At 50.6% G+C, this 44,183-nt stretch carries 44 protein-coding genes and 1 pseudogene (1 of these 45 only partly in view); 19 read left to right on the top strand and 26 right to left on the bottom strand.

Translation table 11 applies throughout. From position 1 onward, the window contains the following. Positions 1-222 precede the first annotated feature (222 nt). Entirely contained in the window at positions 223-819 is a 597-nt protein-coding gene (locus tag HQ49_RS06295) for a hypothetical protein (RefSeq protein WP_235290075.1), read from the bottom strand. Positions 820-944: 125 nt separating this feature from the next. Here HQ49_RS06295 and pheS point away from each other — a divergent pair, with 125 nt between their 5' ends. The 3 genes from pheS to lpxE all read left to right on the top strand — a co-directional run bounded on the left by pheS (position 945) and on the right by lpxE (position 4,059). Continuing rightward, positions 945-1,967: a phenylalanine--tRNA ligase subunit alpha gene (gene pheS / locus HQ49_RS06290; protein WP_039418982.1), complete on the top strand. Its 1,023-nt coding sequence runs from the start codon at positions 945-947 to the stop codon at positions 1,965-1,967. 18 nt (positions 1,968-1,985) lie between these two features. Continuing rightward, positions 1,986-2,660 (top strand): endonuclease III, encoded by a 675-nt coding sequence (gene nth / locus HQ49_RS06285; protein WP_039418981.1) that lies wholly within the window; start codon positions 1,986-1,988, stop codon positions 2,658-2,660. 61 nt (positions 2,661-2,721) lie between these two features. Next, positions 2,722-4,059: a lipid A C1-phosphatase gene (gene lpxE, locus HQ49_RS06280; protein WP_039418980.1), complete on the top strand. Its 1,338-nt coding sequence runs from the start codon at positions 2,722-2,724 to the stop codon at positions 4,057-4,059. Here lpxE and mfd read toward each other — a convergent pair. Next, positions 4,036-7,398, bottom strand: a complete 3,363-nt coding sequence (gene mfd / locus HQ49_RS06275; RefSeq protein WP_039418979.1) for a transcription-repair coupling factor — start codon at positions 7,396-7,398, stop codon at positions 4,036-4,038. The two genes, lpxE and mfd, sit on opposite strands and share 24 nt — an antisense overlap. Before the next feature lie 234 nt (positions 7,399-7,632). Here mfd and HQ49_RS06270 point away from each other — a divergent pair, with 234 nt between their 5' ends. Then, the gene (locus HQ49_RS06270; protein WP_039418978.1) at positions 7,633-8,352 is read left to right on the top strand and encodes a pirin family protein; all 720 of its coding nucleotides are present in this window, start codon (positions 7,633-7,635) and stop codon (positions 8,350-8,352) included. Between the two features lie 43 nt (positions 8,353-8,395). Continuing rightward, complete coding sequence (locus HQ49_RS06265; protein WP_039418976.1) at positions 8,396-8,794, top strand: DoxX family protein; 399 nt, start codon at positions 8,396-8,398, stop codon at positions 8,792-8,794. 100 nt (positions 8,795-8,894) lie between these two features. Here the strand turns inward: HQ49_RS06265 and HQ49_RS06260 are convergent, their stop codons facing one another. Both HQ49_RS06260 and HQ49_RS11675 read right to left on the bottom strand, forming a co-directional pair. Beyond that, positions 8,895-9,506, bottom strand: coding sequence for a nitroreductase family protein (locus HQ49_RS06260; RefSeq protein WP_039418975.1), 612 nt, complete (start codon positions 9,504-9,506; stop codon positions 8,895-8,897). Between the two features lie 116 nt (positions 9,507-9,622). Further along, positions 9,623-9,850, bottom strand: coding sequence for a hypothetical protein (locus HQ49_RS11675; protein ID WP_039418974.1), 228 nt, complete (start codon positions 9,848-9,850; stop codon positions 9,623-9,625). 28 nt (positions 9,851-9,878) lie between these two features. On the opposite strand from HQ49_RS11675, the gene HQ49_RS06250 reads away from it, so the two are divergent. The 4 genes from HQ49_RS06250 to HQ49_RS06235 are packed head-to-tail and all read left to right on the top strand — an operon-like array spanning position 9,879 to position 12,917. Next, on the top strand, positions 9,879-10,418 hold the full coding sequence (locus HQ49_RS06250; protein ID WP_039418973.1) for a DUF4199 domain-containing protein: 540 nt from the start codon (positions 9,879-9,881) through the stop codon (positions 10,416-10,418). Beyond that, on the top strand, positions 10,418-11,368 hold the full coding sequence (locus HQ49_RS06245; RefSeq protein ID WP_039419044.1) for a glycosyltransferase family 2 protein: 951 nt from the start codon (positions 10,418-10,420) through the stop codon (positions 11,366-11,368). Before HQ49_RS06250 ends, HQ49_RS06245 begins: the two co-directional genes overlap by 1 nt. Next, the gene (locus HQ49_RS06240; protein ID WP_046200285.1) at positions 11,368-11,907 is read left to right on the top strand and encodes a nitroreductase family protein; all 540 of its coding nucleotides are present in this window, start codon (positions 11,368-11,370) and stop codon (positions 11,905-11,907) included. The genes HQ49_RS06245 and HQ49_RS06240 overlap by 1 nt, the downstream gene beginning before the upstream one ends. Next, entirely contained in the window at positions 11,904-12,917 is a 1,014-nt protein-coding gene (locus HQ49_RS06235) for an FAD:protein FMN transferase (RefSeq protein WP_039418971.1), read from the top strand. The genes HQ49_RS06240 and HQ49_RS06235 overlap by 4 nt, the downstream gene beginning before the upstream one ends. Before the next feature lie 289 nt (positions 12,918-13,206). Here the strand turns inward: HQ49_RS06235 and HQ49_RS06230 are convergent, their stop codons facing one another. From HQ49_RS06230 to HQ49_RS12150, 9 genes are all read right to left on the bottom strand, one after another. Further along, the gene (locus HQ49_RS06230) at positions 13,207-13,779 is read right to left on the bottom strand and encodes an electron transport complex protein RnfA (RefSeq protein ID WP_039418970.1); all 573 of its coding nucleotides are present in this window, start codon (positions 13,777-13,779) and stop codon (positions 13,207-13,209) included. Positions 13,780-13,800: 21 nt separating this feature from the next. Beyond that, positions 13,801-14,391, bottom strand: a complete 591-nt coding sequence (locus HQ49_RS06225; protein WP_039418969.1) for an RnfABCDGE type electron transport complex subunit E — start codon at positions 14,389-14,391, stop codon at positions 13,801-13,803. Next, the gene (locus HQ49_RS06220; protein ID WP_039418967.1) at positions 14,388-15,065 is read right to left on the bottom strand and encodes an RnfABCDGE type electron transport complex subunit G; all 678 of its coding nucleotides are present in this window, start codon (positions 15,063-15,065) and stop codon (positions 14,388-14,390) included. The genes HQ49_RS06225 and HQ49_RS06220 overlap by 4 nt, the downstream gene beginning before the upstream one ends. Beyond that, the gene (locus HQ49_RS06215) at positions 15,062-16,045 is read right to left on the bottom strand and encodes an RnfABCDGE type electron transport complex subunit D (protein WP_039418965.1); all 984 of its coding nucleotides are present in this window, start codon (positions 16,043-16,045) and stop codon (positions 15,062-15,064) included. Before HQ49_RS06215 ends, HQ49_RS06220 begins: the two co-directional genes overlap by 4 nt. A 15-nt stretch (positions 16,046-16,060) precedes the next feature. After that, positions 16,061-17,392, bottom strand: coding sequence for an electron transport complex subunit RsxC (gene rsxC / locus HQ49_RS06210; RefSeq protein ID WP_039418963.1), 1,332 nt, complete (start codon positions 17,390-17,392; stop codon positions 16,061-16,063). Positions 17,393-17,427: 35 nt separating this feature from the next. Continuing rightward, positions 17,428-18,300: a Fe-S cluster domain-containing protein gene (locus tag HQ49_RS06205; RefSeq protein ID WP_018964241.1), complete on the bottom strand. Its 873-nt coding sequence runs from the start codon at positions 18,298-18,300 to the stop codon at positions 17,428-17,430. A gap of 9 nt (positions 18,301-18,309) precedes the next feature. Then, the gene (locus HQ49_RS06200; RefSeq protein ID WP_018964242.1) at positions 18,310-18,732 is read right to left on the bottom strand and encodes a SoxR reducing system RseC family protein; all 423 of its coding nucleotides are present in this window, start codon (positions 18,730-18,732) and stop codon (positions 18,310-18,312) included. Positions 18,733-19,083: 351 nt separating this feature from the next. Beyond that, positions 19,084-20,376, bottom strand: coding sequence for a tetratricopeptide repeat protein (locus tag HQ49_RS06190; RefSeq protein WP_039419040.1), 1,293 nt, complete (start codon positions 20,374-20,376; stop codon positions 19,084-19,086). A 137-nt stretch (positions 20,377-20,513) separates the two neighbouring features. Then, complete coding sequence (locus HQ49_RS12150; RefSeq protein ID WP_230587856.1) at positions 20,514-20,588, bottom strand: DUF1661 domain-containing protein; 75 nt, start codon at positions 20,586-20,588, stop codon at positions 20,514-20,516. A gap of 1 nt (position 20,589) precedes the next feature. On the opposite strand from HQ49_RS12150, the gene HQ49_RS12715 reads away from it, so the two are divergent. Both HQ49_RS12715 and HQ49_RS06185 read left to right on the top strand, forming a co-directional pair. Further along, on the top strand, positions 20,590-20,727 hold the full coding sequence (locus HQ49_RS12715) for a hypothetical protein (protein ID WP_230587176.1): 138 nt from the start codon (positions 20,590-20,592) through the stop codon (positions 20,725-20,727). 153 nt (positions 20,728-20,880) lie between these two features. Beyond that, positions 20,881-21,459, top strand: coding sequence for a glycoside hydrolase family 108 protein (locus HQ49_RS06185; RefSeq protein WP_039418959.1), 579 nt, complete (start codon positions 20,881-20,883; stop codon positions 21,457-21,459). 129 nt (positions 21,460-21,588) lie between these two features. Here the strand turns inward: HQ49_RS06185 and HQ49_RS06180 are convergent, their stop codons facing one another. The 9 genes from HQ49_RS06180 to HQ49_RS06140 form a co-directional block, all read right to left on the bottom strand. Next, positions 21,589-22,182, bottom strand: a complete 594-nt coding sequence (locus tag HQ49_RS06180) for a chromate transporter (protein ID WP_039418957.1) — start codon at positions 22,180-22,182, stop codon at positions 21,589-21,591. Between the two features lie 18 nt (positions 22,183-22,200). Next, positions 22,201-22,758, bottom strand: coding sequence for a chromate transporter (locus HQ49_RS06175; RefSeq protein WP_039418955.1), 558 nt, complete (start codon positions 22,756-22,758; stop codon positions 22,201-22,203). 189 nt (positions 22,759-22,947) lie between these two features. Beyond that, the gene (gene porN / locus HQ49_RS06170) at positions 22,948-24,039 is read right to left on the bottom strand and encodes a type IX secretion system ring subunit PorN/GldN (RefSeq protein ID WP_039418953.1); all 1,092 of its coding nucleotides are present in this window, start codon (positions 24,037-24,039) and stop codon (positions 22,948-22,950) included. Positions 24,040-24,047: 8 nt separating this feature from the next. After that, positions 24,048-25,598 (bottom strand): type IX secretion system motor protein PorM/GldM, encoded by a 1,551-nt coding sequence (porM, locus tag HQ49_RS06165; RefSeq protein ID WP_039418952.1) that lies wholly within the window; start codon positions 25,596-25,598, stop codon positions 24,048-24,050. A gap of 3 nt (positions 25,599-25,601) precedes the next feature. Further along, a complete protein-coding gene (porL, locus tag HQ49_RS06160) occupies positions 25,602-26,531 on the bottom strand; it encodes a type IX secretion system motor protein PorL/GldL (protein ID WP_026292049.1) in 930 nt (309 codons plus the stop codon). Positions 26,532-26,571: 40 nt separating this feature from the next. Next, positions 26,572-28,047 (bottom strand): T9SS ring complex lipoprotein PorK/GldK, encoded by a 1,476-nt coding sequence (gene porK, locus HQ49_RS06155; protein ID WP_039418951.1) that lies wholly within the window; start codon positions 28,045-28,047, stop codon positions 26,572-26,574. Between the two features lie 56 nt (positions 28,048-28,103). After that, positions 28,104-29,045 carry a type IX secretion system membrane protein PorP gene (gene porP / locus HQ49_RS06150; protein WP_039418950.1) on the bottom strand — a complete coding sequence of 314 codons (942 nt, stop codon included), beginning with the start codon at positions 29,043-29,045 and terminating at the stop codon, positions 28,104-28,106. Between the two features lie 81 nt (positions 29,046-29,126). Further along, on the bottom strand, positions 29,127-29,348 hold the full coding sequence (locus tag HQ49_RS06145; RefSeq protein ID WP_005874189.1) for a DUF2795 domain-containing protein: 222 nt from the start codon (positions 29,346-29,348) through the stop codon (positions 29,127-29,129). A 188-nt stretch (positions 29,349-29,536) separates the two neighbouring features. After that, positions 29,537-31,042: a TolC family protein gene (locus HQ49_RS06140; protein WP_018964253.1), complete on the bottom strand. Its 1,506-nt coding sequence runs from the start codon at positions 31,040-31,042 to the stop codon at positions 29,537-29,539. A gap of 262 nt (positions 31,043-31,304) precedes the next feature. On the opposite strand from HQ49_RS06140, the gene HQ49_RS06135 reads away from it, so the two are divergent. The 5 genes from HQ49_RS06135 to HQ49_RS06115 all read left to right on the top strand — a co-directional run bounded on the left by HQ49_RS06135 (position 31,305) and on the right by HQ49_RS06115 (position 38,874). Beyond that, positions 31,305-32,555, top strand: a complete 1,251-nt coding sequence (locus HQ49_RS06135; RefSeq protein WP_039418948.1) for an HlyD family secretion protein — start codon at positions 31,305-31,307, stop codon at positions 32,553-32,555. A gap of 79 nt (positions 32,556-32,634) precedes the next feature. Further along, positions 32,635-33,306 (top strand): ABC transporter ATP-binding protein, encoded by a 672-nt coding sequence (locus tag HQ49_RS06130; RefSeq protein ID WP_004584758.1) that lies wholly within the window; start codon positions 32,635-32,637, stop codon positions 33,304-33,306. Between the two features lie 310 nt (positions 33,307-33,616). Beyond that, the gene (locus tag HQ49_RS06125; RefSeq protein ID WP_235290074.1) at positions 33,617-34,903 is read left to right on the top strand and encodes an ABC transporter permease; all 1,287 of its coding nucleotides are present in this window, start codon (positions 33,617-33,619) and stop codon (positions 34,901-34,903) included. Between the two features lie 21 nt (positions 34,904-34,924). Beyond that, positions 34,925-36,253 (top strand): ABC transporter permease, encoded by a 1,329-nt coding sequence (locus tag HQ49_RS06120; protein ID WP_039418944.1) that lies wholly within the window; start codon positions 34,925-34,927, stop codon positions 36,251-36,253. A gap of 338 nt (positions 36,254-36,591) precedes the next feature. Continuing rightward, on the top strand, positions 36,592-38,874 hold the full coding sequence (locus tag HQ49_RS06115) for an NADP-dependent malic enzyme (protein ID WP_230587847.1): 2,283 nt from the start codon (positions 36,592-36,594) through the stop codon (positions 38,872-38,874). 226 nt (positions 38,875-39,100) lie between these two features. On the opposite strand, the gene HQ49_RS06110 is transcribed toward HQ49_RS06115, so the two are convergent. The 4 genes and pseudogenes from HQ49_RS06110 to HQ49_RS12710 all read right to left on the bottom strand — a co-directional run. Beyond that, on the bottom strand, positions 39,101-39,538 hold the full coding sequence (locus HQ49_RS06110; RefSeq protein WP_018964258.1) for a hypothetical protein: 438 nt from the start codon (positions 39,536-39,538) through the stop codon (positions 39,101-39,103). Between the two features lie 35 nt (positions 39,539-39,573). Beyond that, positions 39,574-40,011 carry a ribose 5-phosphate isomerase B gene (gene rpiB, locus HQ49_RS06105; RefSeq protein ID WP_039418942.1) on the bottom strand — a complete coding sequence of 146 codons (438 nt, stop codon included), beginning with the start codon at positions 40,009-40,011 and terminating at the stop codon, positions 39,574-39,576. 86 nt (positions 40,012-40,097) lie between these two features. Beyond that, positions 40,098-42,125, bottom strand: coding sequence for a transketolase family protein (locus HQ49_RS06100; RefSeq protein WP_039418941.1), 2,028 nt, complete (start codon positions 42,123-42,125; stop codon positions 40,098-40,100). Positions 42,126-42,481: 356 nt separating this feature from the next. Further along, a pseudogene (locus HQ49_RS12710) lies at positions 42,482-42,595 on the bottom strand (hypothetical protein); the annotation flags it as partial. Between the two features lie 381 nt (positions 42,596-42,976). Between HQ49_RS12710 and rplU the strand changes: the two are divergent. The 3 genes from rplU to serS form a co-directional block, all read left to right on the top strand. Further along, entirely contained in the window at positions 42,977-43,294 is a 318-nt protein-coding gene (gene rplU, locus HQ49_RS06095) for a 50S ribosomal protein L21 (protein ID WP_004584799.1), read from the top strand. 27 nt (positions 43,295-43,321) lie between these two features. Beyond that, positions 43,322-43,579: a 50S ribosomal protein L27 gene (rpmA, locus tag HQ49_RS06090; protein WP_018964261.1), complete on the top strand. Its 258-nt coding sequence runs from the start codon at positions 43,322-43,324 to the stop codon at positions 43,577-43,579. A gap of 98 nt (positions 43,580-43,677) precedes the next feature. Beyond that, positions 43,678-44,183, top strand: the 5' portion of a protein-coding gene (gene serS / locus HQ49_RS06085; RefSeq protein ID WP_039418939.1) for a serine--tRNA ligase. It continues 766 nt past the right edge of the window; 506 of the gene's 1,272 nt are visible here — the first part of the coding sequence; the start codon lies at positions 43,678-43,680; its stop codon lies off the right edge, out of view.

The following is a 44,183-nucleotide window of genomic DNA, read 5'->3' as shown; positions in this document are numbered from 1 at the left end:
CCTCTAGGATGGCAAGGCGTTCAAAGTTGCTTAAATGTTTGCCCATAATGGATACTGGTTGCATCCCGCCCACTGTCAACTTTTTTCAGTACACGTCAACCATAGCGGAGGAAAGATCTATCAGACAAAAGCTGCTCTCCGACACATCAACGCCCTGCTAATTGTGAGTTTTTGCAAAAAAACCAAGAGTTTTCTCTTGAAGGAAAGATCCCGCAGACTCCTTTATTTGAGCGATACGGCTCCGGGTTTTCCGGCTTTGATGTAGGCGTTCATGGATTTAATGTCGTTCGGATTGCAGCGGCTACGGTCGCAGCGGTAGAGTTCCGTGAAAGGATCCGCATCCACGATCCTCTGCAAAAGGTCGCTCTGGGAGGGAATACCTTTGATGGCAAAGTACTGCTCATACGTGTATTCGACGAAAGCCGAAGTCGGGCCTACGCCACGGCGGTCGAGCAGATAGCCGTCAGCCAGCTCCACCGGAGTGCAGAGAACATCGCCACACCGAAGATCGGAAGGGGCAGGACGTGCCACCACATCCTTTTTGTCAGTCGAGAGGGTAATAGGCACGAGATTGCGATAGTCGCCTCGCGTCTTGTAGATGATGATCGGAGCCAATGCCATGGCCGGTGTCATGGGGGCTAAGCCATCTTGGTCGTGGCGGTCTTCACCTCCGATGAGGATGGGTTTCGGGAAATTGTTTTGGGGCTTCTGGTTATGAGTCTGCGTCATTTCTGTGGGACTGTTGGTCCGATTCGTTTTGCATCCCCCACTCGAGAAAACGATGGCCATCAAGAGGGAGAAAAAGATTTTACTTCTCATTTTCTGTTCGGTATTAGTGAAGAGAATCTGATTTCTCGTCTGTAAATTATCGGAACTAAGGTAATGGAAAATCCTATACCTTTGTTTTTCCTATACATACAAACAGCACTTCTATCGCCAACGATATGAAAGAAAGAATCAATCAACTCCTACAAGAAATCGGTCAGTGTGTGGCAGCCACTGTAGAGGAAGCCGAAGCCCTGCGAATCAAGTATCTCAGCAAGAAAGGAGAAATATCCCGTCTGTTCGATGACTTCCGACTGGTGCCATCCGAAGAGAAAAAACAAATAGGACAATTGCTCAATGAGCTGAAGAACAAGGCTCAGGAGCACATCAACTCCCTTCGCGAGCAGGCACAGGCAGGCTCTGCACAGGCTTCGGAAGAAACCGACCTGACACGAACATCATATCCGACGAGACTGGGCACACGCCATCCGATCTCTCTGGTGAAGCAGGAGATCTGCGAGATTTTTGCCCGACTCGGCTTCAGTGTCGCCGACGGGCCGGAGATAGAGGATGACTGGCACGTATTCTCTTCGATGAATTTCGCCGAAGACCATCCCGCCCGCGATATGCAGGATACATTCTTCATCGAGCATCGCCCCGATGTCATCCTTCGTACGCATACATCCAGTGTCCAAAGCCGTGTGATGGAAAAGACACAACCGCCGATTCGTGTCATTTGCCCCGGGCGCACCTACCGAAACGAAGCCATTTCCTATCGGGCGCATTGCTTCTTTCATCAGGTGGAAGCACTGTATGTGGACAAGGATGTTTCTTTCGCGGATCTGCGACAGGTGCTTCTCTACTTCGCGCAGGAAATGTTCGGAGCCGAAACCAAAATACGCCTTCGCCCTTCTTATTTCCCCTTTACCGAACCGTCTGCCGAGATGGACATCTCCTGCAATATATGTGGGGGCAAAGGCTGCAACTTCTGCAAGCATACGGGATGGGTGGAAATACTCGGATGCGGCATGGTGGATCCCAACGTATTGGACAACTGCGGCATAGATAGCAAGAAATACAGCGGCTATGCACTCGGTATGGGTATCGAACGTATCACCAATCTCAAGTATCGCGTCAAGGACCTCCGCTTCTTTTCTGAGAACGACCTCAACTTCTTGGAACAGTTCAAGAGCGTACACTAACCCTTTGACCGGTATCGGATGCGCAAGGAGGAGCGATACAAAGCTGTTATTGATTGGTTCACCGAGCATATGCCGGTGGCCGAAACGGAGTTGCATTACAGGGATCCTTTCCAGTTGCTGGTGGCCGTTATCCTCTCGGCACAATGTACCGATAAGCGTGTCAATATGGTGACGCCGGCTCTCTTCTCTGCCTATCCGACAGCAAAGGATATGGCCGGGAGCACGGCAGAGGATTTGCTGTCTTATATAGGAAGTATCAGCTATCCGAACAGCAAAGCGAAACATCTGGTCGGGATGGCACAGAAGCTTTGCTCCGATTTCGGAGGAGTGGTGCCGGACGAGGTGTCGGAGCTGACCAAACTGCCCGGCGTAGGCCGTAAGACAGCCAATGTGATAGCCTCCGTTGTCTACGGCAAACCGGCCATGGCCGTAGATACGCACGTATTCAGAGTATCCGAAAGGATAGGCCTGACTACCGGCTCGAAGTCGCCACTGGAGACGGAGCGAGAATTGGTTCGCTATATTCCGGATGCACTGATACCGAAAGCCCATCACTGGCTGATCCTGCATGGACGGTACGTTTGTCTGGCTCGCAAGCCCAAGTGTGCAGACTGTGGCATAGCACCATTCTGCCGCTACTACTCGAAAGTTTTTAAGAAGGATAGTACAGCTCTTCCGAAAAAAGGGGAATGATAAGGCCTGCTGTGCGAATAATATCCGCACAAACGCTCCATGCCTTAATTCCGAAGGCATTATGAATCGAGAAAGCTTTATACTCCTGCTTGCTCTCTTACTTGCTCTCCCATTCCATTTGCAAGCATCGTCTCCATCCGACAACATGGCAGATACGACTTGCATATCCGATTCGACCAAAATGTTTCCTCCTGCCATCGGTATTTACCATGTAAAACCGATGAAAAACACGTTGCGGCATTCCCTGCCTCTTGTGGCTGCGTCTCTCTTTACTTTCAACGTGGATGACAATATCCGAGAGCTTCGCTTTACCGGTGCCGGCAGTTTTCATACCAAGATAGACAACGTGACTCAGCTCATTCCCCTTATGGCACAACTTACGATGAGGGGATTGGGCTATAAGGGACGTAGTAAATCATGGGGAAAGATGCTTGTATCGGATGCTTTGGGTATGGCACTTATGGGTGGAATGGTCAATGCCGGAAAGTATTCGTTCGGACGGTTGCGTCCGGATGGCACCGCTGCCAATTCATACCCGTCGGGACATACGGCAACGGCTTTCGCCTGCGCCACTCTTTTTCATCTCGAATACGGCTCCCGAAGCCCTTGGTATAGCGTGGCGGGCTATACTGTAGCCTCCCTTACGGGGATCAGTCGCATCGTGAACAATCGGCATTGGGCCAGCGATGTGCTTTGTGGAGCTGCCGTAGGGATATTGGTCGGAGAATTAGGCTATTGGATCAGCGATCTGATCTTCCGCGATCCTACGGGCTACAACTACAAGCTGACTGAGAAACAGGAAGGGACTCTGGAGAGCATGGTCATTTCTCTTTCTACCGGGAATAGATACATCAGCCGGCATATGGACTTTGATGGCAAGACAGTGGAACGTACCGATGCTTTCGGCATGAACCTGAAGACGACCTTCAATCCAAGCTTTGCTCGCTGGGTACGAATCGGATCGCAGTTCAGCGTCTCGACAGAGAAGCTGAAAATCCTTACGCGAGAAAGGTCGGCAAAGGTCTTCGTAGCTCCGGAGATCTCAGTCGGTCTTTCCGCCGGCGTGCAATGGCACCCCTGGCAGAGAGCTTTCCTTTGGGCGGAGGCAGTTCCTTCAATACTGTTTCGTACCGTTTTTACTGCTGCTCAAGACGAGCAGGGAGAAATGCTCTTGAAGCTACGCCGGCGTTCGAGTTTCCAACCGGCGTTCCGTATAGGAGTGGCGCACGAATTATCTCACCGTATGGGAGTAGAAGCACATGCAGGGTACCAGCTCGGCGAGGCAGTCTATCACCTTGTCGAAGAGACGTCCGGTTGGTCAATTCTCAAAAAGAGAGCTACCGTACCTTACCGGGGATTTGAGTTTGCAGTCGGACTACAGTTCTATCCTTTCCGCTGACGATTGGGCGGAAATAGCCGTACAGAGTTCGCAAGCGGTGAGCACATCGGGCACCTCGCGCAAGCGAACGATCCTCTTTCCTCCGGACTGACGAATCTCGCACCGACGTGTGTGCGCTGCGATATAATCCAACAGCATACCGAATACTTCGCTCTGATAGTAAGGGCTGTCTTCCTTGCCGACCAGATGGAAGCTCATCTGTCCTCCACGCAATACGATCTTCTCTATACCGAGCGAACGGCCAAGCCGGCGTAATCGGGGCACTCGTATCAACTCCTCTCCCTCGGGCGGAATCTTGCCGAAACGGTCCTGCATACGGCGTCGGAATGCTTCGAGCTCCTCGTCCGTGGAGAGATTGTCCAACTCCCGATAGAGGAGAATGCGTTCCGAATCCAAGGGCACATATTCTTCGGGGAAGGAAAGCTCCAAATCGCTTTCGACAGTTGTCTCCACTACAAACCGGGAAGCCGAAGGAGTAGCTTCTTCTGCATAAAGATCGGCAAACTCGTCCGCTTTGAGTTCGGAAACGGCTTCATTGAAAACCTTGCTATACGTCTCATATCCCAAGTCGGCAATGAATCCGCTCTGCTCGGCACCGAGCACATTGCCGGCACCACGTATATCCAAATCCTGAAGAGCGATACGGATACCGCTGCCGAGGTCGCTGAAGTTTTCGATAGCTTGGAGGCGACGGCGCGAATCGTCGCTCAGGACACTGAGCGGCGGACTCAAGAGATAGCAAAAGGCTTTCCTGTTGCTCCGTCCCACTCGTCCGCGAAGCTGGTGCAGCTCACTCAGACCGTATCGGTGGGCATCGTTGATGATGATGGTATTGGCATTAGGCACATCGATACCGTTTTCTATGATTGTAGTGGCGACCAATACATCGTACTCGTAATGGACGAAATCGAGGATAAGCCGTTCCAGTTCTGTGGGCGACATACGGCCATGCCCCACTGCCACGCGTGCATCGGTGACTTCGCGTTGTACTATGTCGGCGATCTCTTCTATATTGTCTATTCGGTTGTGAACGATGAAGACCTGTCCGTTGCGTGACATCTCGAAATTGACAGCTTCCCGAACAATGTCGGGGCTGAACCGTGCCAATTCGGTGGCAACGGGATAGCGATTCGGCGGAGGAGTGTTGATGTTCGAGAGGTCGCGTGCGCCCATCAGAGAGAATTGTAAAGTACGGGGGATAGGCGTGGCAGACATGGTCAGCGTATCGACATTGACCTGCAGTTTGCGCAGTTTTTCTTTCACTGCCACACCGAATTTCTGCTCTTCGTCGATTACCAGCAGGCCGAGGTCGTGGAATTTGACGTCGTTGCTCACGAGGCGGTGCGTCCCTATAATGATATCGATCCGTCCTTCTGCCAAGTCGTGCAGAATCGCTTTAATATCCTTGGCCGAACGGGCGCGGGATATGTATTCGATGCGCACGGGGAAATTTTGCAGCCTGTCCCTGAACGTCTGATAGTGCTGATAGGCCAGTACGGTGGTGGGCACGAGTATCGCCACCTGCTTGCCGTCTGTGGCGGCTTTGAATGCAGCACGAACAGCTACCTCCGTCTTGCCGAAACCGACATCGCCGCAGATAAGCCGATCCATCGGACGATCGCTTTCCATATCGGCTTTTACCTCTGCCGTGGCACGCTCCTGATCGGGCGTATCTTCGTACAGGAAAGAGGCTTCCAATTCGTGCTGTAGGTAGCTGTCCGGACTGAATGCAAAGCCTCGCTCTTCTTTCCTTCGGGCATAGAGGCGGATCAGATCGCGAGCAATATCCTTGACTCGCTTTTTGGTCCTCTCTTTGAGCTTTTGCCAGGCTCCCGTGCCGAGGCGACTCAGTTCTACCTGCGCATCGCTGTCGCCGCCCTTGTATTTGGACAGCTTATGAAGGCTGTGCAGATTGACGAATATAATATCGTTATTGCGGTAAATGAGTTTGATTACTTCCTGCCGCTTCCCTCCCACATCGGTCGTGATAAGGCCTCCGAAGCGGCCGATACCGTGATCGATATGCACGATATAGTCGCCTTGAGAGAATTGGTTCAGCTCCTTGAGCGAGAGGGTCACTTTCCCCGAACGGGCTTTGTCGCTTTTGAGGTTGTACTTGTGGTAACGATCGAAAAGCTGGTGATCCGTAAGCAGAGCGATCCGAAGAGCTTCGTCCGAAAAACCCTCGTGTAAGGTGAGCGATACCCTTTCCGGAAGGAGCGAGGAGCTTCCACGCTCGGAAAGGATCTCTTCCACTCTGGCGTACTGCTTATCCGAGGCTGTGGCCAAAAGCAGTCTGTAGCCGGCATCTCGCCATTGTTCCAGTTGGTCGATGAGCAGATCGAAATTCTTGTGAAAGAGAGGTTGCGGCTGCGTCTTGAAGCCGATACGGTAATTGCCGCTCCTGCCGCTGCCGGTGGCGATGGTCGTGAAGCCATTCAGCTTGTCCATCAGCTCCCCGGGCGATGTGAGCCGCTCCTGCATGGCTTCGAGCGATCCGAATCCTTCGCCGTCATCGAAGAGCGGAGCATCGGTAAACACCGCTTGCAGACGATCCTCCAGAAACGGCCTGTCCGGCAATACGATGATCGTATCCTTCGGGAATAAGCCGAGCAGACACTCCTCGGCACGAGCATCTCCTGCCACATCAGGCATCAGTACGACTTCGGACAGCGTCCCCACCGAGAGCTGACTCTCCACTTCGAAGATACGGATGCTTTCTATCTCGTCGTCGAAGAAGTCGAGGCGTACCGGCAGCTCGCGGCTGAAAGAAAACACGTCCAGCAAACTGCCTCGCACGGCAAATTGCCCCGGCTCATAGACGTAATCGGTTCGTTCGAAGCCCCATTCCAATAGAAGGTCTCTGAGAAAATCCCGATCCAACCGGTCTCCCTGACGGATGCTGTGCATCTCTTTCTCCAGTATGCTGCCGGCGATCACGCGTTCGGCCACGGCTTCGGGATAAGAGACGACAAGCGGACAGCTACCGTCCATCGAAAGAGCGGCCAAAGCCTCGGCACGAAGTACCTGTTGTGCCGCATCGGTATGCCCGTATTTGATGGCTCGCTTATAGGAAGAGGGGAAAAAAAGTGCGCTTCCCTCTCCTCCGAGTTGCTCCAAATCGGAGAAGAGGTAGCCCGCTTCTTCCATATCCGAAGCAATGCACAGGACAGGGCGACCGGATTCGTGCAGCAGTTTCACTATAAGGGCGGCCGATGACCCGCAAAGCCCGTCGAGAGCTACGTACTTCTCTCGGCCGAGGGCTTTCGTCAAAGCCTGCACGCCGTTGTGCCGGCGAAAGAGGGAAAGAATATCGATTGCTTGGGAAGATTTGATCATGAGACAAAAATAAGCGGTCTAATTGAATTCGTTTTCTCTTTCAATCCGGGAGTCTGGTTAAAACTTTTTTCTCATAATTCATGTTTTAACTGCGTTAGGCTGCTTATTTCACATACAGAGTGTATAACACAGGGGCTGCTAATTCGGCTGTTGTACTCCTCGTGATATAACTCGGAAGTCTGTCGTTAGAGCCAACGCTGAAATCAAAATAACAACACAAAAACGATTGGTAAGATGAAAAACTATGTGATTCATAAATCAGAAACTCGTGGCAGGGTCAATTTTGGCTGGTTGCAATCCTTTCACACATTTAGCTTCGGCAATTATTATGATCCCGAACGTATTCATTTCGGTGCTCTTCGAGTAATCAATGATGACACTGTGGCTGCAGGCAGAGGTTTCGATAAGCACCCTCACGACAACATGGAGATCATTAGTATTCCATTAGAGGGCGATCTTGAGCATAAGGATACATTGGGAAATATTGCCGTGATCAAGCAAGGCGACATTCAGGTTATGAGCGCGGGAACCGGTATTCAACACAGCGAATACAACAAAAACAAGGATCGTCTGACAAAATTTTTACAAATCTGGATCTTCCCCAACAAACAGAACGTAGCCCCTCGTTATGACCAAAGGACACTAAGAACAGATGACATGCTCAATCAATTCAGACAAATACTATCTCCGAACGAGAATGACGAAGGAGTCTGGATACATCAGGATGCATGGTTCCATCTGGGAAAATTCGATGAAGGCATTACTACTGAATATAAGATAAAATCTAAAGGGAATGGTATATATGCTTTCATCATAAACGGAAAAGCTACTATTGCCGGACAAGAACTTAGTTCTAGAGATGGTTTCGGTATTTGGGATGTGGATAGCTTGTCTGTTACATCAGACACCCCCGGCACAGAGATACTGCTAATGGAGGTGCCTATGAAATTTTGAGAGTATTAAACGTAAGAATCATTTTAGAAATTAATGCGCGAAGATGGATAAGAATAAAGAACTGGGGATTTTGATTTTACGCTTTTCATTAGGCTTAATGATGTTGTTGCATGGAATAGCAAAAATTACCGGAGGCATAGATCCTATACAAGGGATGCTTACATCAAAGGGGTTGCCTCCATTTATAGCCTATGGAGTTTATATTGGAGAGGTAATCGCCCCTTTGCTCTTGGTCCTGGGTGTAAGGACTAGATTAGCCGCACTTGCATTTGTGTTTAATTGTGTAGCTATTATATGGTTAGGAGGGCACTCTATTGTCAGCTTAACTCAATATGGTGGATGGGCGGCAGAACTTCCCGGACTATTCCTGTTTGGAGCATTGGCATTGTTCTTCACCGGAGGAGGAAAATATGCAGTATCAAGCACAGACAAATGGGACTAACACAATCTACGATCTAAATAAAAAAAGCGAAACTGGAATGTTTCGCTTTTTTTATTTTCGTTTTTCTAAAAAGGGAAGAAAACGAGGAGAATCCTCGTTTTTACTTGATAATTAACGTCTCAGTAAGGGGTAATTTGTCTTTAGCTTTGACTTCTGTGATAGGTTTGCCAAAAGGCATTTGGGCAGTCAAGATCCAAGAAGGATCGACGCCGGCAAGAGCTTTGATGTCATTGTCAACCATACCGATATAGTGCTGTAAGTTTGCACCGAAGCCGAGCGAGTCGAGACCCATCCATACCGTATGCTGGTGTGAGCCTTGCGTTTGTTGTGCCCAAAGAGGGAAATTTCCGGCATAAGCAGGGAAAGAGGCCTGAAGATTTTCTGTTATGGATGGCACATCAAAAAAGAGAATAGTGCCGATCCCATTTGCAAAAGCCTGACGTAATTTAGATGCTGTATTCGCTTCATAGGCTTCCTGCCCCATTATGGAACTCAAGGCATTCTCAACAAGTTTCCAATGGGTATCATGAGCTTCACCAGTAAGCAATACCATCCGTACAGGTTGGGAATTGAAAGCAGAAGGAACTGTTTGCAGTACGTGGCCGAGAAATTCTTCGACGACTTCACGCGAAACCACCCATTCTGGGTGAATAGCATAGTGAGAGTGACGATGCGCAAGGGCATCCTTTAGTGTTTCTATTTTTGTATTCATAATGTTTTATCTGGCACGATTTGAGGTGCCTTGTAATTTTATAACAGAGAGTTCTTATTTATTGTTTTACCTCAACTAATTCGATTTAGCGGATCAAGAATCTCAACTATTTGGTATTAGATGAAACTTTGTTCAAGAACTATAATTGCTCCGATTTCCCGATCTTTTACATCGAATGGATGTCTTATAAAAAGTTCATAAGTTTTCTCTTCCATTTCTCTGTTTGGTACTAAGTCGATTTTCTTTTTTATGCAAGATATTTCGTGGAATCTGCCAAAGCTATTTTGACTATAAGGAGGCTGCAAGGGCAGATGAGTCGGACTAATGTTGTATTTTTGGCGCATGGAAAGCCGTTTTTTAATGTAATAGTATATGGAAGATAGAAGCAATCTTTTTCGCCTCAGTGCTTTGATGGGTTTGATCTTTGGTGCATTCTGGTGTCTAAAGTACATCTGCGTGATATTGGCATTCCGGATTCCTTTCTTGCTGCTGCTGTATATTCCGCTCACCTGTTTTGTCCCTTTTCTGGCTTATATACTGACTAAGCGTTATCGGAACGTGCTGCCGCAAGAGATGCGTTTCAGCTTTATGCATGGATGGCAGTTTTCCACTTTGCTCTATCTCTTCGCCGCTGTATTGGTTTCCATCCCTCACTACTATTTCTATGCCGAGATAATGCCGGCACACATGCCCGATATTATGGCACAGCTGGAGCAGTCCTCCGACCTTATGACCCAACTCTTCGGTACCGATGAGTGGCGCGAGGTGATGGAGCAGATGCTCAGGGTACGCCCCATGTCGCGTGTGATCAATGACATCTCTTCCAATTTCTTCTGGGGAGCTTTGTTCTCCATTCCGGTAGGGCTGATCCTGAAAAGAAAGGCTGCGTCGGACAATATGCATTCGTTATGATAGATATTTCTGTAGTAATCCCTCTGCTGAACGAGGCCGAGTCGATCCCCGAACTTTTTGCCTGGATCAGGCGTGTAATGAATGAGCATGGCTATTCCTACGAGGTCGTCTTCGTAGATGACGGGAGTACGGACGGCTCTTGGAGTGTGATCGAACGTTTGCGAGCGGAGCATCCCGAGGTCAAAGGAATCAAGTTCCGCCGCAACTATGGCAAGTCGGCCGGTCTCCAGTGTGGTTTTGCCCGTACACAGGGGCGGGTAGTCATAACGATGGATGCCGATTTGCAGGATAGCCCGGATGAAATCCCTGAGCTGTACCGGATGGTGATAGAAGGAGGATACGACTTGGTAAGCGGTTGGAAGCGCAAGCGGTACGATCCCCTGTTCAGTAAGAATCTGCCCTCGAAGCTTTTCAATGCTACTGCCCGAAAGCTGTCCGGCATCAAGCTGCACGATTTTAATTGCGGCCTGAAAGCATACCGGCACGAGGTCGTGGAGAATATCGAGTTGTACAACGATATGCACCGTTACATTCCATACTTGGCCAAATCCGCCGGCTTCGGACGTATCGGCGAGAAGGTGGTACGGCATCAGGCGCGCAAATACGGCTCGAGCAAGTTCGGTATCAGCCGTTTTTTCAATGGCTATCTGGATTTGCTTACGCTTTGGTTTATCAGCAAGTTCGGACGCAAGCCGATGCATTTCTTCGGGTTGCTCGGTTCGGGTATGTTCCTGATCGGCTTCATAGCTTTGGCCGTTGTCCTTGTCAATAAATTGTCCGCCATAATCATGCATACGCAGGCTCCTTTGGTGACGGATCGGCCTTATTTCTTCATCGCACTGACGGCGATGATTATCGGCACACAACTGTTCCTGACCGGATTTGTCGGTGAGATGATCAGCCGTCAGGCTTCGGACAGAAACAACTATAAAATAGAGAAAGAGATATAATGAAACAGATTCCTCAAGATTTTCGTTTGATAGAAGATTTCTTCCGCACACGCAGATCCGTACGCAAGTTTACTGATCGTCCTGTGGAGGAAGAGAAGTTGATGGCCATCCTCGAAGCCGGACGCATAGCCCCTTCGGCGCATAATTACCAGCCGTGGCATTTCCTCGTGGTTCGGGAAGAAGAGGGTCGCAAGCGTTTGGCTCCCTGTTCCCAACAACCTTGGTTCCCGGGTGCACCCATCTATATCATTACGCTTGGCGATCATCAAAGGGCATGGAAGCGAGGAGCAGGTGATTCCGTAGACATCGATACCTCTATTGCCATGACTTATATGATGCTGGAAGCACATAGTCTGGGACTCGGATGTACGTGGGTCTGTGCTTTCGATCAAGCTCTTTGTTCGGAGTTCTTCGACATTCCTTCGCACATGACACCTGTTTCCATATTGGCTCTCGGCTATGGCGATCCGACTGTGCCTCCGCGTGAGGCTTTCAATCGCAAATCCATCGAAGAGGTAGTCAGCTTCGAGAAATTATGAAACGTTGGTTAGGTTTAGTGGCCGTTCCGGGAATGATCGTTCTCGGTGCGGCTTTTTTTTCTTGCCGGAAAGCACCTGCCTATACGGTATTGCAGGGGGAGATATTCCATACCTATTATCATATCAAATATAAGGGAGGGGCAGATCATTCGCAGCGAGTGGATAGCGTGTTCACAGCTTTCAATCACTCCCTTAATCCGTTCGACAGTACCAGTATCATTGCCGGAGTGAATCGGAATCTTCCGGTCAGGACTGACAGTATGTTCCGCCGGGTATTTCGTCGGGCGCAGGAGATTGCTGCCATTTCCGGCGGTTCTTACGATATTACTTGCTCTCCGCTGATCAATGCTTGGGGATTCGGTTTCGAACATAAAGAGGACGTGACTGCACAGTTGATCGACAGCATCAAGGCCTTTGTCGGTTACCGAAGAGTGCGATTGGAGGGCGAGACGGTTGTGAAGGATGATCCGCGCATTACGCTGAACACTTCTTCCATTGCCAAAGGATATGCTTCGGATCTGGTGGGCGAAGCCTTGGCCGCTCATGGGATCGGGGACTATATGGTGGAGATCGGAGGAGAGGTTGCTTTCAACGGACTCAATCCTCAAGGCAAGCCTTGGCGCATAGGAGTAAGTAAACCGCAGGATGACAGTCTGGGAGTGGCGATGCAGGAGTTCGAACTCATCGTAGAGCTTAGTGGAAAAGGGGGCTTGGCGACATCGGGCAACTATCGGAACTTCTATGTCCGGGATGGCAAGAAGTATGCGCATACGATCGATCCGCTTAGCGGCTATCCCGTGCAGACGGATGTGCTGAGTGCCACAGTCGTTGCTCCTGACTGTATGACGGCTGATGCCTTGGCTACTACTTTTATGGTGGTCGGTTCGGAGCAAGTAGCTGCTATTGCTGCCGAGTTCTCCGGTGTGGACTATATGCTTATTTTGTCCGATGGAGATGGTTCTTACAAGACTGTGATGAACGAAGGCTTCCGAAAGCGAGTAGCCAAGTAGTCGTGCCTCATCCGTAATCCTTCCAAGCCTCCGTCTTTTTCTCTTCAGGTCGGTACAATCTTTCGGAACGGGTTTACTTTTTTCGCAACTGAACGAGAAAGCCACTACTATCTTTCGGCCGATATTCTCACTGATGGTTTACGTTTGTCACAGCTGAACGAGAAAGATTTAGCAGACAGTGTTCGGGTAGGTTCTCCATACGGCGACTAAGTCACAATAAAAAACAAGAGAGAGGGTATGCACCGCGATGGGCATACCCTCTCTCTTATTTCTTATTATCCTTTGCTCGTTAAGCGATACCGCTGAAGCCCATGAAAGCCATAGCCAATATACCGGCAGCCAAGAGAGCCGAAGGTATTCCCTTCATGGCTTTGGGGAGGTTGGTCATTTCGAGCTGCTCACGGATACCCGCGAAGGTTACCATCGCCAGGGTGAAACCAATAGCCGTGGATACTGCATAGACGAAGCTCTGGAGCAGGGTGTAATCTTTCTGGATAACCAGAATAGCCACACCGAGCACACAGCAGTTCGTTGTAATCAAGGGCAGGAATACACCCAGTGCCTGATAGAGAGGAGGAGATACCTTCTTGAGTATGATCTCCACCATCTGCACCAAGGCGGCAATAACCAAAATAAATGCAATGGTCTGCATGAAGCCCAATCCGAAACGATCCAAAACAAACTTCTGGATCAGGAATGTAACCAATGTAGCCAGTGCCAATACGAAAGTCACGGCAGCACCCATACCGATTGAGGTGTCCACCTTCTTCGATACGCCTAAGAATGGGCATATACCGAGGAACTGCGACAGCACGACGTTATTAACGAAAACCGCCGCTATGAATAACATGAAAAATTCCATAATGCCAATTACTTAAGTGGGTTATGCTTTTTTCTTCAACTTGTTCACTAAGGCAATCAGGTAGCCCAATGCAATGAAAGCTCCGGGAGCCAATACGAAAACCAATGCTCCGTAGGATTCATTGAAGATCGTAAAGTCGAATAGCTTGCCACTGCCCAGGAGTTCGCGGACGGTACCTAAAAGCGTCAAACTGAGGGTAAAACCTAATCCGATACCTATACCGTCAAATATAGAATGAACGAGGCCTTTCTTGGAAGCAACGGCTTCGGCACGACCAAGTACGATACAGTTTACTACGATCAACGGGATGAAGATACCGAGGCTCTTGTCCAAATCAGGCATATAAGCCTTGATAAGCATCTGCAATACCGTCACGAAGCCGGCAATGATCACGATAAAGGCCGGAATACGTACCATATCGGGGATGAGATTCTTGACCAAGGATACCACTATGTTGGAGCAAATAAGCACAAACATGGTAGCCAATCCCATACTCATACCATTGATGGCCGACGTTGTGGTGGCCAGCGTGGGACACATACCAAGGAGAAGTACGAATATCGGATTCTCCTTAACAATGCCGTTTATAATAACACTCAAATTCTTACTCATTGCGCTTCGGTATTATCTGTGTTAGTATTCATCGTAGAATCAGCCTGAGTAGTATCGACAGTTGCCTCAGTCTGTCCGGCACTGCCTTGAGCGGCTTTGAAACCTCTGTAGGCACGATCCATAGCATCCAAAAAGGCTCGGCTACTGATCGTCGCGGCTGTGATAGCATCCACTTGACCGCCGTCTTTGGAAACAGTCAGAGGAGTATCACTCATCTGTACACCGCGTACATCTTGGATCAGTCCTTCTTTTTTGGCCGGCGTTCGGAACCACTCTTGCATCTTGGCTCCCAGACCGGGTGTTTCGCTGTGGCTGAGTACGGAGAAGTCGTGGACTTTGCCGTCCATATCGAATCCGTACATCACTGTGAACTTACCGCTAAAGCCCTTGTCCGTATAGCTTTCCACTGCGTAACCCACTACTTCCTGCCCTTTTTTTGCCGGGAATACGGTGAGCTTGGCTCCATCTACATCAACTTCGAATCTCTCTTCGTACGGATTGTTGTCGAAGGCATTAACTACCAGTTTGATAGCAGCCACTTTGGCATCCACTTCCGCTTTTGCAATGGGCTCTTTCGTTATTTCGTTCATCATGCCGAGGGCGGCGGAAACAACGATACAGAAGCCCGTCAAAGAGAGCAACATATTGGGGAGTGACGATTTTAGCTTTTTCATTTGTTCTTTCCTCCAAAATGTTTAGGTTTCATATAAGTATTGATCAGAGGTGTCATGCCGTTCATAATCAGGATGGCGAATGACATCCCTTCCGGATAAGCCCCGAATGTACGGATCACAACCGTGAGCAAGCCGATCAGACAGCCATAGAGGATCTGTCCGGACTTGGTCATCGGCGAAGTCACATAGTCCGTAGCCATGAAGATGGCTCCGAGCATCATACCACCGGAGAACAGGTGGAACCACGGAGTAGCGGGGAAAGATGTCGGGCTGGCCAAGTGCAGAATGCCTGCCAATACGATCACGGATGCGAAGATAGACACGGGGATATGCCACGTGATAATCTTCTTGTAGAGCATATAGACCAATCCGAGAAGCAACGCGATAGCACTGACTTCACCCAAAGAACCGGCTTCACCGATAAACATGTGCAGGTCGGTGGGGATATTGGTCAAAGCCGAGGTGTCGCCACTCATCGCCGCTTTCATCAGACCGAGGGGGGTAGCACCCGTCTCGGCATCCATATAGGAAGTCATCTGCCCTTCGGTAGGCCAGAGAGTCATCTGGGCAGGGAAAGAGATCAGCAGGAATACACGACCGACCAAAGCGGGGTTGAAGATGTTGTTTCCCAAGCCACCGAAGGACATCTTGCCCAATCCGATAGCTACTACTGCACCGATGATAATGATCCAAACGGGCAGGTTGCTCGGCAGGTTGAAAGCCAGCAATACGCCGGTCAAGATCGCTGAGCCGTCCATGATGGTCGGCTCTTTGCCCAGCATATATTTGCTGATCAGGAATTCCACGATGCAACAGGTAAGAACGGACACTGCCGTTACGATCACCGCACCGATCCCGAACTGATATACCGACATGGCCAAGGCTGGCAAGAGGGCAATCAGCACGCCATACATATTCTTTTTGATGCTGTCTCCGCTGTGGATGTGCGGTGAAGGAGAAATGATAATTTTATTTTCCATCGCTTATTTCCTTTCTTATTGCTTACGTGCTCTTTGGATACCCATCACAGTCTTCTTGGCTTGGCGGATATAATCCAGCAGAGGACGGTTGGCCGGACAGGTGAAGCTGCACGAACCGCATTCGATACAGTCAACCACGTTGCCTTTTTCCGCTGTTTCCCAGCTCTTATATAAGGTGTCGCGCATCAGGAAAGCCGGATTGAGTCCCATCGGACACACTCCGACGCACTTGGCGCATCGGATACAGTCGCGCATAGGCTTGCGGACTGCCTCTTCTCTGTCGAGAATCAATACTCCGGAGCTGCCTTTGGTCACAGGTATATCGGGTGACAACAGGGCGCGTCCCATCATCGGACCTCCACCGATGATCTTACCCGTATTCTCCGGCAGGCCACCTGCTGCTTCGATCAGAGCCGCAATAGGAGTACCTATACGAACGAGGAGGTTAGACGGACGAGACAATTTTTTGCCTGTGACCGTCACGATGCGCTCGACTAGAGGCTTGTTCTTCTGTACCGCTTCGTATACGGCGAATACCGTACCCACGTTTTGTACTACGGCACCTGTGCTGATAGGCAGGGCACCGCTTTTTACCTGCTTGCGGATCACTGCGTCGATCAGCTGCTTCTCACCACCTTGAGGATATTGCACCTTCAACGGCATTACCTCTATGCCCGGATATGCAGCGGCCAGTTTGGTGAGGTGAGCGATAGCGTCTTTCTTATTATTCTCAACTCCGATAACGGCCTTGTTTACCTGAATGGCTTTCATCAGGATGCTCACGCCGATCATGATCTCTTCGCCGTGCTCCAGCATAAGGACGTGGTCGCTCGTCAGATAGGGCTCGCACTCTACGGCGTTGATGATCAGGATCTCGGCTTTGTTGCCCGGAGGAGGGGATAGCTTCACATGGGTAGGGAAGGTAGCACCACCGAGACCCACGATGCCGGCAGCAGAGATTTTGGCTACGATTTCTTTTGCATCCAGATTGCATTCTTTGACGATGGCCGGTGAGCGATCGATGCCCTCTTCCCATTCGTCGCCTTCTACGTTAATGAAGACTGCGGGCTTGGGATAGCCGCTTGAGTCGTATACGTTATCGATCTTCAGCACCTTACCCGACACAGATGAGTGGATATTGGCTGATACGAATCCTCCGGCCTGAGCAATGATAGTCCCGACCTTAACTTCATCCCCTTTCTTGACCGTGGCAGTTGCCGGTGCCCCGATGTGCTGACCAAGAGGGATGACTACTTGTGAGGGGATAGGCAACACCTCTACGGGCTTGCCTGCCGATAACTTGTTTTCGGGGGGGTGAATACCACCGATTCGGAAAGTCCTCAACATAATAATTCTATGTGGTCTTTGTTGTTATTTATTCCTTAGACAGTCTCTTGTGCCGGTGCGGCAGCTTCTGTGGCGACAGCCGGCTCCACTTTCTTCTTCGGTGGGAAGTTCAGCTCGTGGATGGCATTCGTGGGACATACGTCCACACACTTGCGGCACATGCGGCACTTGGTGTGGTCTATGTACGAGAGGTTGTTCTCGATGGTGATAGCCTCGAATTGGCATTGCTTCAAGCAGAGCGAGCAGCCGATACATGCATTGCTACAAGCTTTCTTGGCGGCACCGCCTTTGTCCTTGTTCACGCAGCTGACAAAGATACGACGGCTCTTAGGCCCTTTCTTCCGGAGCTCGATGATCGATTTGGGACAGGCCTTGACACATGCACCACATGCCGTACAAGCATCCTCCACCACTTCCGGCAGCAAGGTTGTCGGGTTGATGCGGATAGCATCGAATCCGCAGGCATCCACACAGTCGCCCAATCCCAGACAGCCGAAGCTACAGCCCGTGTCTCCGCTATATAGCGAAGCGGCTACTGCACAGCTGGAGGCTCCATCGTACAGGTTCGTACGCGGACGAGCATCGCAATTGCCATTGCAACGAACCACGGCAATCTTCGGATCCTGAGCAGCCGCAGCCATGCCGAGGATGTCGGCTATCTGCCCCATCACCGCTGCTCCCCCTACGGGGCAGAGCAGTCCTTCGAGGCTTTCGGCTTTGACGCAGGCATTGGCAAAACCGGAGCATCCGGGGAAGCCACATCCCCCACAGTTGGCTTGAGGGAGTACCTCTGCAACCAGTCCGATGCGTGGATCTTCCTTGACCTCGAACTTCTTTGCGGCCAAAAACAAAACCAGTGCACCAATGGCACCGATTGTGGCCAAAACAATCACAGTAGTAAGTATCATATTTGTTTGTTACTGATTATTTTTTCGAATAGTAAATACCAAACGTCGGCTCAGTTTGCCGTTGAATAACCGGAGGATCAGGTAGTACACCCCCAAAGCCCCCAGTGAGATGAGCGTACTCATGCCCTCGTCAAGCCTCAGAATACTGATGGTCAGGACGAGCATAAGCAGCAACAAAATCAAAGGAACAATGAAAGAGAGGACGACAGCAAGGCGTCCCATGGCACTATGACCTTCCAGCAAAACCCGATCACCTTCGCGGATGTCAGGTGCGGGTCCCATTACGGTAATATATCGATCTTTGCAGTCTGTAGAGGAGCAATAGCCGGCGGCATGACAACCGGCGCATGCGCTTTTCTGCTGCACACATACCGTTATCTTGTCGGCTTCCACTCGGCTGACAACTCCGCTATGACTGATAATCTCGCCCATTTCAAATAGTTAGGCAAATGTGGTTGTCTTTTTGATTGATTGTCTAAGGCGAACAACTCTAATGATGCGGCAAAAATACACAAATCTTGCTAACTCAGGTAATAAAGTAGCCCCAAAACACATTAATTCTCCCCAAAAATGGGGATTCCGTGCTCCCTTTTCGAGGAGTGTGAATGGGCCGTTATCGGAAGTTATCGGCGGAGAAGAAACGGCACGAAGATCTCAGCCGAAACATCTAAGAATCAAATGGCTACATGGGGATGTGAAATTTTGGCAATGAGCCCGAAACAATATGATCGCGAATGATCATTTCCCTTTCGGATCGTTCCGAACAATGTATATACGCCATGTTTATAGCGTTTCCTCGTCCTCCGAATTGCTGGCTTTCAGGAGGGATAGCCTGCTCCGAGCTTCTGCCAATCGGCGGAAGCCCTTGATGTCGTTTTTCGCTGTACTTGCTCTTTCCTTGTCGAGGACACGCCGGTACATGTGGATTGCACCGGTGCGGTTGCCGGTCTTTTCGAAGCATTGGGCGAGGAGCAGGCAGGCCTCGCTGTTGCCGCTATCGTATTCTATGGCATAGCGCAGATGGGATATGGCTATTTCCGTTCGCCCTTGTTCATTGGCACATTGCCCCAGCATCGTATGTACATCGGTGAGTCTGTCCGTTTTCGGTTCGACCAGATCAAGAGCCTTCTGCAACCGCTTTTCCGCTTCCTCCCACAGCTTTTGGCGATAGGCACACATGCCCAAGTAGTATTTGGTCAGGTAGTTTTGTTCGTAGGCGGATTCGTCGGCTCGTCTGAAGCACTCTTCGGCTATGGTCCACTTATCGGCTTTGTAGTATGCCAAACCGCAATAGAAGAGATCCTTGAAAGAAGTGGGGAAATGGCCTCGACCGATGATCCGCTCATAGTCATGCAGGGCACTGTCCGCCTCCTGTAGCATCATCATGGATTCGGCATGGGCCAGAAGCACGGCCGTATTCAGCGAGTCGGTTTGCAGATAGCGTGCTGTCACCCGTTCCTGTCGGCGCGTTTCTCCCACCTGTCCGTACAGGGTAGACAGATCGATCAGGGTAAGGAAATCGGTAGAGTCCCGAAGCATCTGCTCTTCCAATAGTGCTATTGCTTGAGAAGGTTGTTGTCGTTTGTTGAGGGCTTTTGCCCTAAGGCGAATGACGGGAGGGAGCGAATCCTGTCGTAAGATACTGTCTGTGATGACCAATGCCGTGGAGTCCTGTCCGATGTAGACGAGCAGTTTGGCCAAGTCGTACCCCATGGGAATATCGGATGTGCGTTCATAGCCTTGATGCAGCATTTCGATCGCTGTGGCATAGTCCTGCATATCGATCTGCAACGCTGCCCCCAAACGATAAGCTAAAGCATCGAGAGGATCTATCCGTATGATCCTTTGGTAGACGGCAAAGGCTTCGGGATGCCGCCCCAGTTCGCTGAGAGCTTTGGCTCGGAGATGCAGGGCTTGTTCGTCTTCGAGACCGCAACTATCAGCCCATGCCAGGGCCTCTGTGTAAGCCATACGATCGATCAGAGTCTGCATTCGGCTCAGATCATCTGTGGTCTGAGCCGTTGAGGATAGGATGGTCAGAGCAATGACAATGAGGTAGAGTAGGGGGCGTTTCATAGAGTTTATGTCTTTGAATACAAAGATATACGACATTTCCGTAGATTGGAGCTCTGAAAATGTTTCTTTCCTGAGTTGAGTCCTGCAACTGTTTCTTTTGTGTCGGAGTCCTTATGCATTCTCGTTCGAGAAAATAGTCATTTAGCGTTCTGGAAAACGTGGCGCGGGAATTTTTTTGTTTTGGTTCGAGAAGTAAAAATTTTACGCGCCAAAGTGAGAAAATTCTCGTTCGTAAATTTTCGAAAACACGCACCACGATTGGCTCGATTCCGGTTCCGCTTTTTGATTCCGGCTTTCCATCCGTTAGAAGAATTCTTGCTTGTCTTTAAGATAGATAATCGCTATCTTTAAGGGAGAAATAGAGCCTTAGGGATAAGGTTCTGAAAATGAAGGTTCATGCAGTCGGTGGAATGACGGGAGGACTGTGGAACGAGCTTTTTGAGAGACGATGCCGAATGGCTTTTGGAAGTTGATTTATGTTGAACACAAAGAGGTTAAAGAAAGATGGCAAATGTCAAGTTATTGCTCCCATATATATTGAAATGGGAAGGCGGTTTTGTCCATGATCCTGCCGATGCAGGAGGAGCAACAAACAAAGGCGTAACGATAGCGACTTGGAGAAGAGTCGGCTATGACAAGGATGGCGATGAGGATATAGATGTCGAGGATCTCAAGTTGCTAACTGATGATGACGTCCTGAATCGTGTCTTGAAACCATTTTATTGGGATCGTTGGAAAGCAGATTTAATCGAGTCTCAAAAGGTGGCTAACATCCTTGTCGATTGGGTTTGGGGTTCAGGTAAGCATGGTATTGTTATTCCTCAAAGGATACTCGGTGTGAAAGCTGATGGAATGGTGGGCAAAAAGACTTTGCAGGCTGTCAATAGTGCAGATCCCGATGAGCTGTTTGAGTCCATCTTCGATGCACGTCGTAAGTTCTTAGAGGACATTACGGCAAGAAGCATTAAAAGATACGAGGATCGCATCGGACGCAAGGCTACCGAACGCGAATTGCTAAGGCATACCAACAAACGCTTCTTCAGAGGTTGGATGAACCGTCTTGAAGATATTAGGACGCTCTAAACCTGTAGGTTCGTTTCCTTTCAACGGATATCATCATTTGTAGATCTCCGTTGGGATAGAGTTTGTTTGTGAAATACTGAATCGGTCAGATGGGCTGTGTCATAATTCGCTTTTATGGCACAGCTTTTTTCAGAAGCCGTATATCAGCAAACCGGCGAGACCGGCAAGCAGTATCGTGAGGATAGGATGGAGCCACTTCTTGACGGTGACGAGGAAGGAAAGCAGGAACAGGAGGATGCTCCAAAGATCGGTGAAGTTCTCCTGTACGACTACCTGATCGAGGCTTGCCGAGCCTGTGGTGAACAAAACAGAAATGAAATCCGGACGGAACGTGAGCAACAGTGCTGCAGCTGCGATCAAGCCAACAGAAGTAGGACGCACCATAGTAAAGGCGGCATCGACATAGGTGTTGCGTCTGAATCGTGCAAAAAAGGCCGAAATAATCAATACCAAAACGAAAGATGGCAGGCTGACGGCTACCGTAGCCAAGACGGATCCCCATACATTGCCTGTGACGGTATAGCCTATGTATGTGGCACTATTGATACCGATGGGGCCGGGTGTCATCTGGCTGACGGCAACAATGTCCGTGAACTCCTGTGCCGTGATCCAACCGTAGTGGTTTACCACTTCATCCTGAATCAGCGACAGCATGGCATAGCCTCCACCGAAACCGAATAGCCCGATCTTGATATACACCCAGAAAAGCTGCAAATAAATCATCGGCTCGAAAGAGTTTGATCAGGAATGCATATTCCGAATACGATAGCGGATGTAACGACTATAGAGGATACCCAAAGCCGCGGCAACGAGGATAATCCACACGGGAGATACTCCGGCGTACCAGACAAGAAGAGCAGCAAGGATCGGGATCCAGAGTGAAACGGCTTTCATCTTCATGGCTTTCCACGTAGAGATGGCCGGAGCTGCGATCATAGCAATGACAGCAGGACGCAATCCTCGGAAAATGGCCGCAACGATCTTGTTGTCCCTCATCTGTGCAAAGAACATGGCTACAGCCAGAATGATCAGGAACGAGGGAAGAATAGTCCCCAAGGCACAAACGGCTGCTCCGGCATATCCTCTGAGGCGATAGCCTACGAAGATGGATATATTGACGGCAAAGACTCCGGGCAGGGATTGTGCAACGGCAAAAAGATCCAGAAAATCCTCCTCCGATAACCAGTGGTGCTTATTCACTATATCGGCCTTGATCAGTGGCAGCATGGCATAACCTCCACCAAAGGTGAATCCGCCGATACGGAAAAAGGTGAGGAAGAGGGATAGATATGGATTCACGACAGAAAAGAGACAGCTTGATAAAAGGGACAGTCTACGGGGTTACGTTCGATTACGAGTATAGGTCGCAATATATGTGCAGTCCGAACACTCTTAGTCTAAGCCTTTAGCACATTACCTACTTCTTCAAACAAAAAGGGGATATGCCAAAGTTTGTTTTTGACACATCCCCGAATAATTGTTCCTGTATTACTTGCGGCGGCGAACCGAGCGGGTCGCAGCTTTATTTTTAGAAGCTTTGGCAGCTTTCTGCTTTTTGGGCTCGACGGCCTCTGTATTATCAGCTGCTCCCTCGCTTTGTCCGCGTGTTCGGCTGGTGATGTTTTTGCCGCGGGTCTTTTCCCGTTTCTTTCCCTTGGTTTTCTTTGTCTCCGCCTGCTTCATCCATGTGGTATCCTGTGTCACATAGAGTCCATCGCGGAAGCCTTGCAATTCCTTGTCGATGCGTTTGCTCTCCATCTTCATGGAGTCGGGCGTAGGACAGTATTCGGCCAAAGCTCGGTTGTGCAGATTTTCTGTCTTAACGATGTCGCCTTTGTAGAGATTGAGACGGAAGAAATCGTCTATCGTCGAATTGCGCGTATTGTTCAGACTGCTAAGCATCACTCGTTCACGAGCGATATAGGGGCGGATATTTTCGTAAGGAATCCAGAACAAAGGCTGATTGCGTACTTCGCCGAATTCGTCCTGGCCGGTCATGATCGGGCAAATGGCCTGAATCTTAATGTCCACATCGCTATTGGTCGGAGTAAAGTACCATTCCTCCTTTACGTAGTAGGCTTTGACTTCTGCCGAGGGAATGTCGCTATCAGCCACCTTGAATAGCTCCGCATTCTTGTTCGTACTCGGCTGGTAATAGATGCCAAACCTGTCCATAAACTCTTGGAACTTGATCTTGTACCGGTCTGTGAAGGCTTCGAATCCATCCAGATATTCATACACATCGAGGCTGTTGGAATTGATGAGTCCGAATATCGTGCTGAAGAGATTCTTGCGATCACCAATAGGACGGGGTGGGTAATAGAGTACCGCATTGGACTCTTCCATCAGGTCTACGCGTCGGTACACGACTCGCCTCCAAGGGGCATTGTCGGTCTTCTGTGTCAGACGTCTGTTGAATTCCTGAGCACGATTGGATAGAGTAGTGGTCTGTTCCACCTCGGTGTTGCGCGGTGCTCGACCTACTTGCGGAGAGCGGTTGTTCGTATTTTCCTGTGCAACGGACGGGATACTGACCGTCGCTGCAAGGATCGCTCCTATGACTGCTTTGAATACTTTCATAAACGCTATTAGTTCACAATTACTTCAATGGCCGGAATCTTACGTTCGATACCATCCGGACCGCGTGCAATTACTTCCGTTACGTAGAAACGTTTGCCTCTGGCCAGATTCTGTATTTGTCGTTTTTGTCTCTCAGAGAATGAAGCTCCGTCGGAAACTTCGGGGATCGAATTACCCATCGAATCATAGAACACGAGTTGGAACTTCACCACTGTGTAGTTTACTTCCAGCAAGTCATCGTCAAGAGCGGCTTTAATGCCACCGGCAGCCAGGATTTCACGCTTACCCAAGCGGCCACCTTTGAAGCGTTTCGTGTTCCCCTGCACATCCTTATATTCGATATAGGGAAGAGGATCGGGCAGAGCTCTGACACGCAATGTAGTCTTTGCCATTTGGATGGTACGACCTCCTGATTGAGCGGTGACGGAAATGATGGCTTCGCTGCCTACTTTCGTCGGCCGTGCTATCCAGAGGTTGCCGCGGCGAGTAAGGGTACCATTGTTGATCGTTGCAGAAACGTTTTGCTGAGCTACACCCGGTACTGCGATATTGATCGGATTGTCTATACCGGCGTAGAGTACGTTCATCATCGTCGGAGCGACGGAAGCCATTGGTTCGGTAACGAAGTATTCGCTTTCAAAGTCACGACGAATCTTAACTCCATCGTTACCCATCATTTCGATATATCCTTTGACCGGATATGTGCCGGGTGCACCTGCCGTAGCCGTAAATAAGCCCATGTTCTCCGGCGAAAGGAGCTTACCGTTTACAAATACGTCCGGTCTTTGCGTGGTATCCACACTGGAGAGAACGATATTGGCCTTATATGTATCGCCTGACATGACGATCTGGCTCTGCGGGATCACTTGTGCCGTGATACTGTTCACACGATAATCCCCCACATCCACGCTCTTTACCAGATCGGCAAGTACTTCGCCCTGAGCATAACGCACATCGCTTTGGAGCTTGGTCAGGAGCGTAATGGCTGCTACGGTGGGCATATTCTCGAACAAAGAACTTTCCCATGATTTGCCTTTGGTACCGGATTCTGTGTTAAGGGCTTGTTCTATGAGCTTCAACTTCGCCTTATCGGTCATGAGCGTAGCGACCAGCTCGCGGAACTTGTCCACCTCCTTGCGAAGCGTGCTGCCTTTACCGTTGATCGGATTCAGCATTACTACGGAAGAAGCATCGAGATTGTCCTTTCGTCTTATATCATTGACTTTTGCATCTTTTCCATCCGACTCACGGGCAATGGCCAGCTTCAGATCATCTATAAAGGTACAGAGCGAATCCGCCTCTTTCTGTAGGACAAGGCTACGCTCATACCATACCTTCACCTTTTCGGGATTGGTGCGATAAGCCGTATTCAGCTCGGACAGCACCAGATTGTTACGCTTGTCGGAGCCGTCGATGGAAGAGGCTAAGCTCTTATCCACTTTGTCGAAACCATCCAGTACCTCACTCGATACGTTCAAAGCCATCATGGCGATGAACACGAGGTACATCAGGTTGATCATCTTTTGCCTATTGGCATTCCCATTAGAACCTACTGCCATGGCTTATAAGGGTGAGCTGCCGGATGATGAAGGATTAGAAGCACCAAAATTGCCGGGCATACCGGGTAGACCTACATTCGTTGTCAAGGCTTGGAGCAGGCGGGCATACACCTCGTTGAGTTGGGTCAGCTGGCGTGCCATACGCTCGTTTTCGTTGCGGAATGAAGAGCTGTCGATGACACTATTGTCATACATATCTCGGATATGAGCCAATCCGCGGTTGATACGATCGATGGTGTCGATCTGGGAGCTGATGCTCTTGAGCTGTATCTCGTATATGGTATTCAGGCCGGAGATGTTGCGGCTGAGGTTTTCCATCTGCTGGATGTACGATTGCGAATTGAGGCGCAAGCCTTCCTGATCTGCTTGCATCTGCTCGTAGCTCTCCGTCATGGCGGCTGCAGTCCGGCCGATACGGGCAAGCTGTTCGCCTGCTTCAGCCAGTTTGTCTATGCCTTCGCTCAGACGTTGGATCTGCTCTTCCGGCAGTATTCCGGTCAGTTGGGACTGGAAAGGAGCGGCAGGCTTAGGCTGTTCTTGTGGTTGCGTACCCAAAGAGGCAGAGGCAAGGCGCACAGAAGATGGTCTTTCCGCGTATGCAGCTGCTTCTTTGGCCTTTTCGCGAAGATACTCCCGACGCTGCTCCATCTCCCGACGGTCCATCGGATTCTTCGAGTCCAGTTCAGGGAAGACTTCTTCCCAGCGGTATTCCATTGCGGGTTTTTCGAATCCGGAGATAAAAAACACCAAGAATTCTGTGATCATCCCCACGAAAAGCATCTCGTTGCCCATCGGCAAATGGAGCAACTTGAAGAGAGCACCCAAAATCACCACAGCGGCTCCCCAACTATAAACGATATTGAGAAGTCGGCGTCCTTTGTGACTGGCCAAATACATCTCAAGGATGTTCTTGTATCTTCTATAATGACCCATAATACTTGTTTTTCTTGTTTTGAATATAGATTGGCGATACTTATTTCTTTTTGCTGCGACGCGAACTCTTAGGAGCCTTGCCGGAAGAGAAGGCGATGGAAGTACGTACACAACGGAATCCGATATAGGAACGACCTACGTTCTGGTATTCATGGCTACGGGTAGCCGAGCGGATGAAGCGAGCCACATCTTTCCACGAACCACCGCGTACTACCTTTTGCTTCAGGATGTACGGATCCGTCAGTGCAGCTTTGTATTCCAGTTCGGGATTCAGATCCGACATTTGTTTGAGTCCGGACTCCGAAAATGCCGTGCTGGTCCATTCGGCTACGTTGCCCGCCATATCGTACAAGCCGAAATCATTGGGCGAGAAACTGGATACGCGGGACGGTATCAAATGGCCGTCAGCCGTATAGTCGCCCTCTCCGGGCTTGAAGTTGCCCAAGAAACAACCCCGTCCTGTCCTCAAGTCTTCGGTACTCCATGGATATTTATTGTTGGAATCGCCCATTCGAGCAGCATATTCCCATTCGGCTTCAGTGGGCAGACGGAAGTCGTCCATGATCTGTCCCTCAGGCAGGCGAACACCTTTGCGGAAGAATTCCGACCGCCATGCACAGAACGCCTGAGCCTGTTCCCATGAAATACCCACTACGGGATAGTCATCGTAGCCCGGGTGATTGAAATACATTCTCGTATAGATCTCGGTACGAGCATTGGGGAAATCATTTACCCAGCATGTCTCATCGGGATAGATCGGCACGATGTATGTATTGAGAAAATCGTATTCGCTGCTGAGCGGACGCGTGATGGTTTCGCTGATGATATTGCCGCTTTCGTCTATGAAAGCCGTGTCTTTCGATATCATCACTACGGCGTTGGGGTCTACCTTGATGTCCGTATTCAGATTGCGCTTTGCAGCCTTGAGCTGATGCTCGCGCAGAGCTGCCGAACGATAGTCGTAGACTTCGTACCGGTAGACCATTTGATCCGGATTTAGCTTTCGCTCACGAGTGACGGGATTGGTATAGTAAACGCTGTTGATGGCAGCTATTTCTTCCTCGGTAGCCCGCTTTTCGGAAGGAATAGGTTTGCTCCAATCCAAATGAGGAGTTACGGGTTCGCCGAACTTATTCTCGGTAATCTTGTATTCTTCGTTGCCGCCGTATGCAGGATCGGCCAGACGTTCGCGGATGATAGAGTCCCGAACGTAGTAGACAAACTGCCGGTATTGGGCATTGGTGATCTCCGTCCGATCCATCCAAAAAGCATCCACAGATATAGGGCGCGACTCGGCAGGTATGCCCCATAGACTGTCTGCCTCTTTGTTTCCCAACACGATACTCCCTCGGGGAACCTGTATCATCCCGAAAGGCGATGGCTCATTCCATGAAGATAGCTTGGCACCGGTCAGTTCACCGCCGACAGCCCGTTTGGAAGAGCCGCACGACGAAATAGTGAAAACTCCAAACAGAAAAAAGCCTGCAAGAGCGAAAAACCTGTTCTTTCTACACATACATTATTTATATATCTGCTTCGCTGCTCTCCCCGAATCTTGCGCTAAGGCAGTTTTCAGAGGAAACGAATGCTTTTATACTTTGCATTTCTATTCTTCGTATTGCTCAATGGGAAAGAATAGCTGACCAGCAATTCGTGGCTTCCCCATGAGGCTTTAGCCAGTGCCGATGTCGGCCATTCGAAAGCATAGCCGGCATAGAACTTGCCCAACTTCATCCCTAAGCTCACTCCCACGGCTTGTGTGGGACGATACATCAGTGAGCCAAAGAAGCGGTTGTTGTATGACATTCCCATCGTCACATCCAAACGAGAGCTATGCCCGTCGGTAGCTGCAAAGATAGAAGGATGCCATGCAAATAACGAATAAATGGAGCGGATATTGTATCCGGCAAGGAGATAATAATGCCTTGTCAGATCTAATATGTACTGTTCATTGAGCGGAATTGCCGGAGCGGTCAGATGGGTAGAGCTGAATCCGACGTACAATTCTTTGCGGCGGTAGTATATACCTGCACCGATGTCGAAGGCCTTTCCGCTCACTTTCGTAAGGGGTATGGCCGGATCATTCTCCGTCTCAAGCTCCACCTTGGTGCCATCGAAAGCCGTATTGACGAGTCCGGCTTGGAGGGCGACGGACAGATCTCCGCCGAAGAGTTTCTGCTTGAAGGCATATTGCCCCATCAGCTCATTGATGGCAAAGAGTCCTCTCGTTTCGGTCACTACCCGAACTCCTACTCCATGCTCTCTGTCGAAGAAGCGAATAGGCGCATCGGCCAGTACGACGAAGCTCTTAGGACTTCGGGGCATGCCTTCCCATTGTCTATTGTGCAGCGCAGTGATGAAAATCTCTTTGCGCATGCCGGCATAAGCCGGATTGTAGTAGCCGTATGCACGGGTGTACTGAGCCAGCAATAAATCGCCCTGAGCGAAAATATCTTCTCCTCCGGCCACGGTCAGGAGCAGGAGCAGAATGAGCGAACGGAAAGATTTATGCAAGACTGATGCCACGGTGGTAAAACGAAGCCCCGAGTGCTATTATTGCACATACGGGGCATATTCGTTTAAGGAGATTACATTTTAGTACTCTTCTTCGTTGAAGAAAAAATCCTCTTTGCTCGGATAATCCGGCCAAATATCTTCTATCGATTCGTAGATTTCCCCTTCATCTTCCATTTCCTGTAGATTCTCGATGACTTCAAGAGGAGCACCCGAACGTTGTGCATAGTCTATCAACTCATCTTTGGTTGCAGGCCAAGGAGCATCTTCCAATTTGGAGGCTAATTCTAATGTCCAGTACATAATGGTTAGAGTTTTTTGTCCAATAATACTTAGCATTTCACCTCAGTCGGAAAGATTTCTAACCGACTTCGCGCAAAAATATGCGCAAAAATAGAAGAATTCTCCGGTTTGCCAGCATATACCTTTTCAGGTCAATCGGGTATCGGTCGGTTTCCTCCCATTGCTATGATCGTCCGATTCCTTTGTACCTATAGCTCTTCCATGGGTATATCGATCTCCTCATCGCGTACCGGATCATAGGCCGTCAGGCTACGCAGATTGTAGTAGTAGCTCCAGTAGTGATGCAGTGCTCTGACGAGCGAGGTGCGTGCCAGGTCCTTGGCATCCTGTGCCGCATTCAGATCGAGGGTGGAAATAGCTCCGACGGTGAAAGTCTCCACGGCAGTATGATAGCGTGCCTGAGCGATACTGTCGGTACGACGCGCCAATTCGAGGACGCGAAGCTGGTTGTTGTAGTTCTCTACCAGCAGGAATATCTGCCGGTGCCAACGCTCTTCTTCCTGTCGCAGTCGATGCTCTTCGAGACGGCGGTTGCTCTCGGCCAAGCGTATCCGACCGCGTCCGCGCCCCCAATCTACGAGAGGAATGCGCACACCTACGGAGACAGAGCTGTTGTCCTTCAGACGTCCGCCGTATGCATCGTGCAGATTGTCCGCCTGTCCGGCATATCCGATTTGGGCCATCAGTTCGATGGAGAAGCGTTCGGATTTGGCTCGGGCCAGAGAACGATCGGCTTCGAGCATCCTGCGCTTCATCTCTCCGACGAACGGATGATTGCGTCCGGCCAGCTCCATCACCCGTTCATAGCTTACGGGTGTGAAGACTGTATCGGCCGGTATAGAGAGTGAGAGGACTTCATCCGGCTGCAAACCGAGGAAAATGCTCAGGGACATCTCCGCTCCGCGCAGGGCTGTACGGCTCGAAAGAATTGCCGAAGAAGCCGAAGCATAGCTGATCTCCACGGCTCGCAATTCGTTTTCGGACAACTTCCCGATCTTCTTTTTGGCGCGCGCCACTTCGACCAGCTTCGCCGTGTTGCGGAGGTTGGTCTCGGCATTGTTGTACTCTTCCCGTGCCAGCAGGGCCGAAAAGTAATGATCTATGCAGCTTACGCTTACTTCCTCCGTATTGGCCACGAATCGCCGGCGAGCCTCTTCGTAGCGCACAGGTTCTATGCGGCGACTCCATTTCATTTCGTTCAGTCCGAAGAGCGGTTGGCTCAGGGTCAGGCTTATCGGTACGCTCATGAAATGCCTGTTGGCACCTTCCGTGCCGAGCGGATTGATATGCTCGAGCGAACTCACCAGAGAGAGTTTGCCGCCCGTAAGCCATATATTCTGATCCACGGATATATGCCCTGACAGGCGCAGCGCATTGGAGCGGACGAAGCTGTAAGAGCCGTCCGGCTGCTGATAGAGCGAATAGGCACGCCTGTAGTCCGGCAGTGTAGCTGTCAGGTTCACTCCGGGCAGCAGTTCCGCCCGATAGGTGCGCCACTGCCAGTAGGCCGCCCGAAGCTCTTGCAGTGCCACGGCTGCATCCACACTCTGCTTTCGTGCCAGCCGGATGGCTTCCGTGAGGGACAAAGGGGATGGATCCGTAGCGGCAACCTGCTGTGCCGAAACCTCGCTCCACGGAGTCAGGCTCAGGGAGGCAAAGCATAGGGAGAGGACGAAAAGGCTTTTTTTCTTCATTTTTCTTTCGTTTTATTGCACCTTTCCGATGGCAAAGCTTATGCCACCACCCTTAAAAGGCTGATAATATGCAGGTTTTCTCCGATGGCGAAGTGTCCGACTGTCCGGAAACGAACACCCGAACTGTCCGAAAACGGACAGTGGACACTTCGGTCGATCGAATAAGTGACTGATAATGAGGACGGGGGATTGTTTGGCATGGCATTTGCTCCTCGGAAGGCGGTGAGCAACGAAGCTCGCACCGGAAAAAAGAAAACGATTCATGGACAGACAAGTTTCGCCCGAACGGCTCAAACGTGAAAAGCAAAGACGTTACCTCATCATAGCAGCTTCGGCAGTCATTCTCTTCTTCGGGGGATGGTGGTTGCTCTCCTCCATGCAAGGCTCCATATCCGCAGCCTCTCTGCGTTTGGGGCGGGTGGACAAAGGAGAAGTGCAGATCGCTACCTCAGCTTCCGGCGAAGTGGTGCCGGCTTTCGAGGAGATCATCACTTCGCCGGTGCAGGCACGTCTGATAGCTGTGCTTAGGCATGCAGGCGATTCGGTACACCGAGGTGAACCCTTGTTGGAACTGGACTTGCAGTCCGTGCGCACGGAGTTCGAGAAATTGCAGGACGAACTGCGGATGAAGCAGACCCAACTGCATCGGCAGGAAGTACAACTCCGCGGAGAGCTCAATGCCAAGCGACGCGAACTCAAGGTCAAAGCCATGCAGAACGACCGCCGAAGAGCAGAGCTTCAGAGCGAAAGATATTTGGATAGCATCGGAGCAGGTACGACGGATAAGGTGCGCGAGATAGAGCTGGCCAATCGTGTGGCGGCACTCGAATACGAGGGTATGGTGGAAAACCTGCGCGATCGTGAGGCCACGGCTGCTGCCGAACAGGCTACTTCCCGGCTGGAAATAGAGATATTCAGGAAGACTTTGGAGGAGAAACGCCGTCAGCTGGATGATGCCCGGATCGCTTCTCCTCGTGACGGAGTGCTCACCTTTGTACTCAGCGAGGTGGGTACGCTTATCGGAGCAGGCTCTCAAGTGGCCACCGTGAGCGATCCGAAGCACTTCCGCATTCAGGCCGACATAGCGGACGACTATGCCCAACGCCTCTCGGTCGGTGCCAAAGCGGTGGTAAATATCGACGGCCGTCGTATAGAGGGAACGGTGACGAACATCACGCCCGCAGCCAAGAACGGAGTGGTACGCTTCTATGTGGGATTGTCGGCAGATGAGACGCACGCACTGCGTTCGGGCTTGAAAGTCAGCGTCTATGTGCTCACGGCTCTCAGAAACGAATGTGTGCGAATCCCCTTCGGCAATTACTATCACGGCGAAGGCCTGTATGAAATGTACGTGCGCCGAGGCAGTACGCTGGTACGTCGGGAGGTACGTCTGGGCGGAAGCGGCGAGTCGTTCGTGGAGGTCATGTCCGGTCTCGAACCCGGCGAAGAGGTCGTACTCCAGACCCTGGATGCAGCATTTCGCAATAGCAAGAAGATCAAACTGAAAGACTGAGGACGTACGAGTCCGGGAGTCTGCCCTCCATCCGGAGAGAATGATAAGAAGAAACCATAACGAAACATAACAGAACAATATGGATGCAATCAAACTGACCAACGTGAGTCGCATCTTCCGTGCCGGCCTGATGGAAACGGCCGCTTTGGAGGATATCAACATCAGCGTAAACGGCGGCGAGTTCCTTTCCGTCATGGGACCGAGCGGATGCGGCAAGAGTACGCTCCTCAACGTCATGGGTCTGCTGGACCGTCCTACCACGGGGACAGTGGAAATCCTCGGACAAACGGTACACTCCATGAACGACAAAGCTTTGGCCGCTTTCCGCAATGAAAAGCTGGGATTCGTATTTCAGAGTTTTCATCTCGTCAATACGCTCAATGTGCTGGACAACGCCATGCTGCCGCTCCTCTATCGCCGCATGAGCGAAAGCAAAAGGAGGAAGGCGGCATACGAAGTCCTCGAGCGCATGGAAATGACGCATCGGCTGCGCCATTATCCCCAACAGCTCTCCGGAGGTCAATGCCAACGCGTGGCCATTGCCCGCGCCATTGTAGGCAATCCCGAGATTATCCTCGCCGACGAACCTACCGGTAACCTCGATTCCAAAATGGGGGCGGAAGTAATGAGTATCCTTCATCGGCTCAATACAGAGGACGGACGTACCATCGTCATGGTCACTCACAACGAATTGCAAGCCCGGGAGACGAGTCGGACCATCCGAATGTTTGACGGGCATCAGGTGGGCTAATCAGGTGAAATACAGGGTTTTAATGATCATCCTTGAGAGATGCCCGGATCGACCTCAAAAGGGGGCTAAACCAAACTATATAGTTTGACCAAACCAAAGTATATAGTTTGGTTCAACCAAAGTATATAGTTCAGTCAGACCAAACTATATAGTTTAGTCAGACCAAAGTATATAGTTTGATTCGGCCCTTCCAAAAGGATAGAAAAAGCATATCGCAAAGATGGTATCGGAGGTTCGGGACAGAGGTTTCCCCCTTCCCATTCGCACGCCTTCCGCATCCATCGAAACAACCGCACAAGAGACAGAAACAATGAAAAGATATATCAGACAATCGTGGCAAATCATCCGGCAGAATCCGGTGCTCAGCGTTATCGGCATTATCGGTACGGCCTTTGCCATTTGTATGGTCATGGTACTGGTGCAGCAAGAGTATATGAAGGTGGGAAGGTTCTCGCCCGAAAGCAATCGTTCGCGCTGGTTGGTGACCCGAGGTGCCACCATGACGACGAAGGACACAACGAGAAACATGACCATGAATACCAATTTGGGAGGGTATCAGGTATTAGAGATATTCCGCAAGCTCGAAACACCCGAAGCCGTGACCGCTTTCGAGGAGCTTTCCATGCCTGAGCCGGGCTATGAACCACGGTTCTGCGTGCGCGAAGGCGAGCAGGAAGTCCCCGTCACGACGAGATATACGGACGAGGCTTTCTGGCAGGTGTTCGATTTTTCTTTCGTCGCCGGCAAGCATTATACCGAGGCGGATGCCCGATCGAATATCTCCGTGGCAGTCATTACCGACAGGTTGGCGCGCCGGTTCTTCGGCTCTTCGAGTGAGGCTGTCGGCCGGCAAGCTCTGATCAATGGGCGCAAATACACCGTCTGCGGAGTGGTGCGCCATGTGACCCCTTTCTGCAACTTCGCCTATGGAGATGTATGGATGCCTGTGTTCAGGCTGTACGAAGAAAGAGTGAAGAACAACCTATTCTCCAGATTCAATGTAATCTGTCTGGCCAAAAGCCCGAAGGACTTCGATGCCATCAAGGAAGAAGTCGGGGCCTTGACCGCCAAGTGCAACGGTGTGCAGGAGAAATTCAATATCAGTTTTCCCGGTCAGCCTGCCGACCAGTTCACGACGATGCACCGCAAATTCCGTCGCGATGAAACCGAAGCCTCAGAGTATCGCCGTCGCTTCATTCTCCTCCTGTCGCTATTTCTGTGTATCCCGGCCATCAATCTTTCGGGTATGACTCTTAGCCGTATGCGTCGCCGTTTGGCCGAATTGGGTGTACGACGCTCTTTCGGAGCTGTCCGATCCGATATAGTCCGTCAGGTACTGGCAGAGAATATGCTGATCAGTCTGATAGGAGGGGCTTTCGGATTGCTCTTGAGTTACCTGGTCATGGCTCTCTTTCCCTCGTGGCTCCTCAGCGTGGGGAGCTGGGGAATGATGCAGGGCGACATCAACGTAGCCATGTTCAATCCCGTCATTTTCCTGATAGCTCTGATCTTCTGTGTGCTGATCAATCTGCTCAGTGCCTTTATTCCAGCCTGGCGCATATCCAAGACTCCCATCGTAGAATCCCTCTCCCACTAACCTCATCATACAGATATTATCATGCTACATCATATTATCAAGATCATCCGCGCCGAACGTCGTGCCAACCTCTGGATATGGCTGGAGATGCTCGTCGTATGCGGCCTGCTTTGGTTCGTCACGGACTATGCTCTGGCAGCCCTGCGTGCCTGGACACGCCCGTTGAACTACGATATAGAACACGTGTACCGCCTTACCCTTGCAACCGTCCAAAAAGACAAGGACGGAAAACGGAAAGAGATGTCCGCCGATCAGGGAAAAACCATGATGCAAACCCTCGATCTGATTGCTGCATATCCCGGAGTGGAAGCGGCTTGTCTCCAACAGTGGGGTGGTCATTATTCCTCTTCGTCAAGCAACAGTAGCTTTCAACTGGACACCGTATCACTCATAAACGTTGAGGATCGAATGGTTTCGCCGGATTATTTCCGTGTGTTTCGTGTCTATGGAGCCGATGGTTCTTCGCCGGAAGTGATGGTGGAACGATTCGGCAAACTTCGCATGAACGATCTCCAACGGGACTACTATCTCTCGCGCAATGCCCTCGACTATGTGGAGAAAGTCAATGGCGAAGGACGAGAAAGCGACCTCCGCTACATAGGCATGTCGGACAGCATCAACTACAACATGGTATCCGTTGTCGATGGCGTCCAAAGCGAAAAGAGTATCCGATACAATCAGACACTGCGAGGACTCATACCGGATCAGCCCAAAAACGAAGCCGAAAGTACCGGCTATGTCAGCCTGAAGCCCATCACGGAGGAGTACATTTCGCAAAACGAGCTGACATCTTACTCCGTCTATCTGCGTGTCTCTCCCGAAGCGGATACGCCGGACTTCAAAGAGCAGTTTATGAAAAGGATGAAAGCCGTGACCAAGGACGATACTTATCCTGTACTGACGATGAATGCTGTCAGTGAAGACCGGGCAGGGATATTGGCCGATCCTGTCCGGCAGATCAATAATCATCTGGCCATCGGTTTCTTCCTCCTGCTCAATATATTCCTCGGCATCGTCGGCACCTTCTGGGTGCGAACCGAGCAGCGACGCGCCGAAGTAGGAATCCGCCGTGTAGTGGGATCCACGAACAGGAGCGTATTCTCGCTCATGTTCGGCGAAGGGGTTATACTGATGACACTGGCTTCCCTGCCTGCTGCCGTAGCCGCATGGTACGTCATGTTCCATACCGATCTTTGCGACATCAAGGTGTTTCCTGTCGGCTGGGGACGTCTTTTGCTCGGATTGGGGTGTACTTATTTGCAGATGCTGCTGATGGTTTTTCTCGGCACATTCATTCCCGTACTGCGTGCTTTGCGTGTGCCTCCGACCGAGGCTATCCGCAGCGAGTAGGGGAGGATGGGATCCATTCCCCCACGTTCCCCCTATACCTTATTATATATAGCAGCGACAAAACGGCCGTATCGTAGTACAACGATCCGCCTAAGCTCGAAGGGGCAGGAGCCGATACAGGTCTCCTGTCCCTTTGTCGTCTGGCCTTTGTATGCAGTTTGCAAACCGGAAAAGAGACAAAACCTCCATTCATAATAGGAGATTTTGGTTCGGCTTCCCTACCTTTGTGTGCCAATAGCTCCATACGGATTTGTCGGAATTTGTTTCTTCTCAGACATTTCGTGTGCTATTGCTTGGGAAATAAACCCGACAAAACAGAAACGATACTACCTATTATAATGATGAACAGCAAACTCGAAGAACAGGCACGAGCCTATCATGCCGAAGGTAAGCCCGGCAAACTCGAAATCAGGCCTACGAAGCCTCATTCTACTCAGCACGATCTGACGCTGGCATATAGTCCGGGAGTAGCGGTGCCCTGCAAGGACATCGAACAGGATCCGGCATTTGCATACAAATACACGGCCAAAGGCAATCTCGTGGCCGTGATCTCGAATGGTACCGCCGTTTTGGGACTGGGGGATATAGGTGCTTTGGCCGGCAAGCCGGTTATGGAGGGGAAAGGACTGCTCTTCAAGATATATGCCGGTATAGATGTGTTCGACATTGAGATAGACGAGACGGATCCGAAGCGGTTCATCGAAGTGGTCAAGGCTATTGCCCCGACCTTCGGAGGCATCAACCTCGAAGACATCAAAGCACCCGAATGCTTCGAGATAGAGGAGACGCTGAAGCGAGAATTGGATATACCCGTCATGCACGACGATCAGCACGGCACGGCGATCATCTCTTCCGCCGGCCTGATCAATGCGCTGATGATAGCAGGCAAAAAGATCGAGGATGTGCGTATCGTAGTGAACGGTGCAGGGGCATCGGCTTTCTCCTGCACCAAACTGTACGAATCCTTCGGTGCCAGAAGAGAAAACATCCTGATGCTCGACAGCAAAGGGGTAATCACAGCGGATCGGACGGATCTGACCGAACAGAAACGCTACTTTGCCACCGAACGTACCGATGTGCACACGCTGGCCGAGGCCATTGCCGGTGCTGATGTCTTTGTCGGTCTGTCCCGTCCCAATGTGCTCACACAGGATATGGTGCGGATGATGGCTCCCAATCCCATTGTATTTGCACTGGCCAATCCCAATCCGGAGATTACTTATGAGGAGGCTACAGCCGCTCGTGAGGATATTATCATGGCTACGGGGCGTTCGGATTATCCCAACCAGATCAACAATGTGATCGGTTTCCCTTATATATTCCGTGGAGCTTTGGACGTTCGTGCCAAGGCTATCAATGAGGAAATGAAACGGGCTGCTACGATGGCTATCGCGGATTTGGCACGGGAGGCTGTCCCCGACGAAGTGCTTCGTGCCTATGGCAATGCTCAGTTGCACTTCGGGAAGGATTACTTCATCCCCAAGCCGGTGGATCCTCGCCTGATCGTTCGCGTATCTACAGCCGTAGCACGTGCGGCAGTAGAGAGCGGTGTGGCAGAGCATCCTATTGCGGATTGGGCTGCTTATGAGGCCGAACTGCTGGGACGGGTGGGACTGATGAGTCACCTTACCCGTCGTCTTCACGAATCTGCCAAGCTCTATCCTCATCGCGTGATCTATGCAGCCTGCGAGAATCCTTCGGTGCTGAAGGCTGCCGTATCGGCACGTGCACATGGAATAGCCCGACCGATCATGTTGGGGGATGAGAAGCAAATACGGGATTTTGCCGTAGAGTTGGATTTGTCTTTGGAGGGTATCGAGATTGTTAATTACCGCTCCGATGAAGAAAAGGCTCGCCGTCATCATTATGCCCGTGTCTTTGCCGAGCAGAACTGGCGGCGCGGAGGCAATCATACCGAAGCACTGGACAAGATGTTCGACCCCAACTATTTCGGTATGATGATGGTGCGCTTGGGGGATGCCGATGCTATGATCACGGGCATATACAGCAAGCATAGCTATCTGGCGGAGGTGGCCAAGCAGACTGTCGGCCTGCAGGAGGGCGTCAGTCACTTTGCCACTATGCATATGGTCAGCCTGAAGAACGGGCCACTCTTTCTGGCCGATACGCTGATCAATCACAACCTTTCGGCCGAGGCTCTTGTGGACATCGCTGTGATGGCCTATGAGAAAGCACACTGTTTCGGCGTAAAGCCTGTACTGGCGATAGTCGGATTCTCTGACTTCGGAGCCGACGGCGATGCGGATAGTACGGTGGAGGCTGCGAAGGCTGTGGCCATATTGCATGAGAAATACCCCTATATTCCCGTGGATGGAGAGATGCGGGTATCCTTGGCTCTCCATGCCGAAAAGAGAGATAAGCAGTATCCGCAGAACAAGATTAAGGGGCGTAATGCCAATGTTTTGATTTTCCCGCGTCTTTCGGCAGCGAATGCATGTTACCAGCTGCTTCGCGAAGCGGACGATGCCGAGGAGGTGCTGGGTCCTATTCAGATCGGTCTGGCCAAGCCTGTCTACTTTGCCGATCATGATGCTACGGTGTCGGACATCCTCAATATCACGGCCATGGCCGTACTGGACAGCCACGCCTGTCTGATTTGATTCGAGTATAAATCCGTACAACAAATAGAGGCTGTTTCACCATAGAAACAGCCTCTATTTGTTTCTTGCAGCCAAACGAAAGCCTAACGGAAAATGCTAAGGCTAAAAAGCAAAGAGGCTGCTCTGCAAATCGTGCAGAGCAGCCTCTTTGTATTTGGGGTTTCTATCCTTTGGAGGAGTTCCCGATAGGTCGCCTTTTATCGTGCTTAAATCCGATGGACTGACTTTATTCGGTAGGACGTTCTACGCGCTTGAGTCCGCCGGTGGTTCGGCCGGCCTCTAAGAGCGGCAGGTTGGTTTCAGTCGGGATGTAGATCACGGTCTTGTCATTCAGACTGCCCTGCTGACGCACCCACAGATACTGAATGTATGTGGGCGTAAGACTGTTGTTTTCTATCCTGATGGCTTCTGCGGCTCCTTTTGCCCGTTCGATCTCAGCTTTGGCATTGAGCTTCTCTGCTTCGAGATTGGCTTTTGCTTCTTCGATCTTGATCCTTCTGTTTTGTTCTGCTTTGGAGAACTCTGCTTTTCCTGCCTGTTCGGCTCGCCAAACGTTGTACATCGGCAGCCCGAACATCAGCCCTACAATAGCAAGGACAATGATAATGAGCGACACGACGATGGTCTTTCCCTGAATCGTCGTGGAAGACTTAGTGATATTCATTACTTTATTTCTTGAGTTTTTTGTCGGGTTAAGTACTATTTCCGGATGGGGATTTTGTCTATTCGGGCCTTATGGCGTCCCCCTTCGAAAGGCGTCTCCAAATAGGTCTTCAAGATCGTTTTGGCCTGTTCGTCCGAGATGAAGCGTGCAGGCAGCGAGAGGACGTTGGCATCGTTGTGCTGGCGAGCCAAACGAGCGATCTCCTCAGTCCAGCAAAGAGCGGCACGTACGTGGGGATATTTGTTCATCACCATGGATATGCCGTTGCCCGAACCGCAGATCGATATGCCACGATTCAACTGCCCCTGTTCGATGGCAGAGCCTAATGGGTGGGCAAAATCAGGGTAATCGACGCTTTCGGAAGAGTGGCATCCGAAGTCTTTTGTCGTGATGCCTTGCTCTGCAAGCCATGCCTTTACACGTTCTTTCAATTCATATCCGGCGTGGTCGCTACAAATACCGATTGTTTCCATTGTCTGAGCTGTGGTTTGTAAAAACAGATTGCCCGAAAGCCATATTCCGATCTGGAAGTCGCTTTCGGGCAACCTGTGGTTGGTTATCAGTGGAGTATTTTCAACACTTGTTCGTACACATTCTCTGCCGTAAAGCCGAGTTTCTCGTCCAGCACCTTATACGGGGCGGAGAATCCGAAAGAGTTCAATCCCCAGACGGCACCGCTTTCGCCCACAAGGCCTTCCAGATTGACGGGCAATCCGGCTGTCAGACCGAAACGCCTGATACCGGTGGGAAGCACTTCCTCCTGATATTCGGCACTCTGCGAACGGAAAAGCCCCTCGGAAGGTACCGACACGATACGAAGTTTTACGCCGCGTTTGCGCAGCAGCTCTGCTCCTTCGACCAATGTGGACACCTCAGATCCGCTGGCCAAAAGAACTACCTCGATATTTTGATCCGTATTGACGATATAAGCTCCCTTTTCAGCCTGCAAGGCTTCTTCGTACCGGCTGCCGTTGGCAGGCAGATCGGTGATATTCTGACGTGAGAGGATCAGAGCCGTAGGAGTATGCGTATTCTCCATAGCCATCTTCCAAGCTACGGTAGTCTCCTGTACATCGGCCGGGCGAAGTACCAGCATGGAGCGGCGGCCGCTGTGGTTGTGCAGCTTCTCCATCAGGCGGATTTGTGCCTCCTGTTCCACCGGTTCGTGAGTAGGACCATCCTCGCCCACACGGAAAGCATCGTGCGTCCAGATAAACTTGACGGGCAATTCCATCAGGGCAGCCATACGAACGGCCGGTTTCATATAGTCGGAAAACACGAAGAAAGTACCGCAAGCCGGAATGACACCTCCATGAAGAGCCATACCGATACAGAGACATGCCATGGTCAGCTCCGATACACCGATCTGCAAGAATGCTCCGCTGAAATCCCCTTTCTTCATGGCGTGGGTTTTCTTCAAGAAACCATCAGTCTTGTCCGAATTGGAAAGGTCGGCAGAGGTTACAATCATATTCTCCACTTCTCCGGCAAGAGTACCCAGCACGGTGGCAGAAGCGGAACGGGTAGCCTGATTGGGTTTCTGCTCTATGGCTTTCCAGTCGATTTGGGGCGTTTGGCCGGCGAACCAGGCATCGAACTTGGCTGCCAAATCGGGATGGGTGCTGCGCCAGCGTTGTTCTTCTTCGCGACGCTCTGCCATGATCTGCTCCAGCTCTGCCAAGCGAGCGGCATACATCTCCTGAACTTCGGGGAAGATGGCGAACGGCTCGTCGGGATTGCCTCCGAGGTTCTTGACCGTTTCGGCGAATGATGCTCCGGCAGCCGATAGAGGCTGTCCATGCGTGCTCACCATATTCTCATACGAGCTGCCATCTTCGCCTACGGCACCTTTGCCCATAAGGGTGTGACCGATGATAAGTGTGGGGCGTTCGCCCTCTCCCTTGGCTTCGCTCAAGGCCTTGCGAATTTCATCCGCATCATTGCCTGCGATCTCTATTACCTTCCAGCCCCATGCACGGTATTTCATGGCTACGTCCTCGCTTGCCACCTCTTTTACCGTTGTAGAGAGCTGTACGTCGTTCGAGTCGTAGAACATAATCAGATTGTTCAGCCCAAGGTGTCCGGCGATTCGGCCGGCTCCCTGTGATACTTCCTCCTGTATTCCCCCATCGGAAATGTAGGCATAGATCGTCTGGCTCATCATCCAGCCGAAGCGATGAGCGAGGAATTTAGCTGCGATGGCTGCGCCGACAGCATAGGTGTGGCCTTGTCCCAAGGGGCCGGAGGTGTTCTCCACTCCGTGCATGACATCTACTTCGGGATGTCCGGGTGTGATGCTGCCCCATTGGCGGAATGCTTTGAGGTCATCCATGGTGTACTTGCCCATCAATGCCAGCTGAGCATACAGCATCGGGGACATATGTCCCGGATCCAGGAAGAAGCGATCGCGACCCGCCCATTGTGGATTCTTCGGGTCAAAGATCAAATACTCGGAGAAGAGCACGTTTACAAAGTCCGCTCCGCCCATGGCTCCGCCCGGGTGACCGCTTTTGGCTTTTTCCACCATTGCAGCGGCCAACACTCGAATATTGTCCGCAGCCTTGTTCATCAGCTTTTTGTCGTTCATTCCTTCTAATTATGTTGAGGTGAGATTATGTCTTAAATTATGATTGTCCTGTGACCCCGAAGACATCTTTTCCGGCAAAGGTAAGAAGTTCCGTTCAGAGCACGTGGTTTACTATATTAAATAGATGGTTTTTCGGAGGTCAAGCCCTGCTCCTCTCTCCCTTAAAGACACGATATAGATAGAATCATCCCGTCTTTCTATTCGCAAATGACTGAAGAGTGCTTCTCTCGGTACTCTCTTATCATCACAAAGGGAGCCGGTTTGCCATTACTCATGACACAGGCCTTGGCGTATGCGGTGCCCCGGCCAAACTGTTTTTATAAGTCTAACAAAATTATCTAAATTCGAGATACTCCTCAAAACTCGGAAGAGCCTCCTCCCTTCTCATCCTCTTTTGTGCAGAGGGCATGTGCCGGCTGAGAAAATAAGAAGACATGGTGCCGAAAAACGTGGGGCGAGAATTTTTTCGCTTTGGCGCGGGAACGGAAAAATTCTCGCGCCGCAACGAAATTTTTTTCGTTCCGTTTTTCCCGAAAAGCGGTTCGAGTTTTTCCAGGAAAATGGTTCGTAAATTCGTTTTCTCTTTTTCCGCTCCTGTTGAATGTCCCTCCGCTGTTCTAAAACTTTTGGGAAAGCGGTTTGCCTTCTTGGGGAGGGGGAGAGGAAGATCTTTACCTTTCGTCTTGGACTCTATAGGGTATGATCATTGGATTTTCATTCTATTACATTGTATTCTATATCAATAAGAAATACTATCTTTGCGGTCGATATTCCTATGTATGGTCATAAAAGTGACTCGAATACGCGTGCGTCCACCATACGGGGCTAACAAGTTTAGTAAAAAGAAAGTAATGTACGTTATCGTAGACATTCAGGGACAGCAGATGAAGGTAGAGCAAGGCCGTCGGCTGTTCGTGCATCACATCAAAGACGTAGAGAGTGGTGCAAGCGTAGAGTTCGACAAGGTACTCCTCGTCGATAATAATGGTGCCATCACCGTGGGTTCTCCCTTGGTGGAAGGTGCTAAAGTGGTATGTGAAGTATTGACTCCTCTTGTGAAAGGGGATAAGGTGCTGATCTTCCACAAGAAGAGAAGAAAAGGATACCGCAAGCTGAATGGCCATCGCCAGCAGTTTACGGAAATTCTGGTGAAAGAAGTCGTTGCATAATCAAATCCACAAAACAGAAACAGAATCATGGCACATAAAAAAGGTGTAGGTAGTTCCAAGAACGGTCGTGAATCGGAAAGCAAACGTCTTGGCGTGAAAGTTTATGGTGGAGAAATGGCTAAGGCCGGCAACATATTGGTTCGTCAGCGTGGCACTGTTCACCACCCGGGTGAGAACGTAGGTATCGGTAAGGATCATACTTTGTATGCACTGAAGTCAGGCGTGGTAGTATTTACTCGCAAGAAAAACGACCGTTCATACGTTTCGATCAAGGCCGAATCATAAAGAAAGCAGAACGCTAATAAGCAGTTAGGTAAATAGGGGGCGAATCTCTACAGGCTGTAACCGCCTTGGAGATTTGCCTTTTGTTTTTTCGATATACTATGCTGACACTCAAGCAAATCATAGAAAACAAGGAAGAAGTGATCCGTCGCCTGGCGGTGAAGCACTTCGATGCAGCCGCTATCCTCGATGAAGTCATCTCTCTCGACAGACAGCGACGCGAAACTCAACAGAGTCTGGATGCTCGCTTGGCGGAGCAAAATGCCATTGCCAAGGAGATCGGAGCTTTGATGAAAGCCGGCAAGAAAGACGAGGCAGAGGCTATCCGTGCGAAAGTAGCCGATATGAAAGCCGAGAGCCACCATCTGGAAGAGCGGAAAGCAGATCTGGAGAATGCCATACGCCAGCAGCTTCTGCTTATCCCGAATCTGCCGCATGAGTCTGTCCCTACGGGCAAGACTGCAGAGGAGAATGTCTGCGTGAAGACAGGCGGTATAGTGCCGGAGCTTGGAGAGCACAAGCTGCCGCATTGGGATCTGGCCAAGAAATATGATCTGATCGACTTCGAACTCGGCGTCAAGATAACGGGAGCAGGTTTCCCCGTCTA

Origin of the sequence: Porphyromonas gulae (assembly GCF_000765945.1) — a bacterium.
GTDB classification, from domain to species: Bacteria; Bacteroidota; Bacteroidia; order Bacteroidales; family Porphyromonadaceae; genus Porphyromonas; species Porphyromonas gulae.
Note: the sequence above shows the minus strand (reverse complement) of the source record. Positions and strands in the feature narration are given on the sequence as shown.

Excerpts from the sequence above, each read along its gene's own strand:
- HQ49_RS06100 (WP_039418941.1), bottom strand. The coding sequence starts at position 42,125 with ATGAACGACAAAAAGCTGATGAACAAGGCTGCGGACAATATTCGAGTG.
- HQ49_RS06230 (WP_039418970.1), bottom strand. The coding sequence starts at position 13,779 with ATGGAATTTTTCATGTTATTCATAGCGGCGGTTTTCGTTAATAACGTC.
- HQ49_RS06185 (WP_039418959.1), top strand. The coding sequence starts at position 20,881 with ATGGCAAATGTCAAGTTATTGCTCCCATATATATTGAAATGGGAAGGC.
- porM (WP_039418952.1), bottom strand. The coding sequence starts at position 25,598 with ATGGCAGTAGGTTCTAATGGGAATGCCAATAGGCAAAAGATGATCAAC.
- HQ49_RS06260 (WP_039418975.1), bottom strand. The coding sequence starts at position 9,506 with ATGAATACAAAAATAGAAACACTAAAGGATGCCCTTGCGCATCGTCAC.
- porN (WP_039418953.1), bottom strand. The coding sequence starts at position 24,039 with ATGAAAGTATTCAAAGCAGTCATAGGAGCGATCCTTGCAGCGACGGTC.
- HQ49_RS06190 (WP_039419040.1), bottom strand. The coding sequence starts at position 20,376 with ATGAAACGCCCCCTACTCTACCTCATTGTCATTGCTCTGACCATCCTA.
- HQ49_RS06220 (WP_039418967.1), bottom strand. The coding sequence starts at position 15,065 with ATGAAAAAGCTAAAATCGTCACTCCCCAATATGTTGCTCTCTTTGACG.
- pheS (WP_039418982.1), top strand. The coding sequence starts at position 945 with ATGAAAGAAAGAATCAATCAACTCCTACAAGAAATCGGTCAGTGTGTG.
- HQ49_RS06265 (WP_039418976.1), top strand. The coding sequence starts at position 8,396 with ATGGATAAGAATAAAGAACTGGGGATTTTGATTTTACGCTTTTCATTA.
- HQ49_RS06125 (WP_235290074.1), top strand. The coding sequence starts at position 33,617 with ATGAAAAGATATATCAGACAATCGTGGCAAATCATCCGGCAGAATCCG.
- HQ49_RS06140 (WP_018964253.1), bottom strand. The coding sequence starts at position 31,042 with ATGAAGAAAAAAAGCCTTTTCGTCCTCTCCCTATGCTTTGCCTCCCTG.
- HQ49_RS11675 (WP_039418974.1), bottom strand. The coding sequence starts at position 9,850 with ATGCGCCAAAAATACAACATTAGTCCGACTCATCTGCCCTTGCAGCCT.
- HQ49_RS06200 (WP_018964242.1), bottom strand. The coding sequence starts at position 18,732 with ATGGGCGAGATTATCAGTCATAGCGGAGTTGTCAGCCGAGTGGAAGCC.
- HQ49_RS06235 (WP_039418971.1), top strand. The coding sequence starts at position 11,904 with ATGAAACGTTGGTTAGGTTTAGTGGCCGTTCCGGGAATGATCGTTCTC.
- HQ49_RS06215 (WP_039418965.1), bottom strand. The coding sequence starts at position 16,045 with ATGGAAAATAAAATTATCATTTCTCCTTCACCGCACATCCACAGCGGA.
- lpxE (WP_039418980.1), top strand. The coding sequence starts at position 2,722 with ATGAATCGAGAAAGCTTTATACTCCTGCTTGCTCTCTTACTTGCTCTC.
- HQ49_RS06135 (WP_039418948.1), top strand. The coding sequence starts at position 31,305 with ATGGACAGACAAGTTTCGCCCGAACGGCTCAAACGTGAAAAGCAAAGA.
- porL (WP_026292049.1), bottom strand. The coding sequence starts at position 26,531 with ATGGGTCATTATAGAAGATACAAGAACATCCTTGAGATGTATTTGGCC.
- HQ49_RS06120 (WP_039418944.1), top strand. The coding sequence starts at position 34,925 with ATGCTACATCATATTATCAAGATCATCCGCGCCGAACGTCGTGCCAAC.
- HQ49_RS06145 (WP_005874189.1), bottom strand. The coding sequence starts at position 29,348 with ATGTACTGGACATTAGAATTAGCCTCCAAATTGGAAGATGCTCCTTGG.
- mfd (WP_039418979.1), bottom strand. The coding sequence starts at position 7,398 with ATGATCAAATCTTCCCAAGCAATCGATATTCTTTCCCTCTTTCGCCGG.
- HQ49_RS06205 (WP_018964241.1), bottom strand. The coding sequence starts at position 18,300 with ATGATACTTACTACTGTGATTGTTTTGGCCACAATCGGTGCCATTGGT.
- HQ49_RS06130 (WP_004584758.1), top strand. The coding sequence starts at position 32,635 with ATGGATGCAATCAAACTGACCAACGTGAGTCGCATCTTCCGTGCCGGC.
- nth (WP_039418981.1), top strand. The coding sequence starts at position 1,986 with ATGCGCAAGGAGGAGCGATACAAAGCTGTTATTGATTGGTTCACCGAG.
- HQ49_RS06240 (WP_046200285.1), top strand. The coding sequence starts at position 11,368 with ATGAAACAGATTCCTCAAGATTTTCGTTTGATAGAAGATTTCTTCCGC.
- rpiB (WP_039418942.1), bottom strand. The coding sequence starts at position 40,011 with ATGGAAACAATCGGTATTTGTAGCGACCACGCCGGATATGAATTGAAA.
- HQ49_RS06295 (WP_235290075.1), bottom strand. The coding sequence starts at position 819 with ATGAGAAGTAAAATCTTTTTCTCCCTCTTGATGGCCATCGTTTTCTCG.
- HQ49_RS06250 (WP_039418973.1), top strand. The coding sequence starts at position 9,879 with ATGGAAGATAGAAGCAATCTTTTTCGCCTCAGTGCTTTGATGGGTTTG.
- rpmA (WP_018964261.1), top strand. The coding sequence starts at position 43,322 with ATGGCACATAAAAAAGGTGTAGGTAGTTCCAAGAACGGTCGTGAATCG.
- HQ49_RS06225 (WP_039418969.1), bottom strand. The coding sequence starts at position 14,391 with ATGAGTAAGAATTTGAGTGTTATTATAAACGGCATTGTTAAGGAGAAT.
- rplU (WP_004584799.1), top strand. The coding sequence starts at position 42,977 with ATGTACGTTATCGTAGACATTCAGGGACAGCAGATGAAGGTAGAGCAA.
- porK (WP_039418951.1), bottom strand. The coding sequence starts at position 28,047 with ATGTGTAGAAAGAACAGGTTTTTCGCTCTTGCAGGCTTTTTTCTGTTT.
- rsxC (WP_039418963.1), bottom strand. The coding sequence starts at position 17,392 with ATGTTGAGGACTTTCCGAATCGGTGGTATTCACCCCCCCGAAAACAAG.
- HQ49_RS06115 (WP_230587847.1), top strand. The coding sequence starts at position 36,592 with ATGATGAACAGCAAACTCGAAGAACAGGCACGAGCCTATCATGCCGAA.
- HQ49_RS06270 (WP_039418978.1), top strand. The coding sequence starts at position 7,633 with ATGAAAAACTATGTGATTCATAAATCAGAAACTCGTGGCAGGGTCAAT.
- HQ49_RS06110 (WP_018964258.1), bottom strand. The coding sequence starts at position 39,538 with ATGAATATCACTAAGTCTTCCACGACGATTCAGGGAAAGACCATCGTC.
- HQ49_RS06180 (WP_039418957.1), bottom strand. The coding sequence starts at position 22,182 with ATGATTTATTTGCAGCTTTTCTGGGTGTATATCAAGATCGGGCTATTC.